The sequence below is a fragment of the Ruegeria sp. CDSA034 genome (assembly GCF_059612275.1).
The window spans coordinates 1-57,149 of sequence record NZ_JBXWQH010000008.1; the positions used below are offsets into that span (position 1 = coordinate 1).

The window sequence follows — 57,149 nt, forward strand, 5'->3', positions numbered from 1 at the left end:
GTCTTGCCGTGGTCAACGTGGCCAATCGTGCCGATGTTGACGTGCGGCTTATTACGCTCAAACTTTTCCTTTGCCATGATGGCCTCCTTTTTCGGTAATTAAGGGAGCCCCTGAACAGAGCTCCCTCAAATCTTCGCTTATGCGTATTTCGCCTGGATCTCGTCCGAGATGTTCTGCGGAACCGGATCGTAGTGATCGAACTGCATGGTGAACTGGGCACGGCCCGACGACATCGAACGCAGTGTGTTGATGTAGCCGAACATGTTGGCCAGCGGAACGAACGCGTCGATCGCGATGGCGTTGCCACGGTTTTCCTGACCGGAAACCTGTCCCCGACGTGATGTCAGGTCGCCGATGATGCCGCCGGTGTATTCTTCCGGGGTGATCACTTCGACCTTCATGATCGGCTCAAGCAGTTTTGCACCGGCTTTGCGCATGCCTTCACGCATACCCATACGAGCCGCGATTTCAAACGCCAGAACCGAGGAGTCCACGTCGTGGTATTTACCTTCGATCAGGGCAACTTTGAAGTCGATCACGGGGAAGCCAGCCAGCGGGCCGCTATCCATGACGGATCTGATGCCTTTTTCGACACCCGGGATATATTCCTTGGGTACCGAACCACCAACAACGCGGGATTCGAACGAATAGCCTTCACCCGGTTCTGTCGGAGAGATAATCATCTTCACCTCGGCGAACTGACCCGAACCACCCGACTGTTTCTTGTGGGTGTAAACGATCTCGGCTTCGTGACCGATGGTTTCGCGATAGGCCACCTGCGGCGCACCAATGTTCGCTTCAACCTTGAATTCACGCTTGAGACGGTCAATCAGGATGTCCAGGTGAAGTTCGCCCATGCCCTTCATGATGGTCTGACCGCTTTCAATGTCAGTTTCCACACGGAAGGACGGGTCTTCTGCAGCCAAACGGCCCAGACCCTGGCTCATCTTTTCCTGGTCAGCCTTGGTTTTCGGCTCAACCGCAATCTCGATCACCGGATCGGGGAAGGTCATCGTTTCCAGAACCACCGGATCGCCGGTCGAACACAGAGTGTCGCCCGTGGTGGTGTCTTTCAGACCTGCCAGCGCGATAATGTCGCCTGCGAATGCTTCCGTGATTTCCTCACGATCATTCGAGTGCATCATCATCATCCGGCCGATACGCTCTTTCTTACCCTTGGTCGAGTTCAGAAGCGTGTCGCCCTTGGCCAGAGTACCCGAGTAGATGCGGGTAAAGGTCAGCGAGCCAACAAAGGGGTCGTTCATGATTTTGAATGCCAGGCCCGAGAACGCCATGTCATCATCCGCGCGGCGGGCAATGTTACGGGTTTCTTCTTCGTCACCGGGTTTGAAGCCCATGTAATCGACAACGTCCAGCGGGCTGGGCAGATAGTCGATCACAGCATTCAACAGCGGCTGAACGCCTTTGTTCTTGAACGCCGAACCACCCAGAACCGGAACAAACGCGATTTCCAGAGTACCTTTGCGCAGCAGGGCGCGCAGGGTCGGAACGTCGGGCTCATTGCCTTCCAGGTATTCCATCATCGCGTCGTCGTCCATTTCGACGGCCGCTTCGACCATTTTACCGCGCCATTCGTCAGCCATGTCTTTCAGGCTGTCACGGATCGGTGCTTTGACCCAGCTTGCGCCCAGGTCTTCGCCCTGCCAAAGCCATTCTTCCATGGTGACCAGGTCGATCAGGCCTTCCAGCTCGGTTTCTGCGCCGATCGGAATACCAACCGGAACAGCACGTGCGCCGGTACGGTCTTCGATCATTGCAACGCAGTTGAAGAAGTCTGCGCCGATCTTGTCCATCTTGTTGACGAACACCATACGCGGAACCTTGTAGCGGTCAGCCTGACGCCACACGGTTTCGGTCTGGGGCTCAACACCAGCGTTTGCGTCCAGAACGCAAACGGCACCGTCGAGAACCGCCAGCGAACGCTCAACTTCAATGGTGAAGTCAACGTGGCCGGGGGTGTCGATGATGTTCAGGCGGTGCTTGGGCGAGTCAGCAGTTTCACCGTCTTCGGTGCGTTCCCAAAACGTGGTGGTCGCAGCCGAAGTGATGGTGATGCCGCGTTCCTGCTCCTGCTCCATCCAGTCCATGGTGGCTGCACCATCGTGCACCTCACCGATGTTGTGGGATTTGCCGGTGTAATACAGGATGCGTTCCGAACAGGTCGTTTTACCTGCATCGATATGCGCCATAATACCGAAGTTACGGTAATGGTTGAGTGTATATTCGCGTGCCATTTTGATAAGCCTCTGGAATTACCAACGGTAGTGGCTGAAGGCTTTGTTCGCCTCGGCCATCTTGTGGGTGTCTTCGCGCTTTTTCACGGCAGTACCGCGGGACTGTACGGCGTCCAGCAGTTCGCCCGCAAGGCGCTCTTCCATGGTGTTTTCGTTACGGCCACGCGCAGCAGTGATCAGCCAGCGGATGGCCAGTGCTTCGCGGCGCTCGGGGCGCACTTCGACCGGAACCTGATAGGTTGCACCACCAACCCGGCGCGAACGAACCTCGACCGACGGTTTGATGTTGTCGAGCGCTTCGTGGAACACTTCGACAGGAGCGCGCTTGATCTTGCCTTCAACGCGGTCAAAAGCGTTGTAAACGATGCGCTCTGCGACCGACTTTTTGCCGTCGATCATCAGGTTGTTCATGAATTTGGTCAGTACCTTGTCGCCAAATTTGGCGTCAGGCAGGACTTCGCGTTTTTCGGCGGCGTGACGACGTGACATATCAGCCTCTCCTTCTTACTTGGGACGCTTCGCGCCGTATTTCGAACGACGTTGCTTACGGTCTTTGACGCCCTGGGTATCCAGAACACCACGCAGGATGTGGTAACGGACACCGGGAAGGTCTTTTACACGGCCGCCACGGATCAGAACAACCGAGTGTTCCTGCAGGTTGTGGCTTTCACCGGGGATGTACGAGATGACCTCGAACCCGTTGGTCAGGCGCACTTTGGCAACCTTACGCATAGCCGAGTTCGGCTTTTTCGGTGTGGTCGTATACACACGAGTACAGACGCCGCGTTTCTGCGGGCACTGCTCCAGGTGCATGGACTTCGAGCGTTTTACTTTGGGCTGACGCGGCTTGCGGATCAGCTGTTGAATAGTTGGCATTCCGGTTTCTTCCCCGTTTTGCAACACACATGACATGCACGCGCATTGCGTGCGGCTAAACTTGCTGCGTTCGTGCGTCCACAAGCGCAAAACCCGCGAGCGTTCCCATTCCGAGGTGAACGTCGCGGTTTGTTATCAGAGGGCGCGAACGATAAAAGTGTCCGGGCCTTGACCAGTTCATTACTGGAATCGGTTGTGGGGCGGCCCCCGGCACCGAGATGACGCGCGTATATGGGGAGTCGGCCCGAGTGTCAACAGCACATACCCGACAAGCCGATTGACGGCGTTTTACCAAGACTTAGCTGCAGCTTCCAGTGCTACTCGCCCGTTGCCGGCAATTGCGGATTTCTGCATAGTGGCCGCGAAACTTTTCGATGGACGAAACATGCAAGTCATTGGCCTGTGCCGCTTTTCCTACCCCGCGATCGGCGGTTATCAGGTAGAACACGAAACTGTCGAAAAGCGTCGTCAATACCTGTATAACCCAGAGCGGCTGGAAGAACGGTTTCGACTGTTCGAAACCACCACCCTGCCCGGTTTTCGGGAACAGACAGACGAGGACTTTGAGCTGGCGGTGCTAGTCGGTGAATGCCTTCCCAAAAAGTCCATGGACCGGCTGTATGATCTCACCTCGGGCATCAGGCAGATCCGCATCGTCAAGCGCACACCAGCTCGGCATCGCCCTGTCGTCAAAGAGGTTCTGCACAGCGCCCGCACCGCCCCGGATCAGCCATGTCTCCAGTTCCGGCATGATGACGATGATGCCGTCTCGGTCGACTTTGTCGAACGCCTGCGCCTTGCGGCGATTGACGCCAAAGGACTGACCCGGAAAAGCCGGACGGTCGGGCTGGATTTCAACAGCGGGTTTCTGGCGCGGTTTGGACCGGATGGCACGCAAGCCCTCCCAGTGTTCCGATCCCTTTTGGGCGTTGGGTTGGGGATGTATATTGCCGGCGGCTGCAAACACACGATCATGAGTTTCACGCACCATAAGATCGGTCGTTTCATGCCCGTGATCAGCTATCCCGACGCGCCCATGTGGGTGCGTACGCTGAACAACTTCAACGACTCCCCCCATGCCCGCGCCAGCAAGACCGAGCTGTCCCCACTGACACCGGAACAAGAAGGCGAGTTCATTGCGCGATTTGCCATTGAACAGGACAGGGTGCGGCGGGCTCACTCGGCAGGTTGAGACTGACGTTCCCGGAACAGCGTGAAAAGCCCCGCACCCACGACCAGAACAGCGCCCAACATCGTGATCGTATCAGGCCAATCGCCAAAAATGATCCAACCCAGCCCCAAAGCCCAGATCAGGCTGGAATAACGGAACGGCGCGATAAAACCGACGTCGCCTTCGCGCATGACCATGACGCTGCAAAGATATCCGGTCAGAACAAAGACTGCAGCTGAGGCCACCATTATCCCTGCACCCAGTGTAACCGGCTCCCACCCTGTGACTGCAGTTGCGATCCCTGCGGCCACTGTAATGGAAACCGACGTCGCCAATGTGACCGTCAAGGACGGAACATGGGTGGACATACGCCTTGTAATCAGGTCGCGCGCGGTGACGGATGCCACGGCAATCAGAGCGTAGGTCGCGTAAATACTGAACCCATCAGGCCCCGGCCGTACGATCAGCAACATTCCAGCAAATCCCATCCCGATCGCTAGAATGCGGCGCCAGCCGATATGTTCACCAAAGAACAAAACAGCCCCCAATGTCACCGTAAGTGGCAACGCCTGAAGAACGGCCGTTACATTTGCAAGCGGCATATGCAAAAGCGCTGTCAGAAAGAAGAATGTGGCCGACAACTCGGCCAGGCAGCGTGCAGCAACAAGCCATTTGTCGTGGCGCGGAAAGTTCAGGTGCAGTGCCCCAAGGTGACGCGCCATCAGAAACACCAATAACGTCGCCAAGAGTCCACGCATCGCAACCATCTGAAACAGCGGCAAGTCTGCCCCCGCAACTTTGATCAAAGCATCATTCACGGTAAAGGCGGCCATGCTGCCCATCATCAGCACCGCGCCCTTCACATTCGGGGTCATAGTGGCGGATTCCAATACTTTAAAGAAACTTGGCCCATTGGCCGTAAGCCCGTGAACGATGTCAATATGCAACGTCAGGCCTGCTGATCAGCCAGGCAATATCACCAACGTGTGGTCCATACCCGCAAGAGCTACGTCAATGAGCGGCGCGATCTCTGCCCAATTGCCACCGGCCAGACCTGCACCTATCATCGGATAGCCGATCCGCGATGCGGGGAATGCGCGTGCAATCTTCGAAAAACAACCCGAGATCGCCTCATATTCCACAAGCGGCCCCGGCCCCTCCCAATGAAACTGGGTATAGGCATTAACCACTACAAATTCGGTCGTGCCCCGCGTGATCTGGACCGAAGAAATCGTTCCGAGTTTTGATCGGGACCCAAGGTCCGTCTGCTTGTCGGCCTCAAGCGCATCAGGGAATTCCGCCACAATCGCCCGTGCTATCCCGGCCCCCATCGCATGGAAGCAATTGCAACCGTGAACGATGACATCAAACTCACCGTTCAGTGCAAGCTGTATCAAATCACCCTTGATTGTAGGCATCATGCATCCCTTGGTCAGTGGGTCGCTGTCTTCGAGACTATTCAGTTGTATCACGATTGGGCGAAAGCGCACCAAGGGCAAAGGAAAAGGCCCCGCGAAATCGCAGGGCCTTTCCTTATTTCTATGATGAGAAAGTTACTCGCGGCTTTCCGGTGTTTCCACCAGAACGTCCAGCTCGTCACCGACCATGTCGTCATCCATGACCGGCGCAGCCAAGGCAGCGGCCGCTTCGGCCTCTTCCCGGCGGGCTTCGATCACGACGTTGTCGCGGCCTTGCGCAACCTGGCGCACGGCCTGAGTGGCCCCACCGGTACCGGCTGGGATCAGACGGCCGACGATGACGTTCTCTTTCAGGCCAACCAGTTTGTCCTTCTTGCCCTGAACCGAAGCTTCGGTCAGCACGCGGGTGGTTTCCTGGAACGACGCCGCCGAGATGAACGAACGTGTCTGCAGCGAGGCTTTGGTGATCCCCAGAAGGATCGGTTCGCCCTGAGCTGGACGCCCGCCGCGGGCCAACGTCTTCTCGTTGGCTGCGTCGAACTCCTGCTTGTCGACATGTTCGCCTTTCAGCAGAGTGGTGTCGCCTGAGTCCAGGATCTCCCACTTCTGCAGCATCTGACGCACGATGACTTCGATGTGCTTGTCGTTGATTTTCACACCTTGCAGGCGATAGACGTCTTGCACCTCGTCGATCATGTAATCCGCCAGCGCTTCGACACCCATGATGGACAGGATGTCATGCGGAGCCGGGTTACCGTCCATCAGGTATTCACCCTTCTGGATGAAGTCCCCTTCGGCGACCGGGATGTGCTTGCCCTTGGGTACCATGTACTCGATGGTCTCCATGGACTCGTCAGCCGGTTCGATGCTGATACGGCGCTTGTTCTTGTAGTCGCGGCCAAAGCGCACGTAACCATCGGCTTCTGCGATGATCGCGTGATCTTTCGGACGACGGGCTTCGAACAGTTCGGCCACACGTGGCAGACCACCGGTGATGTCCTTGGTCTTGGCGCCTTCACGCGGGATACGCGCAACGACTTCACCAGCCTCGATTTTATCACCGTCTTCGATCGACAGGATCGCATCCACCGACATCGGATAGTGAACCGGGTTGCCCGCATCATTGCGGACCGGCTCGCCATCGTCACCAACCAGAATGATCTCGGGCTTCAGGTCGCTACCTTTGGGGGCGGCGCGCCAGTCGATCACGATCTTCTGGGTCATGCCGGTTGCATCGTCGGTCTCATCGCGGACAGCAATGCCCGAAACAAGGTCGACATACTTCGCGGTACCGGCTTTCTCGGCGATGATCGGCAGGGTGTAGGGATCCCACTCGTACAGCTTGTCGCCACGAGCCACCTTGGCGCCATCCTTGACGAACAGCTTAGAGCCATAGCCCAGCTTGTGGCTGGCACGTTCTTCACCGTGTTCGTCCTTGATCACCAGCTTCATGTTCCGGCCCATGACCAGGATTTCGCCTGCGGAATTGGCCAGAACCTGCGGGTTCTCGAACGAAACCACACCGTCTTGGCTGGCTTCTTGGAATGACTGCTGACCACCTTGGGCAACACCGCCGATGTGGAAGGTCCGCATCGTCAGCTGTGTGCCAGGTTCACCGATGGACTGGGCGGCGATGATGCCGACAGCCTCACCCGTGTTGACCCGCGTACCACGTGCAAGGTCACGACCATAGCAGGTGGCACATACACCTTCCTCGGACTCACAAGTCAGAGGCGAGCGGATGCGCATCGAAGCAACACCGGCCTCGTCAATGGTGTCGGCCATGCGTTCGTCAATCAGCTGACCCGCAGCGACCAGAACCTCTTCCGTACCCGGACGCAGAACGTCATCGGCAGAAACACGACCCAGCACACGTTCGGCCAGCGATGCAACAACCTCACCATCGTTGACCGCAGCTTCGGCGGTGATCGCACGTTCAGTACCACAGTCGATCTCACGAACGATGCAGTCCTGCGCCACGTCCACCAGACGACGGGTCAGGTAACCCGAGTTCGCCGTCTTCAGAGCGGTATCCGACAGACCCTTACGGGCACCGTGGGTCGAGTTGAAGTACTCGAGAACGGTCAGACCTTCTTTAAAGTTCGAGATAATCGGCGTCTCGATGATGTCACCGTTCGGCTTGGCCATCAGACCACGCATACCGCCCAGCTGTTTCATCTGAGTAACCGAGCCACGCGCACCCGAGTGGGCCATCATGTAGACCGAGTTTGGTTCTTGTTCGGAACCATCCTCTGCCCGATCCGAAGACGAGATCGTGCCCATCATCGCATCGGTGACGCGGTCGTTACACTTCGACCAGGCATCGACAACTTTGTTGTACTTTTCGCCCTGCGTGATCAGACCGTCCATGTACTGTTGTTCAAAGTCTTTTACCTGACTGCGGGTCTCATCAACGATGCCCCATTTGTCATCAGGGATGACCATGTCGTCCTTACCGAACGAGATGCCCGCCTTGAACGCTTCTTTGAAGCCCATCGACATGATCTGGTCACAGAAGATAACCGACTCTTTCTGACCGCAGTAGCGGTAGACGGTGTCGATTACCTGCTGCACTTCTTTCTTCCGCAGCAGACGGTTAACCAGCTCGAACGGGGCCTTGTTGTTCATCGGCAGCAAGGCACCCAGACGCAGACGGCCCGGAGTAGTCTCGAAACGCTTCTGAACTTCGTTGCCTTCGTCGTCGATCTGCGTGATCCGCGCGGTGATCTTGGTGTGCAGGTGCACTTCGCCGGAATCCAGCGCGTGCTGAACTTCGTCGATCGAACCAAACACCTTACCTTCGCCCGGCATGCCTTCGCGTTCCAGGGTCACATAGTACAGACCCAGGATCATATCCTGCGACGGAACGATGATCGGCGCACCGTTTGCAGGCGACAGAACGTTGTTCGTCGACATCATCAGAACACGGGCTTCCAGCTGGGCCTCAAGGCTCAGCGGGACGTGCACAGCCATCTGGTCACCGTCGAAGTCGGCGTTAAACGCCGAACAGACCAGCGGGTGCAGCTGGATGGCTTTACCTTCGATCAGAACCGGCTCAAACGCCTGAATGCCCAAACGGTGCAGCGTCGGCGCACGGTTCAGCATGACAGGGTGTTCGCGGATCACCTCGTCTAGGATATCCCACACTTCGGGACGCTCTTTCTCGACCAGTTTCTTCGCCTGCTTCACGGTCGAAGACAGACCCTTGGCTTCAAGGCGCGAGTAGATGAACGGCTTGAACAGCTCCAGCGCCATCTTCTTGGGCAGACCACACTGGTGCAGCTTGAGTTCCGGACCGGTCACGATGACCGAACGGCCCGAGAAGTCGACGCGCTTACCCAAAAGGTTCTGACGGAAGCGACCCTGCTTACCTTTCAGCATGTCCGACAGCGATTTCAGCGGACGCTTGTTGGCACCGGTAATCACGCGCCCACGACGGCCATTGTCGAACAGAGCGTCCACGGATTCCTGCAACATCCGCTTTTCGTTGCGGACGATGATGTCAGGTGCGCGCAGTTCGATCAGACGCTTCAGACGGTTGTTCCGGTTGATGACGCGGCGATACAGATCGTTCAGATCCGAAGTCGCGAAACGGCCACCATCCAGCGGAACCAGCGGACGCAGTTCCGGCGGAATGACCGGGATCACGGTCATCACCATCCACTCAGGCCGGTTGCCCGACTCGAGGAAAGATTCAACAACCTTCAGACGTTTGATGATCTTCTTGGGCTTCAGTTCACCAGTTGCTTCGGCCAGATCAGCGCGCAGCTGCTCGGCTTCGGCTTCCAGATCGATCTGAGCCAGCATTTCACGGATAGCTTCCGCACCGATGTTCGCCGTGAACGCGTCCATGCCATAGGCATCCTGCGCGTCCATGTACTCTTCTTCGGTCAGCATCTGGCCATAAGACAGGTCGGTCAGACCGGGCTCGATGACGACATAGTTTTCAAAGTACAGAACACGTTCCAGATCGCGCAGCGTCATGTCCAACATCAGACCGATGCGGGACGGCAGCGATTTCAGGAACCAGATGTGCGCAACGGGTGCTGCCAGTTCGATGTGGCCCATACGCTCGCGGCGGACTTTCTGCAGGGTGACTTCCACACCGCATTTCTCGCAGACAACGCCGCGATACTTCATCCGCTTATATTTGCCGCACAGACATTCGTAATCTTTGATCGGGCCAAAGATACGCGCGCAGAACAGACCGTCACGCTCGGGCTTGAACGTCCGGTAGTTGATGGTTTCGGGTTTCTTGATCTCGCCATAGGACCAAGACAGAATCCGCTCGGGCGACGCCAGGGAGACTTTGATCTCGTCAAAGACTTTCGGCGGCGTCAGCGGGTTGAACGGGTTATTGGTGATTTCCTGGTTCATTTTGCGTCCTTACAAATTGGGATGGGATGAGTGTGGGGCGTTGCCGCCCCTACTCTTCCTCCGCATCCAGGAGTTCCATATTCAGGCCGAGGCCACGGACTTCTTTAACCAGAACGTTGAACGATTCCGGTACGCCCGCTTCAAAGTTATCCTCGCCCTTGACGATCGACTCATAGACCTTGGTCCGACCGGCGACGTCATCCGATTTCACGGTGAGCATCTCCTGCAGGGTGTAGGCGGCGCCGTAAGCTTCCAGAGCCCAGACTTCCATCTCACCAAAGCGCTGACCACCGAACTGCGCCTTACCACCCAGCGGCTGCTGGGTTACCAGGCTGTACGGCCCGGTCGAACGCGCGTGGATTTTGTCATCCACAAGGTGGTGCAGTTTCAGCAGGTACTTGATGCCAACGGTGACCGGACGCGCGAATTGCTCACCGGTACGACCGTCGAACAGAACCGACTGACCGCTTTCCGAGAAGCCCGCACGCACCAGCGCGTCGTTGACGTCAGCCTCTTTGGCACCGTCAAAGACCGGGGTCGCGATCGGAACACCACGGGTCACGTTGCCCGCCGCCTCGATCAGGTGACCTTCGTCCATGCCGGCAATGCCTTCTTCATAGACATTCTCGCCATAGGCCAGCTTCATCGCTTCGCGAACCGGGGTCAGGTCGCCGGAACGGCGGTATTCACCCAGTGCCTCGTCGATGTTCAAACCCAAACCGCGTGCGGCCCAACCCATGTGGGTTTCAAGGATCTGACCAACGTTCATACGCGAAGGCACACCCAGTGGGTTCAGACAGAAATCAACCGGCGTACCATCGGCCAAGAACGGCATGTCTTCCATCGGAACAACTTTGGAGATCACACCTTTGTTCCCGTGACGGCCGGCCATCTTGTCGCCCGGCTGCAGCTTACGCTTCACGGCGATGAAGACTTTGACCATCTTCATCACACCCGGCGGCAGATCGTCACCACGACGGACTTTTTCGACCTTGTCTTCGAAACGGGCATCCAGAGCGCGCTTGAGCACTTCGTACTGCTCGTTCAGAGCCTCTACGATCTGCGCGTCCTTCTCGTCTTCCAACGCCAGCTGCCACCACTGACCACGGGTCAGCATGTCCAGCAGTTCCTCGGTGATCACCGATCCTGCCTTGACGCCTTTCGGGCCTTTGACAGCGGTTTTACCCAGGATCAGACCCTGCAGACGCGCATAGATGTTGCGGTCAAGGATCGCCAGCTCGTCATCCCGGTCACGGGCCAGACGTTCGACTTCCTCACGCTCGATCTGCAGCGCACGCTCGTCTTTTTCCACACCGTGACGGTTGAAGACGCGGACTTCCACGACCGTACCGTAATCACCCGGCTTCACGCGCAACGAGGTATCGCGCACGTCAGATGCTTTTTCACCAAAGATGGCGCGCAGCAGCTTTTCTTCCGGGGTCATCGGGCTTTCGCCCTTCGGAGTGATCTTGCCAACCAGAATATCGCCCGGCTCAACATCCGCACCGATGTAAACGATGCCAGCCTCGTCGAGGTTACGCAGCGCTTCTTCACCGACGTTCGGGATGTCGCGGGTGATCTCTTCCGGGCCCAGCTTCGTGTCACGGGCAGCGACTTCGAATTCCTCGATATGGACCGAGGTAAAGACGTCATCACGCGCAATACGTTCGCTGATCAGGATCGAGTCTTCGTAGTTGTAGCCATTCCACGGCATGAACGCGACGACCACGTTCTTACCCAGTGCCAGTTCACCGATATCGGTGGACGGACCATCGGCGACAACCTCGCCTTTCGTGACAGTGTCACCCACTTTCACCAGCGGACGCTGGTTGATGCAGGTGTTCTGGTTCGAACGCTGGAATTTGCGCAGACGGTAGATGTCCACACCCGCGTCGCCCAGTTCCAGATCTTCGGTAGCACGAATAACGATACGCTGGGCATCGACCTGGTCGATGATACCGGCACGTTTCGCCTGAATCGCAGCGCCCGAGTCGATGGCAACCTTTTCCTCGATACCGGTGCCGACCAGCGGCGCCTCGGCCCGCAGCAGCGGAACCGCCTGACGTTGCATGTTCGAGCCCATCAGAGCGCGGTTGGCGTCGTCATTTTCAAGGAACGGGATCAGCGATGCAGCAACCGATACCAACTGTTTCGGGCTGACGTCGATCAGGTCCACATTCTCGCGCGGGGCAAGGGTGTAGTCGCCGGACTGACGGGTCGAAACCAGATCGTTGATGAACTTGCCATCTGCATCCAGTGTCGCGTTCGCCTGCGCCACAGTGTGACGCATTTCTTCGGTCGCGGACATGTAGTGAACCTCATCGGTCACCTCGGCGTCTTTGACGACGCGGTACGGTGTTTCGATGAAGCCATACTTGTTAACGCGGGCAAAGGTGGCCAGCGAGTTGATCAGACCAATGTTCGGACCTTCAGGCGTTTCAATCGGGCACATCCGACCATAGTGGGTCGGGTGCACGTCACGCACCTCAAAGCCCGCACGCTCGCGCGTCAGACCACCGGGGCCAAGCGCCGAAAGGCGGCGTTTGTGGGTCACTTCCGACAGCGGGTTGGTCTGGTCCATGAACTGCGACAGCTGCGACGAGCCGAAGAATTCGCGAACAGCAGCAGCAGCCGGTTTCGCGTTGATCAGGTCCTGCGGCATGACAGTGTCGATCTCGACCGACGACATACGCTCTTTGATCGCGCGCTCCATGCGCAACAGGCCGACGCGGTACTGGTTTTCCATCAGTTCGCCGACCGAACGGACACGACGGTTACCAAGGTGGTCGATATCGTCGATGTCACCTTTGCCGTCGCGCAGTTCGACCAGCGCCTTGATGCAGGCCACGATGTCTTCGCGGCGCAGGGTGCGCAGGGTATCCGGCGCATCTAGAGCTAGACGCATGTTCATCTTCACGCGGCCAACGGCGGACAGGTCATAGCGCTCGCTGTCGAAGAACAACGTGTCGAACAGGGCCGAGGCCGCTTCGACGGTGGGCGGTTCACCCGGACGCATAACACGGTAGATATCCATCAGCGCGGTGTCCCGGCCCATGTTCTTATCTGCCGCCATGGTGTTGCGCATGTACGGACCGACGTTGATGTTGTCGATGTCCAGAACCGGAATCTCGGTGACGCCGGCATCGACCAGCTCTTTGACTGTGCCGCCGATCAGTTCGCCGTCCTTGTCATATTCCAGCGTCAGCTCATCACCGGCTTCGACATAGATCGCACCGGTTTCTTCGTTGATGACGTCTTTGGCGACGAATTTTCCAACGATGTGGTCGAATGGAACCAGCAGGTTGGTGACAGTGCCTTCGTCGATCAGTTTCTTGACAGCGCGCGGTGTGACCTTCTTGCCTGCTTCAGCAATCACTTCACCCGATTTCGCATCAATCAAATCATAAGTCGGACGGGTACCGCGCACACGTTCCGGGAAGAACGGAGCGATCCAACCCTTCTTCTTGTCCAGCTTATAGGACACGGTGTCGTAGTACGCATCCATGATCGCTTCCTGATCCAGACCCAACGCATACAGCAGGGTGGTCACAGGCAATTTGCGGCGACGGTCGATACGGGCGAACACGATGTCCTTGGCGTCGAACTCAAAGTCCAGCCAGCTGCCGCGATACGGGATGATGCGGCAAGCAAAGAGCAGTTTACCCGAAGAGTGGGTCTTGCCCTTGTCGTGGTCAAAGAACACGCCGGGCGAACGGTGCATCTGGGACACGATCACACGCTCGGTGCCGTTCACGATGAACGTACCGTTGGGCGTCATCAGGGGCATGTCGCCCATGAATACGTCCTGTTCTTTGATGTCTTTGACGGATTTGGCGCCGGTGTCCTCGTCGACATCGAACACGATCAGACGCAAAGTGACCTTCAGCGGAGCGCTGTAGGTCATGTCGCGCTGCATGCACTCTTCGACGTCATATTTGGGTTTTTCCAGATCGTATTTCACGAACTCCAGAACGGAGGTTTCGTTGAAATCCTTGATCGGGAAGACCGATTGGAACACGCCTTTGATGCCTTCGCCGTCTGTGGGCACATCTGCATCGCCGGAGCGCAGAAATAGATCATAAGAGGATTTCTGGACCTCAATGAGGTTCGGCATCTCCAGCACTTCGCGGATTTTGCCGTAATATTTACGAAGACGTTTCTGGCCAAGGAACGTTTGAGCCATGTCAGATGTCACCTTTCGATGTTCTCAGCGGACAAAGACACCGTCGGGCCCCGGTGCCTTGCACATTAGAGACGACACGCCCGGATCAATTCGTGGCCACCGTCCCGAATGGCAGCCTCCCGATCCGCGAACCGCGTCTTAGAAAACACCCCAATATTCAGAGGCCCTTTCTAAGACAGGTTCGGCTGGACCCGGATTTCTCCGGATCCAGCCAAATTCTGCGGCACATCAGCGATGCACCTGTCGAATGGCTTAGGCCAGCTCGACTTCGGCGCCAGCTGCTTCCAGCTTGCCTTTGACTTCTTCGGCTTCGTCTTTCGACACGCCTTCTTTGATCTTGCCGCCAGCTTCGACCAGTTCTTTGGCTTCTTTCAGGCCCAGACCGGTGATGCCGCGAACTTCTTTGATCACGTTGATTTTCGAAGCGCCGGCGTTCTTCAGAACGACGTCGAATTCGGTTTTTTCTTCCTCAGCTGCGCCACCGGCGTCGCCACCGGCTGCCATGACAACTGCGCCGCCTGCTGCGGGCTCGATGCCATATTCGTCTTTGAGGATGGTTTTCAGTTCTTGTGCTTCCAGCAGGGTCAGACCCACGATGCTTTCTGCGAGTGCTTTCAGATCAGCCATTTTATCAGCTCTTTCCGTTTACAGTGTGTGTTCCAACGTCAGGGTGGTTACCCTACGCAGATCATTCAGTGCCAACCGCTTACGCAGCTTCCGCCTTCTCTTCGATGGTGGAAAGGATGCTTGCGATGTTGCTTGCAGGTGCGCCAATTGCGCCAGCGATGTTCGAAGCAGGTGCGCCAAGCATGCCCGCGATAGTAGCAATAAGCTCCTCGCGCGAAGGCATTTTCGACACGGCTTCGACGCCGGCACGATCCAGAGCGTTCTCACCCATTGCACCGCCAAGAATTTCGAACTTTTGGTTCTCTTTGGCGTAGTCCTGGGCCACTTTGGCTGCTGCCACAGGGTCCTCGGAATAGGTCAGAACGGTCATACCCGTCAGCAGGTCGGCAATGCTTTCACATGGCTTTCCGTCGAGGGCGATTTTGGCGAGCCTGTTCTTGGCAACACGCACGGAGCCACCCGCGTCACGAGCACGTGCGCGAAGGTCCTGCATCTCGGCAACTGTCAGACCGGCGTAGTGCGAAACCACTACGACGCCAGAGCTTTCGAAGATTTGGCCGAGTTCCTCGACCACTTTCTCTTTCTGGGCTCTATCCACAGTTCTCTCCAAGTTTGGGGCGATATCTCACCCCGGCTCATATTAGCCGCAGCTTTCGCTCCGGCGTTCAGGTCCGTTGTTACGGGATTGGCCAAAATGCGCCCGAGGGTTGGACCCCCCAGAATTCTTTGGTCTTACCCGTCTCAGGCAGGGAATTAAGGGGCCGTATGGCACCACCCACCGTCTTGGACGAAACAAAATAAAGCGCACGACGAATCGCACGCTTTACTTCGTAGCCCTACTTAGGGCAGATGGGGCCGGTTTCCAAGGGGTAAATTGCGGTTTGCGCAGGTTCGCAACAGCATCTGTCGAAAACGATTTCCACCCCGTTTGGAGCTTAGCATGTATATAGGCGCGGATTTACGCAGCACAACGCGCAAACGCCAATTCAAGCAGCTCAAAGCATCGACTTTCCGTTGACACGGACATCGCACTGTTATCCTGTCCGGAGACTGGACAATAGCACTCAGGACTTGGCCCGTTGGCTGGAACGCTGCCCCTTTCAGACGAAGAAAATGCCCGCGTCGCCTTGTATATCGACGAGTTTTCAAACCAGTTCCTGAAAGTGCCCATCCGCCGCTATGAATGCATCTACCGATCGCATGCGTTCGACGACACGCGATCCGTCGTGATCCTGCATACCGCAGCGCAGGCCTTCGCCCTTAAGATCGACACGCAATCGCCAGACACCGGGCGATTGCGGAACGAATATGACCTGCTCGTCGAACTGTACCGATTTTTTGAGGGCAATGAGACTTCGCGCGTTGTCCGACCCGTTTACCTCTCGCCAGGTGGCGCTTTTCTGGTGACCGAATACATCAATCGGCCAACCGCCGTTGATCTGATCTACAACAGCAAAGACGATGATCAGGTCGCCCAGGTGTACCGTCGCGCGGGGTCGTGGCTGAACGATCTTCACAGTCGCAATCCGCCTGTTCGCTACGCCTTTCGCCCCAGGTGGATGACAGACAGCTTGAAAGAGCTGATGACGGCCGTTCCCAACAAAATCGCGAACCAAAGCCGGACGATGGTGAACCTGATGCTGTCCGAAGGGACCCGCCTGAAGGGCACCGAGGACCTGCGCGTGTTTTCACATGGCGATTATCACGGGCAGAACCTGATTGTGGGACAGGGGAAAACGATTGGTCTGGATTTCACCGAAGCTCGAGACAAGCTAGCGGTCTACGATATCGTCGATTTTCTAAAAGCGGATATCTTTCGAAATGGCGGCGCATCGGGTGTCGACCGAAGCGGTATCCTTAAAAGAAACAAAGACATGTTCTTTCGCCTTTACCGACATCCTGTCAATGTTGAAATCCTGGATTATTGTCTCCGCGGACGGCTATTGAAAGACTGGTTGGCCTTGTGGCGAAACGACCACGAATGCAGCGAATTCGAAAGAGACAAGCGGCAAAGACTGGGCGATCGCCTGCAGGTCGCGTTCCAACTCCGTTAAGCTGGATGAATGGTCAGCGTAAATGACGAGATTGTGAGCGACATCGCGCAAATCTTAGTTGACCGAACCATCCCAAGAAACGTTATCCCAAACCATAACCCACGCGGCGTTTGTCAGTTTAGGCCGACAATAACCGCCACACAGAAGGTAAGTCGCTTACATGGTTCTCCGCAGTTTTTTTGCTCAGGACAGCTCCAGCCTGGTCGCTACTTTTGTCCCGGATACAGCTGACTCGAACGATATCGTGGTCGGAGGCTCGATCATCAACAATTCGGACACACCGGATGGCACCATCTTTACCTACTCGGGCGGCACCGGCACCACCATCACACTGGATGACACTGCTGGCAGCCCTGACGTTTTCGACGATGACCTGCCAGCTGGCCACGTCATTACGGATGGTGGCGGTATAGTGACAAACGGCATGCAGGTAGAATCTGAGTCAATTATCACGGTGCGAGCCCTGGATGACGATCTCAACCCGACCGGGCCAGAAATCACCATCTATGTGTTTTCCCAAGGCGGCGTGACGCAGGACGTTTGGGGCTATGCGACATCTGCCCCGCTAGATACCGGAACGTCGTATGTCAAAACCGGTGGTTCAAATGCCGGGTCGTCGGCTTATGCTGACTATGTTACCTGCTTTGGGCCGGGAACCCTTATCGAAACTGCCGACGGTATCGTTGAGGTTCAAGACCTCACAAAAGGTCAACGCGTCTGGACACGGGACAGCGGATTTCAACCGATCCTCTGGATCGGAACGACCGAGGCTCATGGTCATGGGTCATTTGCTCCGGTGGTAATCGAGGCCGGCGCTATCGGGAACACGAAAGAGCTGGTGGTTTCGCAACAGCATCGAATTCTGATCGGCTCACCTGCCACTGACATGCTTTTTGGATCATCCGAAGTGTTCGTGGCCGCCAAGCACCTGTGTGGCCTGCCGGGGGTTTCGATCCGCCCGGCGGATCGCATTACCTACACCCACTTCATGTTCGACCGACACCACATTGTCCGATCCAACGGCGCGCTGACAGAAAGCTACTATTTCGGCGAAAATGCAAAATACGCGCTGTCGTCCCCGCAACGGTCGGAAATCCTGGCGCTATTCCCGTCGATCGAAGATGTCAGCGAAGCGTTTCGACGCACCGCGGCCCCAACAATCAGCGCGCGTGAGGCCGGTGTATTGCGCGCATATATCTAAGCCATAGAGGTCAGACGCGCGCAGTCTTAAACCGCAGCTTCCGCCTGGCGCAGGCCACTTGAATGCGGCCTTCACGCGGACAGCCTGATCATCTTTAAGTAAAAGATCCCGGGCGGTTCGCACCACCCGGGATTTCATCTTCGCAGTATTGCTATTGGGCTTATTCGCCCGATGCGGCGGCAACATCCAGAGTCACGCCAGGGCCCATGGTCGAGCTCAGCGCGATTTTCTTCATGTAGGTGCCTTTGGCGCCTGTCGGCTTGGCCTTGGCCACGGCCGAGATAAAGGCGCGGACGTTTTCGACCAGCTTGGCTTCGTCGAAGGACGCTTTGCCAACACCGGCGTGCACAACGCCGCCTTTTTCCGCCTTGAACTGAACTTCACCACCCTTGGCTGCTTCCACGGCCGCTTTCACGTCCATGGTCACGGTGCCAACTTTGGGGTTCGGCATCAGGTTGCGGGGGCCCAGAACTTTACCCAGACGACCGACGATCGGCATCATGTCAGGGGTGGCAATGCAGCGATCAAATTCGATGGTGCCGCCCTGAATGGTTTCCATCAGGTCCTCTGCGCCAATGATGTCCGCGCCTGCTTCTTTCGCTTCGTCAGCCTTGGGGCCACGAGCGAACACAGCAACGCGCATGGTTTTGCCGGTGCCATTTGGCAGGCCGACAACACCACGAACCATCTGGTCCGCGTGACGGGTGTCAACACCCAGATTCAGCGCGATCTCGATGGTTTCGTCGAATTTCGAGGTTGCATTGGCTTTGACCAGGGCAACTGCCTCGTCCACCGACAGGTTTTCCTTGCCAGCGACAGCTTCGCGCGCGGCGCGCGTACGTTTACCGAGTTTTGCCATCTTACTTCACCTCGATGCCCATAGAGCGGGCCGAGCCCAGGATGATCTGCATTGCGCCTTCGACGTCGTTGGCGTTCAGATCTTTCATTTTGGCTTCGGCGATTTCGCGAACCTGCTTCGAGGTCACGGTTGCCACGGTCTCACGACCTGGGTTTTCCGCGCCACGGGGACGGTTACGCTTGCCAACCGGCTTCAGACCAGCCGCTTTTTTCAGGTAGTAAGACGCGGGCGGCGTCTTGATGTCCATGGTGAAGGACTTGTCCTGATAATAGGTAATCACGGTCGGGCAAGGTGCGCCTTGCTCCATGTCTGCGGTCTTGGCGTTGAACGCCTTGCAGAATTCCATGATGTTGATGCCGCGCTGACCCAGCGCCGGACCAACTGGCGGCGACGGGTTCGCCTGACCTGCAGGAACCTGCAGTTTCATTGTACCAGCAAGCTTCTTGGCCATTTGGTTTTCCTTTCAACGTAGGCAGGACGCGTCCCACCCGGTTTATGTTGCGTGGTCCGATCCGGGATCGCGATCCCAGCAACCTCCCACGAGAGAATCTCGCCCGAAGACGATAGAGGCGGCATGTATAGGGGAATGGTGGGGTTGGCAAGTAGCTCGCACCTTATTTCCAAAAGGCGCGTTTGTGTCCTGGACGAGCCCCTGTGACAGTTGAAAACAGCAAAACAAAATAAATAAATTGAATACATAAGTTGCTTAAGAAACGCAGGCGGGTATCTTGGTACGGCTTGGACACAGAAGAGGTGGTCAGGGATGGCATCATCTCGACTGAACAAGGGGCTATTGGTCTGCATTCTTTCTGCTATGCTGCCGGGCTGCGGTAGCAAAGCGCAGGATCAGGGTACAGAGCCGAAGGCGGTCACCCAAACCGGCGGGTCCAACAGTTCTTCTTCATACTCTTCGACGGGAATTGATCCTGCCACCTATGCCGGTCAGTTTCAGATCAAATTGACTAAAGAAGTCCCGCTGCGCGATATTCCCGTTCCCTTCACGGTTTATGGTGGCCTCGAAGAAGCCAGCCCAACCCGATTGCAATTGCGGGCCTTTATGGATTTGCGCGGATTGCAGGAAAAAGCGCCTCAAATACTGACCGGTCCCCTGGAAGAAAGCTGTAAACGCCAGATCTATCTTGAGGTTCGCGAAGTCACCGCCATAGACGACACCATAAAGATCGAGGGTTCAGCCCGAGCGCAGTTTACGAGATGTAACCGCCATGAAGAGCCGGGCTTTCGGTATTTTGGGGCCACAGTGGACGCGGTGGCCGTCGCCAAGGCCGAGGTGAAGGGCCAATGCCTGACATTCAGCATCGAAGGCGTTGATCTAGATCCGCGCGGTTTTATTGGCGCTGTCTCCAATCTTTTCGGCCTGACCAACCGCATCAACGAAGCCGTCCTCGAAAAAGGCGGGGAATTTTTGACTGCGCACCCGGTCTGCCCGCCATTGCCCGCGGAGTTCACTGTACTCGACCCGATTTACGAGTCCGGGGGCACTCGGGAAATTGCGCCTGGCGGGATGGGTGCTGCCATTGTCGGGTCTGCCGATGTCAGCGCTGAGACAATTGTCGAAGTCCTTGGAGGATTGAAGGAGCTTGGCGTATTGGAGTTTGCTGAATGAGACTTTGGTTGATTTTTCCAGTCTTAATGGCAGTAGTTCTGGGAGCCCGAGCACCCGACGCGCAACAGGTAGATTTTGTCATCGACGCGACACTGCCAGTTCGTGATACGGAATTGCCTTATACGCTTGATCTGAACCTCTCCGCTGTTGCCCCTACCCGGATCGGTGTGGGTGCCCTTCTTGATCTGCGCGAAGTACAGAAAACTGTACCTGAGCGACTGGCGGAAAACGCAATAGTCGACAATTGCGGCCTGCAAGTCCGACTGGATGAATTCGGCTTTAAGGCTCAAGACGACGCGATCGATCTGGATGGGCAAGTGACCATCACAATCTTTGAATGCAGCCGAACCAGTGAGCGCGACTTTCAGCGGGGTGAACAAAAAAACTCTATCCAGGCAAACATGTCCACCGAAGCGACTGTAGAGTTGCGGGACAACTGTGCCTATTTCGAACTTATCGACCTCGTACTCACGGCTCCCGAAGCGCAGCGCGAAAAACTCCTTGAGGACGATACGCTCGAGTCCGTCAAGAAGCTGATGTTGGCTGCCGTAGACCTTGTTTTGAACGAAACCCCTTTGTGTCCGGTACTGCCGGCAGAGCTCGCGTCTCTTGATCCGGTTTATGACTCTGGTGGCCCACGAGAGATCGGAGAAGGTGGACTTGGTGTATTTTTGGACGGTTCGGTGGATGTCAGCCCGTCGACAATTCTGGACATCCTAACAGTTCTTCAACAACAAGAACTAATTCCCGGTCCGCCCTAGCTGCAAAGCTCTTACTTTCCGGTCGATTTCTTCTGCCTTTTGCCTGCGAACTTGAAAAGCTGATGCCATAAAAGCAAAAGCGCCGCGTTGCTCCTAGCATCGCGGCGCTCCAAAATTCGCTGAAGTGGGTTTTAGCCCTGCTTCGTAACCTGCGTAAAGTCCAGCTCGACCGGGGTTTCGCGACCAAAGATCGAAACCGAGACTTTCAGCTTCTGGGCTTCGTCGTCCACACCTTCGACCATACCGTCGAAATCCTCGAACGGGCCGTCGTTGACCTTGACCTTCTCGCCCACTTCGAACGAGATCATCAGTTTCGGCGCGTCTTCACCTTCCTGAACACGGTTGAGGATCTGGTTCACCTCGGCGTCGCGCATCGGCATCGGGCGGCCCTGCGGGCCCAAGAAGCCGGTAACCCGGTTGATCGAGTTGACCAAGTGATAGCCCTGATCCGACATTTCCATATGCACCAGCACGTAGCCGGGCATAAAGCGGCGTTCGGTCGTGACCTTCTTGCCCCGGCGCACTTCGATCACCTCTTCGGTGGGCACCAGTACTTCGTCGATATCGTCCTCAAGGCCTTGCTCAGCCACGGACGTGCGGATCTGCTCTGCGATCTTCTTTTCGAAGTTCGAAAGAACGCTGACCGAGTACCACCGTTTCGCCATGAACCTGTCGTCCTTGTTTGCCTTCGGTGCGTTCGGAATGCCGCAAGCACCGTCATTGAAATTCTGCCACGTCACCCGGAATAAAAAGCGGCGCACAGCCCGAATCGCCGCACGCCCATTCCGAATAGTACTGTGTCAACTACTCTGACATCCCGCGCTGTGCAAGGGGGCTGTGGCGTTTCCGCCCGGCCCAATCCGGTTTAACCGAATGCGCCCAGGATCAGTTGCAGACCGCCGCGAATACCCAGATCGACCAGCGCAAAGAACACAGCGGTCAGTGCCGCCATGATGAACACCATGACCGTGGTCAGCAGAACCTCGCGCCGGGTCGGCCAGACGACCTTCGAGACTTCGGCACGGACTTGCTGAATGAACTGGATCGGATTCATAGTTGCCATTTGGCTTGGTTCTCTCTGCTAGCGGATGGGCCGGACATAACCGGGCATTGCGGCAATTTCAAGAGTGGTCAGGACTTGGGCTTGTCATCCCATTCATCGCTGAGGATACGCCGCGCGTCACCCTCGGGATCATCATACTGGTTCGACCGCACCGTGTAGATAAACGCCACAAGGCCAACCCCGCCCAAAAACAGGGAAATCGGTATGAGATAGGCCAGAACTTCCATATCAACTACCTCAGGCGCAGGGCATTCAGGGACACGGTAATCGACGACGTCGACATCGCCAATGCCGCGATCAGTGGCGTGGCGAACCCGGCCACGGCCAAGGGTACCGCGATGATATTGTAAACCGTGGCGATGCGAAAGTTCTCGCGAATCCTTTTGGTCGCCTTCACTGCTGTGTCACAGGCATCTGCAATCGGGGACAAATCGTTGCCCAGTAATACGATATCCGACGCCACCCGCGCTGCGTCCAGCGCCGAGGCAGGTGAAATTGACACATGCGCCGCGGCAAGCGCGGCTGTATCGTTTAGCCCGTCACCAACCATCAGGACGTGGCGGCCCTGGTCGCTGAGCTCCTGTACATGGGTGGCTTTATCCTGAGGCAGCGCCTCGGCAATCCATGTTTCAATCCCAAGCTTGTCTGCCAGCGTTTGAACCGCGCCTCGTGTATCACCCGAGATGAGAACGACACTCTTTTCGCCGTCACGGAACGCCTGCACAGCCTCGGCCGCGCCCGGACGCAGAGAATCCGAGAACAGAAACGCAACCGGTGACTGCCCCGTGACCGCCAACCAAGCTGCCGTCTGATCACCTTCGGTCGCGCCGGTCCAACCGGCGCGCCCAAGGCGCACACGCTGATCACGGTAGGTTCCTTCGGTGCCATAACCCGGAACCTCGACCACATCCTCAAGTCTGGCAGGCTTGATCCCGGCATCTCTGGCGAACTTGGCAAGCGACACCGACAACGGATGCGAAGACGCCTCGGCCAGTGCCAGTGCAATCTCAAGATCCGCGCGGGAATGATCCTCAAGATTGGTCAATTCCGGAGTGCCGGATGTAAGTGTGCCGGTTTTATCAAAAACGACCGTATCAACCTCGGCCAGACGTTCCAGCGCAGTAGAATGTTTGATTAGCATCCCCTTGTGAAACAATCGCCCCGAGGCCGCCGTCGTCACAGCGGGCACAGCAAGCCCCAGCGCACAGGGGCAGGTGATGATCAGAACCGCCGCAGCGATGTTCAGCGCGGTTCGGATATCGCCGGAATAGATGTACCACCCAAGGAAACTGAGCGCGGACAGAATATGCACCCCCGGCGCGTATAGCTTGGCCGCCTTGTCAGCCAGCGACGTATAGCGCGATCGACCGGATTCTGCGATGGCCACCAGATCCGCCATACGGTGCAGTGACGTATCCTCACCGACCGCTGTGGTCCGGATCGTCAGCGGGCCCGTCAGGTTAACCTCACCCGCGCTGACGGCGAGACCGGCTTCGGCAAAGACCGGGAGGGTCTCGCCCGTCAACAATGACCGGTCGAGCTCCGACTTGCCCGATACAATCTCACCATCCACAGGCATACGCCCGCCGGGCCGAACTAGAATCAGATCACCAACCGCGAGGCTTGCGACGGACACCTCTTCTTCGGCCCCATAAACTAAGCGAATGGCACGCGGCACTTCCAGGGCCGTCAGTTCTTCGGCTGCTGATCGCGCTGCGGCGCGGGTGCGGTAGTCCAGATATCGGCCCGCGAGCAGGAAGAAAGTCAGCGTCAGTGCGGCGTCGAAATACGCATGCTCTCCGCTGAGCGCGGTTTCCCACAGCGACGTCATGAGCGCCAACAGAATGGCCAGCACAATCGGCACATCCATGTTCAATCGTTTGACGCGCAGCGCACTCCAGGCGTTGGCAAAGAAGGGCTGCGCGGAAAAGGCAATCGCTGGCAGAGCAATGGCCGCTGAAATCCAGTGAAACAGGTCCCGCGTCGCATCCGTAGCCCCTGACCAGACCGACACAGACAACAGCATCACGTTCATCGACGCGAAACCAGCCACCGCCAATCGCATCAGCAGATCACGCCCGGCCTTGTCGGATTGGGTTGCCGACAAAGCGCCCGGGTCCAGCTCATGCGCCTCGTACCCGGCGCGCTCCAAAACGGGGATCAGGTCAGCAGCGTGTGTCTCAGCGGCTGCTTTGACCATTGCACGCTTGAGCGTCAGATTGACCCGCGCGTCCTCGACACCCGGATGGGCGTTCAGCGCGCGTTCAACGTTCGCAATACAGGCCGAGCAGTGAATGCCGGGCAGGGATAGGGCAATCTGCACATCTTCAGGAACGGGGCGCGCTGGTTCCGCCGGTGCTGCGATGCAACCGGGGCATGCCGCCGTACCTGAGCTGAGCTGAGCGGTCATCCCCTACCCTTTCACATACAACGGAACCCGCTGCGCAAATTCGGCACCGCTGTTGTCTTTGGCCACCAGACGGATGTTCCAGTTTCCCTTGCCCAGCGCTGCGGGCGTGGAATAGGCGGTCCCGTCAAAAGTGAAATCCGGGGTGAAATCCTCTTTCACATGTGTCGCCCGGCCAACAACTGCCTGCAACTCGGCCACCTGGACCGGCGCGCCGGTTTGGTCGGTGATGTGCAGGATCAAAAGACCGCCATTGGTCTCAGCCCGGATTTCCCAACCCAAGGCCTGTTGCACCTTCAGGCGCTCGTTGAACTCCTGACTGGCGACGTAAGAGTTTTTGACCTCGAGCCCGGGAAAGGTTTTGACAGCTTTGTAGGCCAGCACGAGATTCACGGAAATGATCACCCCGAAAGCAGCGACAAAGATCGCTAGAAAGTGCTTTCCGGTAAATTGACGCTCGGCCATCTCAATTTCCTCGTCCATTGAACGTCGTGTCCTTGTAGGCGCGCTCACCGCTTTCAATATCCTCGATCCAGATCCGAACCGGTGTCGCGTCCGCCGCTGCCGGATCCGTGTCTTTGGAGGCGATAATATAGACCCGCTGCAATTGCGCAGTATCCGCCGTGACATTCACTGTATCAAGTGGCGTGCCTTCAATCACGATCCGCATCGCCGGATCACCGGACAGAGACAGCTTGAACAGCCGTTCTTCGCCATGTTTGTTCCGCACGCGCACGTCATAGGTATTGCGGATCGTGCCGTCCGACAGGGTGACAAAGGTCGGGTTGCGAACCGGGGCCACGGTAACTTCGATGTCGGACCGGATGAACAGGGCAAACAGCAGACCCAAGCCGACAAGTGACCAAAGGGCCGTGTACAGGATGGTCCGGGGCCGCAGGATATGTTTCCAGACATTCTTTGGCGGCTTACCTGCCCGCTCGTTGGCTTCGTCGCTCAGAGCCATATAGTCGATCAGACCACGCGGTTTGCCGATCTTGGCCATCATGTCGTCACAGGCGTCGATACACAGCGCACAGGTGATGCACTCCAATTGCTGTCCGTCGCGAATGTCGATCCCAACCGGGCAGACATTGACGCAGGCCATACAGTCGATGCAGTCCCCCAGTTCGGAATCCGCAGTTCGTTTGCCCTTGCCGCGCGGCTCACCACGCCATTCGCGGTACCCGACGACGAGCGTATCCTCGTCCATCATCGCCGCCTGGATCCGCGGCCATGGGCAGGCATAGATGCAAATCTGTTCGCGCGCGAAGCCACCGAACAGGAATGTCGTGCCCGTCAAAATCAGTATTGTCGTATAGGCAACCGGATGGGCGTTCCCGGTCACAAGGTCCCGCAGAAGTGTCGGCGCATCGGCGAAATAGAACACCCAGGCACCACCGGTCGCCAGACCGATCAAAAGCCAGGCACCCCATTTCGTCAGCCGCAACCGCGCTTTGCGAAAGTCTAGCTTTTCCTGCCGATGCAGACGCAACCGCGCGTTCCGATCCCCTTCAATCCAGCGTTCGACAAGGATGAACAAGTCAGTCCAAACCGTCTGCGGGCAGGCATATCCGCACCACACGCGCCCCAGCGCCGAGGTGAAAAGGAACAACCCCAACCCGGCCATGATCAACAGACCGGCAACAAAGTAGAATTCATGCGGCCAGATCTCGATCCAGAAGAAATAGAACCTGCGGTTGGCCAAATCCAGCAACACCGCCTGATCCGGTAGGCTGGGCCCCCGGTCCCATCTGATCCACGGGGTGATGTAATAGATCCCCAATGTGACCGCGAGAATGATCCACTTCAGATTGCGAAACGGCCCGGACACGCGACGCGGAAATATGGGTTCTCGTGCGGCGTATAGGCTGGGTGCGGGGTCGGAATCGCTCACGGGCTGGCTCCAGATGTGGCTATATCACGGTGTCTTGTTCCAGAACACAAAGGTAGCCACTTTGACATGGGTCAAAAGCGCATCGTGCAGACACCTTTTGTCACATCTTACCAGCTTGCCGCCTGAGCCATGCAATAAAAGTTTTTGCAGCCGGACGCAGAGGGAAATCGCCAGTAACAAGGTGATATCCGCTGTTTTCGGGCTCGCGAAACAGTTCGATGATTTGGCCCGACGTGATTTCTGCTTCGACAAAATGCCGCGCCGAAACGGTTACGCCCTGCCCCGCGCGCAACCCTTCCAAAAGCAGATTTCCGGGCAATGAGATTCGCCCTGCATTTGGCCCGTGCCCGACACCACGTCGGGCCAGCCAGTTGGTTGCCTCGGTGGTGCCAAACTCTTCAAGCCAGGGCAGTTCGCTGAGCTCGTCTGGCGTCCACGACGTTTTTTCCCCCACCAGATTGCGGGCCGCGACGATCACCATAGGGCTTTGCAGCAACATTTCCGTACGGACACCAGGCCATGTGCCCGCACCATAGCGGATGGCCACATCGACACCGCCGGGATCCAGGCTGACCAGTACAGGCGACGGATCAAGCGCCAATTGGATATCCGGGTGTTCGGCCTGAAATGCAGGCAGGCGGGGCATCAGCCATGACGCCGCAAAGGACGATGTCAATGATACGTGAACCGGACGATCCTGTTTGGATTGGGTCAGTTCGACCAAGGCATCGCCAATCGCACCGAACCCAAGATGCAGTGCGCGCGCCAACCTTTCACCTTCTGGCGTCAAGGTCATGGATTTGCCGATGCGGTCCAACAGCGCAATTTCGAGGTGCTTCTCAAGCGCGCGCAATTGCTGGCTGATGGCAGCGTGGCTGACATTCAGTGAGTTGCCCGCTTCCACCACATTCCGTGTCGCCGCAAAAGCGGAAAAAGCTCTGAGCGATGCGAGCGGCGGCATTTCCATCCAGTTCATATGTAAGCCCTGATTACATATAGAAATGCTAATTGAGTCGCATTTGCCGGCCTGGAAATCAATCCTGATGACAGAAGAAACAAAACTCAGGAGATGTCAGATGCTCTCAATTCTTGCAAAGTCATTCATGATCGCCACCCAGACACATGAGTTGGATGAACCAAAATCATCGGATCGATCTGACAGACAAAAGCAACGCTGGTTGCCGGAAAGTCATTGGTGGAGGCAGCACAAACGCGCCAGTTTTTCGCAATGCGACTAGCAAACCGAAGCCCGCGTCTGGACCGCCTCGCTGGTGATTTGTAAGGTAGAGAGGCAGCACCGGCTGTTCAGGAAACGCGCGAACAGATGGAACAGCCGGTGCCTAAACCTTCGGACGGCGAACCGTCCGAAGGTATTCTTTTGCGGTTACTGACCGCCACCCAACTGGTGAACATAGGCGGTGACAGCGCGGATTTGCGCTTCGGTCAGGCGGTTTTCCCACGGGGGCATCACACCAAAGCGGCTATACTGTACCGTTTCGGTCAAAGCCTCTTCGCTGCCACCATAAAGCCAGATCGCATCCGTAAGGTTCGGTGCACCTTGAGTGACGTCACCCTTGCCGTCTTCGCCATGGCAAACCGAGCAGTTGTCCTCAAAAACAACTTTGCCCGCCTGCGCGGCCGCATCATCGCTTTGCGCATTGGTCAGAGACATGACGTATTGCACGACTTGAGTGACTTCTTCTTTTTCGAGGATTTCACCAAAGGCTGGCATCTCGGAATAGCGCGCGTCGTCGCTTTCTTCATTCCGAATACCATAGGCAATGGTGGTCTCGATATCTTCCAGCGAACCACCCCAGAGCCATGCGTCATCCAGCAGGTTTGGGAAACCCGGAGCACCCTGCGCGCCCGAACCGTGGCACTGTGCGCACCATGTCCGGAATACCGCGCCGCCCGCGTTGACCGCATATTGCTGCAGCTCGGGATCTTTCGAGACATCCTCAAGCGAGGTTTCAACCAGTTTGGCGTTCCACGGCGCGTTGGCTTCTTCGAAAGAAACGATCTCTTCCTGCACCAATTCTCGCGATGACCAGCCAAGAACACCGGCGGTTGCGGACTGAACCAGCGGCCAGGCAGGATACATGATCGTATAGATCACGCCCCAGATAATGGTGACGTAAAAGGTCCACAGCCACCAGCGCGGCATCGGGTTGTCGAACTCTTCGATGCCATCCCAGGAGTGTCCGGTTGTGTTTGGATCGCCCGGCTGTTTTTCAGGTGTCTTGCTCATTGCCGCGCCTCCTTGGATGTGGCGGGTTTGTCGCCCCCATGGGGCGCAGCTGTTTCGTCACCCTTGAGGGGCGCAGGGGCATCTTCGTGCCGGAACGGGATGTTGGCGGTGTCCTTGTATTCTTTGCTGGCTCCGGGACGGAAAACCCAGATCACGATGCCAACAAAGAAGACAAACAGTACCAGCAGCATCCAGCTATCCGCGAATTGCCTCAGGATTGTGTATTCTTCCATCACACCCTCCTTCAGCGGCTCGGGTCTGGGGTGAAGGTCGAGAAATCGACCAGTGTTCCCAGCATCTGCAGATAAGCAACCAACGCATCGGCTTCGGTCAGTTCCGGCTGACCGTCGAAGTTTCGAATGCTGACCTTGTCGCCGTACCGTTCCAGAAGACCATCATAGTCGCTGTCCGGGTCGGCCTGCGCACGGAAGTCCGCCTGCGCGTTTGCCAGCATCTCTTCGGTATAGGGCGTGCCCACAACAGCATTCGCCGCCATGACGTCACCGATATACTTGCCGTCGATCTTGCGATGCTCGAGGAAGCCATATTTTGGCATCACCGATTCCGGCACCACAGACTGCGGATCACGCAAGTGATCCACGTGCCACTGGTCAGAATAGCGGCCACCAACGCGGGCCAGATCAGGTCCAGTACGCTTGGACCCCCATTGGAACGGGTGGTCGTACATCGACTCGGCCGCCAGCGAGTAGTGGCCATAGCGTTCGACCTCGTCCCGCATCGGGCGGATCATCTGGCTGTGGCAGGTATAGCAGCCTTCGCGGATGTAGATGTCACGCCCCGCCATTTCGAGAGGGGTGTAAGGGCGCATGCCCTCCACCTTCTCGATGGTGTTCTCAAGATAGAACAGCGGGGTGATCTGCACGATGCCACCGATGGTCACGACCAAAAAGCTGAAGATCAGCAGGAGGGTCGCGTTGGTCTCGAGGATCTTATGTTTGTCGAGAATTGCCATTGCTCCGGCCCTCCTATTCAGCCGGGACCGCGACGGTCAGGCTGGCCTCTTTGGCCGGCGCTTTCCGCACAGTCATCCACAGGTTGTAGCACATGATCACTGCACCGGCGACGAACATCACGCCACCCAGAGCACGCACCACATACATCGGGAACTTGGCAGCCACGGTGTCGGCAAACGAATTCACCAGGAACCCATTGGCATCCACTTCACGCCACATCAGGCCTTCCATGATACCGGTCACCCACATCGACGCGGCGTAAAGCACGATGCCGATAGTGGCGAGCCAGAAGTGCCAACTGACCATCTGCAGCGAATACAGACGCTCGCGCTTCCACAGGACCGGCACCAGGAAGTACAGCGCACCAAAGGTGATCATGCCGTTCCACCCCAGCGCGCCCGAGTGCACGTGACCAATGGTCCAGTCGGTATAGTGCGACAGCGAGTTCACGGCACGGATCGACATCATCGGCCCTTCGAACGTGGACATGCCGTAGAAGCCGACCGAGATCACCATCATGCGGATCACCGGGTCGGTACGCAGCTTGTCCCATGCGCCCGACAGGGTCATCAGGCCGTTGATCATGCCACCCCAGGACGGCATCCACAGGATGATCGAGAACACCATGCCCAGCGTCGACGCCCAATCCGGCAGCGCGGTATAATGCAGGTGGTGCGGACCGGCCCAAATATACAGGAAGATCAGAGCCCAGAAGTGGATGATCGACAGCTTGTATGAGAATACCGGACGCTCGGCCTGTTTTGGGATGAAGTAATACATCATGCCCAGGAAACCAGCGGTCAGGAAGAAGCCCACTGCGTTGTGGCCATACCACCACTGGATCATGGCGTCCTGTACGCCCGACCAGACGATGACCGATTTAGAACCCCAGATACTGACGGGGACGGTCATGTTATTTACCAGGTGCAGCATGGCGACTGTGACGATGAAAGCCAGATAGAACCAGTTTGCCACGTAGATGTGAGGTTCTTTCCGTTTGACGATCGTCCCCAGATAGACGGCCAGATAGGCCACCCAGACGATAGTCAGCCACAGGTCGACGTACCATTCGGGTTCAGCGTATTCCTTAGATTGGGTCCCACCCAGCACATAGCCGGTGGCGGCGAGCACGATGAACAGCTGATAGCCCCAAAATACAAACCATGCCAGATTTCCGCCCCATAGGCGCGCGGCGCTTGTGCGCTGTACGACATAAAACGATGTCGCGATTAGCGCGTTGCCGCCAAAGGCAAAAATCACCGCCGAGGTGTGCAGCGGGCGCAAACGGCCAAAGTTCAAATAACCTTGCGCCCACTCGAAGTTCAGCACCGGAAAGGCGAGCTGAAAGGCGATAAAGGTCCCCGCAAGGAACCCGACCACCCCCCAGAAGGCAGTTGCGATCACGCCATAGCGGATCACGTCATCCATGTACTCGGCCGAACGGTCGACGAGGATATCTGGCTCATCCGTATTTCTCAGCGTCCAGATGAACAAACCACCGGCGATCAGCATCACCAGAATTGCATGCACCTGATACGCCAAATCGCGTGCGTAATTGGTTCCGATCGCCGCGAATATCGCGATCAGACCAAGCACGATCAGCTTGATGTAATTTGACATATTGCGTCCCTTTGCCATGCTCCGCGCGATTCTTATTTGTCGCGGAACCCTTTTGACTGGCCGTTGTTTTGTCGGACAGCGGCCAATCTCGCTTTGATCTGTATCAAGACAATAGCCCGAAATCTGTGACAATCCTAAGCCTTAGACTGAGTTGCATGGCCGCATGCCACTTAGCCCTGAAGACAAGAGGTCAAAATGGCGTACAAATCTCTTCTCACAGTCGTAACGGACTCGGGACAATCACAATCAGCCTTGGCGCAAATGGTTGCACTGGCAAATGCACAGGATGCGCATGCTGAAGCGCTATGCCTTGGCGTCGATCGCAGCCAAGCGGGCTATTATTACGCAGGTGCAAATGCTCTGGTCCTGCAAGAAACGCTGAGCCGGGCCAACGCAGACGCCGACGAACTGCTGACGCAAACTCAGGATTACATGGGTAAATCCGGTATTCGCTGGTCTGCTGAAAGCGGGGTCGCTCAGATCGCTGATATTGGTCGCCACGTGGCGCATCGTGCCCGGTTCTCGGATCTGGTTGTCCTGTCTAAACCTTATGGCAAAGACCGCAGCGCCGAAGCCGAACCAATTGTCGAAGCCGCCATGTTCGAGGGTCACGCGCCAATTCTGGTCACACCCGACAATGCAGCGCCCTTTGAGCGCCCCGGTACTGTGCTGATCGGGTGGAATGAAAGTGTCGAAGCCATGCGCGCCATCCGATGCGCCCTGCCTTTCCTGACGCAAGCCGATCTGGTTCGGATTGTCGTCATCGACCCGCCGCGCCACGGCCCCGACCGTTCTGACCCCGGTGGACTGCTGTCTCAGATGCTGGCCCGTCACGGGGTCAAATGTGAGATTGATGTACTCAGCAAAACCATGACCCGTGTGTCAGACATCCTGAACAGGCACGCCGAAGATAGTGAGGCGGACATGATCGTTATGGGTGCATATGGCCATTCAAGGTTCCGCGAAGCCATTCTGGGTGGTGCAACCCGCAACATGCTGGAACAAGCCTCGGTCCCAGTGTTTCTGGCACACTGATCGGGCGTTTTTCCTATTCAAGGCCTTCCGTTCGAACGGATGGCCTAAACGCGTTTTATGAGACCAATCACAAACAACAGTATGACCGCGCCGATGGTTGCGAAGAGTATTGACGAAAACACGCCGCCGCCAACCGAAAAGCCCAGCGCCGGGAAAATCAGACCTGCAAGAAAGGCGCCCACGATCCCTACTATTATGTTTCCGATCAGGCCGAACCCGCGGCCTTCCATAATTTTTCCCGAAAGCCAACCGGCGATCGCACCGATGACCAGCATTGCCAAAATGCTACTGAATTCCATGCCTTACTCCTGCGCGGTTCATTCACGTATTCAGTAAATCACGGCTGCAGGCAGCAGGATAGGCTTAAACCAGAAAACCGCCATCGGAGTCGTCGCCGGCCTCATCCATCAGGCGCCGCATGTCGGGGATTGTCACGTGGCGTTTGCCTTCCAACTCGATAACCCCTTCTTTCTTCAGGGCCGAAATCTGGCGACTTACGGTTTCAAGGGTTAATCCCAGATAATCTGCCATAGCCTCACGCGTCAGCGGCAGGTCAAAGACAATCGGGCCAGGTTTTTGCTTGGGCGCAATTGAAGCATCCCGCCGGGCAATGATTGACAGCAGGCTTGCAATCTTCTCGCGCGCGGTTTTGCGCCCGAGAACCAACATCCATTCACGCGCCGCGTCCAGCTCATCCAGCGTCATCTGCAGCAGTCGATGGGCGATGTGCGGCGTGCTGCCCATCAGGGTTTCGAACGGTTTCTTGCGAAAACAGCACATGACCAAATCGGTTGTGGCCAACACGTCGTAGGGCGCTGTTTCCCGACCGGGTCGTCCAACAAAATCGCTGGGCAATAGCAGGCCGACCATTTGCGTCCGACCATCTTCCATCGTCTGGGTCAACGAGGCGATGCCCGACACGACAGAGCCCACAAAATTCATCTGATCTCCCGACCAGATAACCGTTTGGCCCGCCTCAAAGGTCCGGTAATATTTGATGCCTTCAAGCTCTTCCAATTCATCGACATCACAATGTGCACAGACGGCTCGGTGCCGAATGGGGCAGTCGGAACAGTTGGTATGGTCAAATTGCGCTTTTAACATCGTTCGCGGTTCCACTTGATCTCAGTCAAGGTTTCATAGACGGCCGTGGCTTAACGGTATCGGTATGATAGTGAAACCGCAATTGGCACAGCTTGGACTATTTGACGCGAAAGTCCCGCGTTACACAAGCTATCCCACCGCCCCACATTTCAGCAACGATGTCGGGCCAAGTCTTTTTGGCGACTGGATTTCCGGGATTAAGCCCGGCAGTTCCGTGTCACTGTACGTCCACGTCCCGTTCTGCCGCAGGCTGTGTTGGTTCTGCGCTTGCCGGACGCAAGGCACCCAGACCGACAACCCGGTGATCGCCTATGTGGATGTCCTCAAGGCCGAGCTGGACCTACTGGCCGCCCACCTTCCTGCGGGGGTAACCCTTTCGCGCCTGCATTGGGGCGGTGGTACACCCACCCTGCTGAACCCCGATCTGATGCGCGATCTGGCCGCCCGGATTCTTGAGATTGTTCCGTTGGGGCCGGATGCAGAGTTCTCGGTCGAAATCGACCCGAACGAGATTGACGAGGGTCGGCTCGATGCATTGGCCGAGGCTGGCATGAACCGTGCGTCTATCGGCGTGCAGGATTTCGACGACGAAATCCAGAAAACCATCGGACGCATCCAAAGTTACGACACCACCCGCAAGGCCATAGAAATGATCCGCGCGCGCGGCATCGCCAGCCTGAATGCCGATATTCTGTATGGTCTGCCGCACCAGACCAAGGCGCGGATGACTGAAAGCGTGCAGAAATTGCTGTCGCTCAGCCCGGACCGGGTGGCGTTGTACGGGTATGCGCATGTGCCGTGGATGGCCAAGCGGCAACAGCTGATCCCAACGGATGCCCTGCCAACGCCCGAAGACCGCCTGGATCTGTTCGATACGGCCCGGCGCCTGTTCCTGTGGGACAAGTATGCCGAAATCGGCATCGACCACTTTGCCACGCAGGATGACGGGCTGACGCACGCACTGAACACGGGAAGGCTAAAGCGCAACTTTCAGGGCTACACCGACGATCAGTCCGACGTTTTGATCGGGATTGGTGCGAGCTCGATCTCACGATTCCCGCAAGGATACGCCCAGAACGCACCCGCGACGTCGGCGCATACCAAAGCGATCCGCGAGGGCGGGTTCTCAATATCCCGTGGGCACTTGTTCAAAGGCCAAGACATCTTGCGCGCCCGATTGATTGAAGCGTTGATGTGCGATTTCCGGATAGATACCGCCGAGATTCTGCGCGACCACAACATCACCGCCGCGGAATTGCAGGAGATGTATCAGACTGCAAACGCAACCTTCGACGGGTTGCTAAGCGTTTCAGAAGACGGCCTGTTCATCCCGCCCGAGGCGCGCGCGCTGACCCGAATGGTCGCCCGCACCTTTGATGCCTATGATCTGAGCAAGGCGGGACACAGCTCGGCGATCTGATACCAACGCAGGACAGGACTTGACGCGGAGGGTGGGTTTTCCCCACACTTGTAGGGCGGGTGGAAATCCGCCCCGTGCCTGAGGCAGGCAGAGTACCAGACAGTATGTGCCGACGCGTTCGCGCTCGACCGCCTTTTTCGTGCAGCCGTTCTGCAACTTGAAAGAGGGACTGCATTCATGCGCGTTTTTTCTGTCCTCGGCCCCAGCCACTCGGGCAAAACAACACTGGTCGAGGCCATCAGCCGCCTTGATGGCCGGCCAACCACATTCGACGTTTCCGGAACCGTGCATTTGCACGGTTTTTCTTACTTGGACGAACCCTGGTGTGCCATCGACGTGAATGGTGGCAGCGACACCATGGCTTATGTAGGCCCTGCCATGGCGATCTCGGATGCTGCTGTCGTTGTCGTACCGCCCGACCCGGACGCCGCCGTGCTTTGCGCCCCTTATCTGCGGCTGGTCGAAGAGGCGGGTATTCCCTGCTTTCTGTTCATCAATCGCATGGACACCCCAAACGGACGTATCCGCGATATCATCGCCGCTCTGCAAACCTATTGCACACACCACATCGCATTGCGGCAGGTTCCAATCCGCGATGGCGAGGCGATCATCGGCGCGGTCGACCTGATCTCGGAACGGGCATGGAAGTATCAGGAAGGGCAACCCTCGGCCCTGATCGAACTTCCGCAGTCCGTTGAAGACCGGGAACAGGAAGCCCGAACCGAATTGTTGGAGACGCTTTCAGATTTCGATGATCATCTGCTGGAACAACTGATCGAGGACAAACAGCCGCCCAGCGCAGAAATCTATGATCTGGCCGCGCAGGTTCTGCAAAGCCATCAGTTGATCCCGGCCTGCCTGGGGTCTGCCAGCCACGGCAACGGGCTGACCCGTTTGATGAAAGCGCTGCGTCACGAAGCTCCAGAATTCAATATCGCCGCCGGGCGGGACGAAGCTGCCGAGGACGCGCGCGCAATTGCCGGGTTCGCGGATGTCAAAAAGCACATCGGAAAAATCATCGTGCTGCGCGGTCTGGGCAAGGGCGTCAAAGCGCATGAAGCCCTAGGCGGGGAAACGGTTGGCAACCTGACGACACTGGATGCCAAAACCCAAATTTCGGAATTGGAAGCTGGTCAGATCGGGCTGGCCGTGAAATCCGACCACCTCAACCCCGGCAACCTGTACGACAACACCGGAACTACACCGTTACCGGAATGGGCCGAGGCCCATCCGGCCGCCCACCGGCAAATTGTGTCGCCTGCACATGAGCGCGACGATGTACGCCTGTCAAACGCGTTATCCCGACTGGTCGAGATCGACCCCGGACTGCACCTGCAACACGATGAACTGAGCGGTCATGCGGTTCTGGGATCGCAGGGGCCTCAGCATATGCGCCGGGTCAGCGCCAAACTGGCCGAAGACTTCGGTATCGAGATTGAGACCCAGACGGTTGAGACGGCCTATCGCGAGACCATCCGCGCACCGATCGAACATCGTCATCGCCACCGCAAACAATCCGGCGGCGCAGGGCAATTTGCCGATGTGGTGATCTCGATCGCACCGACCCCACGTGGGGCCGGGTTCGAATTCGAAGAGATCGTCAAAGGGGGCGCTGTGCCCAGAAACTATATCCCATCGGTCGAACACGGGGCCAAGGATGCGCTGGTTCAAGGGCCTGAAGGGTTCCCGGTTGTGGATGTCAAAGTCACGCTCAGCGACGGCAAGCATCACAACGTCGACAGTTCTGACTATGCGTTCCGCACTGCGGGCAAGAACGCGGTGCGAGAGGCTTTGCCGCAGGCGAAACCGGTGGTCCTGCAACCCATCCTGAACGCCGAAATCCACTTGCCCTCGAATTTCGTGGGCGACCTGGTGCCTACGATCAGTTCGCTGCAGGGTCAGGTTCTGGGCTTTGAAGGCAATCCCAACGCGTCTGGATGGGAGATTTTCAATGCCCAACTGCCTGCTGTGGCCGAGGACGAGCTGCATCGAACCCTCGCCAGCGCGACACGCGGCACCGGGTGGGTAAAACTGCAATTCGATCATTACGAAGAGCTTCGCGGCCCGGTTCCAAAATCCGCGGCGCGCGAAACAGCGAATGCCTGAAAGCCCCGGGCGGGCTGGTTTCAGCCCGCCGCCGCTATCAGTTCGCGGGTATAGTCTGTCTGGGCGTTTTCAAAAAGGTCTTCGGCCGCGCCCATTTCGATGACGTCACCGTTTCGCATGACAATCACATTGTGGGACATCGCACGCACGACTTTTAGATCGTGGCTGATAAACAGGTAGGCCAGTCCGTATTTGCGCTGCAAATCGCGCAACAGGTCGACGATCTGAACCTGCACAGTCATATCCAAGGCGCTGGTCGGTTCATCCAGAACCAGCAACTTTGGCCTGAGGACCATGGCTCGTGCAATGGCAATACGCTGACGCTGCCCGCCCGAGAATTCGTGCGGATAGCGGTCCATCGCAGCCGGGTCCAAGCCCACTTCGGTCATCACTTCGGTCACCAGCTCCCGTGGCGAGCGGTGCGGGTCGACCTTGTGGATCGCCAGCCCCTCGGCAATGATCTGCTGGCAAGTCATCCGGGGACTGAGGCTTCCGAATGGGTCCTGAAACACAATCTGCATATCCTTGCGCAAGCGCCGCAACTCTCGCGTCGACCAGCGGCGTACATCCTGATCGCGGAAGGTTATCGCCCCTTCGGACGCAATCAACCGCATGATCGCTAGCGCCAGCGTTGTCTTACCCGAGCCGCTTTCGCCCACAATCCCTAAGGTTTCACCGGCGCGTACGCTGAGCGTTGCATCGTTCACCGCCTTCACATGGCCAACTGTGCGTTTCAGGAACCCGCGCTGGATCGGGAACCAGACCTTAAGGTGATCGGTGCGCGCTACTTCTTCGGCGTCGGGTGCCACAGGATCGGGGTGACCAGATGGTTCGGCCGCCAGCAGCTTGCGGGTGTAGGGGTGTTGGGGGTTGTCAAAGATCTCCTGGGTCGCGCCAGTTTCGACAACCTCGCCATCCTTCATCACACAGACCCGGTCGGCGATACGGCGCACGATCCCAAGGTCGTGGGTGATGAAAAGCATCCCCATATTCTCAGATTTCTGAAGCTCGGCCAGCAATTCGAGGATCTGCGCCTGAATGGTCACATCCAGGGCCGTTGTCGGCTCATCCGCGATCAGGATATCAGGCTTGTTGGCAAGTGCCAGGGCGATCATGACGCGCTGGCGTTGGCCACCTGACAATTGATGCGGATAGCTGTCCAGGCGCTCCTCGGGATCGCGGATGCCAACCTTGGTCAGCAGTTCGACGATCCGGGCCCGTGCAGCATCACCTGTCAGACCCTGGTGCAGGGCCAGTGACTCGGCCATTTGTTTCTGGATCGTGTGCAGCGGGTTGAGCGAGGTCATCGGCTCCTGAAAAATGAAGCTGATATCGTTACCGCGCACATCCATCAGGTGCTGGTCAGACGCGCCGATCATCTCCTGCCCTTCATAGGTGACCGAACCTTCGACAATCGCACTGTCACCCAGCAAAGACACTGTCGACAGCGCAGTGACTGATTTGCCGGATCCGGATTCACCCACCAGCGCAACCGTTTCACCCCGATCAACAGTAAAGGACACGCCCTTGACTGCTGCGCTCACCTGCCCGTCCTGACGGAACGAGACCTTGAGGTTGTTCACATCCAGCAGGCTCATGAAAAGGTCTTTCTGGGATCAAATGCATCGCGCACGCCTTCGAAGATGAAGACCAGTAGCGACAGCATGATGGCAAAGGTGAAAAAGGCGGTGAAGGCCAACCAGGGTGCCTGGAGGTTCTGCTTGGCCTGTAGGGTCAACTCACCCAAAGATGGGGCCGAAGATGGCAGGCCGAAGCCCAGAAAATCCAGCGAGGCCAGGCCGCCGATGGTACCCGTAACGATGAAGGGCATGAAGGTCAGCGTAGCGACCATCGCGTTGGGCAGCATGTGGCGGAACATGATTGTCATATTGCCCACACCCAGTGCCCGCGCAGCGCGCACATATTCCAGATTTCTCGCCCGCAGGAACTCGGCGCGCACAACGCCCACAAGCCCGGTCCAGCTGAACAAGATCATCAGCGCCACAAGCAGCCAGAAGCTTCGACCCAGAATGGCAAACATGATGATGATGACGTAAAGCGAAGGCGTCGCTGACCAGATCTCGATGATCCGTTGGAAGATCAGGTCCAGCCAGCCGCCAAAAAAGCCCTGAATGGCCCCGGCGAATATCCCAACCAGACTGGCCACACCCGTGACCATAAGCGTGAACAAAATCGACAGTCGGAAGCCATAAATTACACGGGCCAACACGTCGCGCTTGGTGTCATCCGTGCCCAGCAGGTTTTGCCCGTTGGGTGGCAGCGGCGCTGCACCGGGGCGATCAACGCTGGTGTTGAAGGAATACGGGATCAACGGCCAGACGGCCCAGCCACGCTCGTACCCTTCTGCCTGGAATGTACCGGCCTTGATTTCGTCGATAATCCCCTCGGGATCGTCAAAACAGTCTTCGATGCCACCGCTGTCGATCAAACACTGAACCTCGGGGTCGCGATAGATCGCCTCGGTCTGGAAATCACCGCCGAATTCGGTTTCCGCGTAGAAATTGAAGATCGGTGTGTAAAATTCACCCCGGTATTTTACGAGGATTGGTTTGTCATTGGCGATGAACTCGGCGAATAGCGATAGGCCGAAAAGGACGGAAAAGACCATCAGCGACCAGAATGCACGCCCATTACGGCGAAAATTGCGCCAGCGACGCTGGTTGAGAGGGGAAAGTGCCATTTACCCCTCCCGCTTTTCAAAATCGATGCGCGGGTCGACCAGCACATACATCAGGTCACTGATGATGCCGACAACCAACCCCATCAAGCCAAAGATGAACAAGGTTCCAAAGATCACCGGATAGTCGCGCGCCACTGCGGCCTCGAAACCCAGACGGCCCAGACCGTCGAGCGAGAAGATCGTCTCGATGATGATCGACCCCCCGAAGAACACACCGATGAAAACCGCAGGGAATCCGGCGATTACGATCAGCATCGCGTTGCGGAAAACATGGCCGTATAGAACCTGGCTTTCGCTCAGACCCTTGGCGCGGGCGGTCATGACATATTGTTTTTTGATCTCGTCCAGGAACGAGTTCTTGGTCAGCAGAGTCAGCGTCGCAAAGGCAGAAATCGTCAGCGCGATAATCGGCAGGGCAATGTGCCAGAAGTAGTCGACGATCTTGCCAAACAGGCTGAGGCTGTCCCAGTTATCCGAGGTCAGCCCCCGAAGCGGGAATATCTGCCAATAAGATCCCCCGGCAAACAGAACCAACAGCAGGATCGCAAACAGGAACCCAGGAATGGCATAGGCTACGATGATCGCGCCGCTGGTCCAGGTGTCGAATTGTGACCCGTCCTTAATCGCCTTGCGAATGCCCAGCGGGATCGACACCAGATACGCGATCAGCGTGGACCACAGACCCAGCGAGATTGACACCGGCATCTTCTCTAACACCAGATCGGTTACGCTGATCGACCGAAAATAGCTCTCACCAAAGTCCAGCGTCAGGTAATTGCCCATCATGTTGAGGAACCGCTCAACCGGAGGTTTGTCGAACCCGAATTCCTTTTCCAGCTCTTCGATAAACTCGGGCGGAAGGCCACGCGCACCAATGTAGCGGTCATTCGTGCCGCCGGTCTGTTGCTCGATGTCACTGCCGCCGCCGGCGATCCCTTCGAACACATCACCGCCACCTTCCAACTGGGCGATGATCTGTTCAATCGGACCGCCAGGAACGAACTGAACCAGCGTGAAGTTGACGATCATGATCCCAAGCAGGGTTGGGATGACCAGCAACAGTCGTCTAAGAATATATGCTCCCATGGGGGCGGATTACCTCAAGGCGCCGGAGGATTTCAACTCGGCTTCTTTCTCTTCGTTGATCCACCAGAGGTCTTCAACACCCAATGCGTAAGGCGGCAGATTTTCCGGGTATTCGTACATGTCCCAGTAGGCAACCCAGTGCTTGCCCAGATACCACGTGGGAACCATGATCCGCTTGGCGCGCAGGACGCGGTCCAATGCGCGGACATTTGCAAACAGCTCTTCGCTGTCTTCGGCAGAGGCAATGTTATCGATCAGCGGTTCGATATCCGGGCCATGCACACCCGACGGGTTGAAGACCGAGTAAGAGGCCGCTTCGGTTCCGAACTGCTGATACAACCCTGTCGACGGCTGCAACGACCTCGGGTACCCGCCAACAATCATGTCGAAATCACGGTCCCGGCGGCGCAAGGTGAACTGGGCGTTGTCCACGCGGTTGTAGCTCGCATCAATCCCCATTGCCCGCAAATTGGCGACGAAGGGTTGAATAAGCCTGTCCAGCGTTGGCTGGTCGGACAGAAATGCAACAGACAGCACTTCGCCCTTGTCGTTGCGACGAATGCCGTCATCCCCAACAAGCCAGCCAGCTTCGTCCAGCAGTTTCATCGCCTTGCGCAAGTTGCCACGGTCATTTTGACGGGCGGCCCGGGATTCATGCGCCGAGACCGGTTCCTCGGTCAGGATGGCAGGGTCCAGCGCGTCGCCCAATTCTTGCAACACCTCAAGCTCGCGCCCTTCGGGCAGACCGGTCGCCTCAAGATGCGTTCCTTCCCAGAACGAACTACGCTGCTGGAATAATCCATATTGCAGGCTCTCATTCGTCCATTCGAAATTATACGCCAGCTGGATAGCTTCGCGAACGCGGGGGTCCTGAAACTTTGGCCGGTCAAGGTTCATGATGAAGCCCGACGCTGACGGCACATTTCCGTCTGCCAGTTCAGCCCGCACGACAGAACCATTCGCAATTGCCGGGAAATCATAGGCCGTTGCCCAGCTTTTCGAGTTGTTTTCCTGCCGAAGGGTAAATGTGCCCGCCTTGAACCCCTCCATCGCAGCAATGGAATCGGCGAAATACTCAACGCGGATGGTGTCAAAGTTGTTGCGGCCCACATTGACGTTAACGTCGTTGCCCCAATAATCGGGGTTGCGCTTGTAGACGATGCGCCGGTTGATGTCATAATCATCCAGAACATATGGCCCCGAACCGATACCCGGATCCAGCCGCGACTTGTCCAATCGGCGGTTTTCAGGGTCTTCCTCGAACCATTTCTTAGAGAAAATCGACGTGGCCCCAACTTGAGAAATCCGGCCCCGGCGGGGGAAATCTGGCGAAAAGTAGAACTTTACACGATGGGTATCCAGCGCCTCGGCCTTGGGGATCCGTTGGCGAATTGCGTCGGCATAAGATTTCAGCCCTTGGTCCAGCAGCAGATTATGGGAAAACACCACATCCTCAGCTGTCACCGGTGTGCCATCGGAAAACCGCGCCTCGGGGCGAATGTTGAAGATCACCCAATCATAGCTTTCGGGATACTCCAGGCTTTCGGCTAGCAGGCCGTAATAGGCCGCAGGTTCATCATAGGACGGAACCAGCAGACTTTCGTAGTGATCTGCCGACCTCGCACCAGCCCGGCCCTGCCTGGTATAGGGATTAAAGCTGTCGAACGTGCCTTGCGCCGCATAGGAGAGTTCTCCACCACGTGGCGCATCCGGGTTCACATAGTCGAAATGCGCAAAACCGTCCGGATACTTCAAATCACCGAATTCCGAGAACCCGTGTGATTTGATGATCTTTTCCTCAGCAAAAAGCTGAGTTGCAGCGGCTGCACAGAGCAATGCCCCCAAAGCTAGAATGTGAACTAAGCGTCCGAAATCCCTTGTTCGCGCTAAAGCGGTAACTCGATTGGATTTCATGTGGTTCATCCCCTGCTCGTTGACGTCTTTAATATTGTTTGCGCCAGCTAAAAGACCAGCACTGCCAGTTTCAAGTTTAGAGTGCGTGAACACTTTGTGAAGATTTACTTAGACAAAAAATAAAGCCGCTGCACGGGGCAGCGGCTTTTGAATGCGTCAAAACTGAGCGAAAGATCAGTTGATGGTCTGCAGATAGGCAATCAGGTCGGCCCGTTCCTGCGGTTTTTTCAGACCCGCAAAGCTCATGGATGTACCTGAGATATAGGCACTGGGGCGGGTCAGGAACGCATCCAGCGCTTCGGGTGTCCAATTGCCGCCATGGGCTTGCATCGAAGCTGAGTAGCCAGTGAAACCTTTGGCTGAAGCAACCGGGCGATCCACGATTGCAAACAGGTAGGGGCCAGTGCCGTTGGCGCCGTCTTCCAGCTTGTGGCAGGCAGTACACTTGCGGAAAACCCGCGCGCCCTTGTCGGGGTCTGCGGCGGCCAGCATGTCTTCGAACACCACTTCTTCGCCGTCAGCGCTTTCACCGGAGCTTTCGGTTTCGATAATATACGAGGCCGTCTCACCATGCCCATCCGCATGGTAAAGCACTTCGGCACCCCATTTGGCCAAAAGCAGCACCAGGAAGGTGCCAAACAGGCCTGCTGCGGCCTTGGTAACTGTCATCGTGTCGAACATTGATCGCGAGTCCATTTCAGCTGTCTGCGGGGTGTCTAAGGCTTCCCCTTACAAGAGGCAAGGTATAGACACCGCGACTAAACGCCCAATTATCGAACTTGTTGCACGGAATCGACCAAATGACCAAACGTATTGCATTTCAGGGAGAACCCGGCGCCTACAGCCACGAGGCCTGCCGTAATGCCCGCCCCGATATGGAGGCCCTGCCCTGCCGGACTTTCGAAGATGTGATCGAATCGGTGCGCGCAGGTGAGGCTGAATTGGCAATGCTGCCGGTCGAAAACACCACGTATGGCCGGGTCGCCGATATCCACCGTTTGCTTCCCCACAGCGGGTTGCACATCATCGAAGAAGCGTTCGTGCGCGTTCACATCAACCTTCTTGCCGTTCCCGGGGCCAAAATCGAGGATGTCACCGAGGCACACTCGCACCTGGTTCTGCTACCGCAATGCGCCGGGTTTTTGAAAGAACACAACATCAAGGGACGTGTCAGCCCCGACAACGCGCGTGCGGCCCGCGAGGTCTCGGAACAAGGCGAGGTGCATTCAGCAGCATTGGCCAGCGAGTTGGCCGGCGAAATCTACGGCTTGAACGTTCTTGCCCGGCACATTGAAGACCGCGACAACAACACCACGCGCTTTCTGGTGATGTCACAGCAGGCCGACATGTCACGCCGCGGAGAACATGGCATGATCACCAGTTTTGTTTTTCAGGTGCGCAACATTCCGGCTGCGCTTTACAAGGCGATGGGTGGGTTTGCGACCAACGGCATCAACATGACCAAGTTGGAAAGCTACATGGTCGATGGGTCGTTCACTGCGACCCAGTTTTATGCCGATATCGTGGGCCACCCGGACGACCGGAACGTACAGCTGGCAATGGAAGAACTGGAACACTTCACCACGAATGTCGAGATTTTGGGCGTCTACCCAGCGGCTCAACCGCGCGGTTGAAGCGACCTCGGCTCAAATCACGGAAAAGCTTTTGCACTGGGCACCCTCGTGCTCCCGATAATCCACAAAGCCCATCGCCGAATAATAGGCCAATCCTTCGGCGTTTGTGGCCGAAATGGTCGCATCAATGGCCGGTAGGCCACTTTCCCGTGCCGCCAAGAGTGTTGCATGAAACAGGGCGCGACCGACACCGCGCCGGGCGGCCGACGGGCGAATATGCGTTCCAATGACGCCCCACCCGACCGGAGCACCATATGGGTTGTTTTCAACCGCCCATTTCAGTGATTGAAACCCCAGGACCTCTTCTCCCTGAACAGCGACGGAACATCTGATCCGGTCGGGGTCGGCCACGTAATGCTCGCGGGCAAAATCAACGTCGCAGCGCTTGTTACGCTTTCCGGCCGCTGCGATGTCCCGCAGCACCTCTGAGATACCTTGGGCATCCGTCAAAACCGCCTCACGAACAATAAAACTATCCATCTCGTTCTCACCAAAGCTTTGGATAATCAGCCGCCATGAATGTGACGTTGTTCCATTTCCCGAGCGAACTCGGTCAGGCGCAACTGAAACTGTCGGCGAAACCGGGATTGCCCAAGCCGGAGCGATTGTAACAGCAGCCGCGCAGGCAGGGATTTGGCCGACAGGGACATATCAACGCTTAGACGCGTGCGGCGCTGCGACAGGGCCAAAAGCTCCACCGTCGTGACCCCGTTCATCCCCTTGCTTGCCGCTTCGAACCGCATCAGCAAAGGCGGGTCGCATTCGGCCATCTGCACGGAAATCTGACGTGGCTTTCCGCGTAACCTGAATTCTGTCTCCCAACTGGTGCCCGGAACAACGCCCAATTCGCCCGAAATCCGCCGGACGTCGATCCCGCGCCGCATCGCGATCCGTTCGAATCGGTCAAAGTCGGCCACCATTTCGAACACCGAGTTGATGGGAGCTTCGATATCTTCGCGCACTGTAAACTGCATTGTGGTTCGGGGTTCTCTCGCTTTTCAGAACAGTATTTTGTCAGTCCAATGTATCCGCAAGCCAGTTTTGCAAAAGAAAATGCGCAATCGCTCCCTTGCGGGCTGGCAGCAAAACGGGGTGTTCGCCGGCAAAGGCCTGCATCATCTCGGATTTGGTAACCCACATCGCATCTTCGATTTCGACCGGGTCGATGGTGATGCCGCGCGACAACGCCTCACCCGCGCAGCCGAACATCAACGAGGCCGGAAACGGCCAGGGTTGGCTGGACAGGTAACGGACCTCACCTACGGGCACCCCGGCCTCTTCCATCACTTCCCGCCGGACCGCTGCCTCAAGCGTTTCACCCGGTTCAACAAACCCTGCCAACAGCGAATACATCCCTTCTGGCCAGCCGGGTGAACGTCCCATCAACACTGAATCACCTTGCGTAATCAACATGATGACGACCGGATCAGTACGCGGAAAGTGCTGCCCACCGCAGGACGGGCAACTGCGCTGCCACCCCGCCTGCGCAAGTTCGCTGGCTGCGCCACACCGGGCGCAAAATCGATGCGTTTCGTGCCATGCGGTCACCGCCTTGGCCGAAGCCGCCAGTTCGGCGTCACGCGTCGACAAACGGGTCATGATCCGGCGCAGTTCGGCAAAGACATGGCCGTGGGGCAAGTCCGGGTGCTGTTGCTCTGACTTGTCGATAAAGCCTCCGACACCGGACACGTCCAACCCATCAGCCGTCCAGTCCGAAATATCAAAGGCAAACACCGGCGCATCGTCCGACAGCCCCAAGAACACAGGCTGCTCGACAGAACCTCCCGGCCCGGTTTCGACCAGCTTATGTGACATGGCGATCAGTCCCAACTGATCCAGCGCCTCGCCCTGAACCAAAACCTTACCGCGCCACAAGAGCAGGCATTTTGCATTGGGATGCCCCCGCGCCCCCGCGACCGCATCAGCATCCCCGCGAATATGCGCCGCACGATCCAGCCCCGAGCTACCAAACGTCACATATTCCGCATTTTTCATAAGTTATCCTTAGACTTGTCCGCACAGGGCTGCCATGTCGGCCAATCAGTTGCAACGGTATTTCACCCCCAAAACCACAGGTCGCCATCGAATGAACACAGCTAAGCCTTGCAATTCACTGTGATTAATCTTTTTGTTGAAAATGACTAAGACAAAACTGCCAAAAGTAGAAATTTGAAACCTTCCCCTTCTCTGCATCCGCAGACCGTGCGGGTCCGAATACTGGCCACCACGGATCTTCATATGAACTTGAGGAGTTTTGATTACTATTCTGACACCCCTGAACCCACAATCGGCCTGACCCGAACCGCCAGCCTGATCCGTGAAGCCCGAACTGAGGCGCAGGCGGATGGCTCAACCGTGCTGCTTTTTGACAACGGCGATTCGCTGCAGGGAACTCCGGTTGGGGAGCTGGCCGCCGAGCAGGCCGATAAGCCTCATACGCTGATGCAGGCGTTTGGCGCGTTAGAGTATGATGCGATCGGGTTGGGAAATCATGATTTCGGGTTCGGTCAAGATATACTGGACAGCATCCTTTCGCAGGCCCCCTGTCCAGTGGTTTGCAGCAATGTTCATCGCCCGGGTGCCAACGAGGTCTGGCAGGATCAGGCAGTTCTAACCCGCCGGGTTGAGGTCGCGGGGCACCAAGCCTCGCTAACCGTCGGCGTCTTCTCGGTCGTTCCGCCGCAGACCCGGAATTGGGAATCTCATCGGCTGGGTAATGACGTCCGGATAGACGACATTCTGACCTGCGCGCGCACTAAAGTGTCAGAGCTTCGATCCCACGGCTGCGACGTGATCATCGCGCTTGCCCATACGGGGCTGGGGTCCGTCGACCCCGCGCCCGATCTTGAAAACGCGATAATCCCCCTTGCCGCGATTGAGGGCATTGACGCCATCATCGCCGGGCACACGCATCTGACCCTGCCGGGGAAGTCACACGCTGGGCTGGAACACGTCGATGCCACTGGCGGTATGGTGCATGGCACACCTGTTGTCATGCCGGGATCTGCCGGATCTCATCTTGGCGTGATTGATCTGACGCTGGTTGCCTCGGCAGAAAAGGGCTGGTCGGTCGCGGCTCATCGCACTGAACTGCGCCCAGTCTCAGGTGCTGACCCGGCGGCCGAAGACCCGCTGTTGGTGGCGCTGTTTTCAGATGTGCATTCCGCAACACGAAAACGGGCCGCGGAACCGATTGGGCATACGGATCAGAGCCTGCACAGCTATTTCAGCTTTTGCGCCAAGGATCGCGGGCTTGCGATGGTGGCCGCAGCACAGGCTTCGGCCGTGCGCCAGATCCTGAAGGGCACACCCCATAAAGCGACACCATTGCTGTCTGCCGTGGCACCTTCGAAGTTCGGTGGTCGCGCCGGGCCTCGCTTTTACTCGGACATTCCTGCGGGCGTCATGCGTATGCGGCACGTGGCTGATCTGAACATCTTTCCAAACGAACTTCGTTCGGTCGCGGTGACAGGAGAGCAAATCAGAGATTGGCTTGAAATGTCTGCGGGCGTATTCAATCAGGTGAAACCCGGCGTGCAAACTGAATTGGTCAATCCTGATCGAGCCGGACACAATTTCGATGTTCTGTTCGGGCTAAGCTACGTGATCGACCTGAGCGTTCCGCCTCGGTTCGATGCGGAAGGGCGACTGGTAAATCCGGCATACCAGCGCATCTCAGATCTTCGTTTCCAAGGCCACGCGGTGACGGCCGAACAACGCTTTGTCGTTGCACTGAACAATTATCGGGCCAGCGGCGGCGGGCATTTTCCGATCATACGGGACGCCGAAATCATCAACGTTCCGGCTTTGCCGATCCAACACGCGCTAAAGGATTACCTGACCGGTGCAATGCCCGCTGAATCGCTGGAACAGGGCCCCTGCCCATTCCGTTTTGCGCCCATGCCGGGATCCTCTGTCCTGTTGAAGACCGGCCAACAGGCACAACGTCACCTCGCAGACATCGCAGAGTTCAGCCCAACGCTGGCTGGAACGGATGCCGAAGGGTTTTTGCGCATTCAACTCTCACTGTGACGGGTTGTCATTTCTGCGTGTCTTCCCTATATCGATTTTCGAGAGGTTGGCGCGGGCGAGCGCCTCGCCAACCTGGTCAGGTCCGGAAGGAAGCAGCCACAACGAGCCCCGCTTGGGTCGATGTCCAACCTCTCACTTACTTGAATCGTTAGCCGCAGGAGGGCTTTTATGATTGTAGCAAAAACCCTTTGGGCAGAGCGTTTCTGAGGCCGACCCTCACACCTGCCTGAACACATTACCGCTGGATGCGCGACCGCCATCCAGACGGATAGCTGTACCTGAACACAGGCAGAACAATGTCTTTTACACTTTCGGACCTGGGATGGTCCTCACACTTTGCCGCCCAACATGCGGCCAATCCTACATGCGCTCCCTTTCGCATCACAGCCGTTCACCGTGATCGTCTGATCGGTGCAAACATCAACGGTGAAGCACCGCTGCTCACCCTAAACCAGCCGACGGGCGACTTTGCCGTCGGCGACTGGGTATTGGCGGATGATCAAAACCGGGTTCAACACCTGCTGGAGCGCCGCAGCCTTTTGAAACGCCGCGCCGCCGGAACTGGGGCCGAGGCCCAGTTGATCGCCGCCAATGTGGATGTGCTGTTCATCGTCAGTTCCTGCAATGCCGACTTCAATCTGGCCCGGCTGGAACGGTATTTGGCTTTGGCACATCAGGCCGGGTGCTATCCGGTCGTCATACTAACCAAGGCCGATACCTGTACCGATCCTAGTAATTTCTCCAAAGCAGCCGAGTCGCTGGCTCCGTTTTTGACCGTACTGGCAATCAATGCTTTGGATACCCTGGACGTGCAGCAAGTACTGTCCTGGTGCCCTCCTGGACAGACCGCTGCATTGGTTGGCTCATCCGGTGTCGGCAAGACAACATTGGTCAACGCCATGACTGGTCTGGATGAGGCAACGTCCGGTATTCGCGAGAACGACGCGCGCGGGCGGCACACGACAACTGCCCGCGCGTTGCATCCGATGCGGAACGGAGGCTGGTTGGTCGATACACCCGGCATGCGGGCTTTGCGGTTGCTGGATGCACAAGATGGCGTCGATGAGGTCTTTTCCGACATTCTGGAATTGGCCCAAACCTGCCGCTTTTCCGATTGTCAGCATCAGGCCGAGCCGGGATGCGCTGTGCAGGATGCGATTTCCATCGGATCCCTTGACACAGAGCGGCTAGAGCGTTGGCGAAAACTGCGGCGCGAAGATGAAAGGAACTCGGAAACCGTGGCGCAGTCTCGCGCGCGCGACAAGGCCTTTGGTAAAATGGTACGATCGGTGAAGCAGGACAAGAAATCCCGCAAAAAGCTGTAAGTACCGGCTCAGGCGATCAACCGGGGCCATATGGCCGCATTTCGGCGCGCAAATGCGCCGATGTGGCCAACCTCGGCCAATCCAAAGTCCTTCGGCGACAACTGATGCCGGCGGGCTTTGGGACCGTAAAGATCGGCCAAGCGCCAAACCGCGTTCGGCGGCACCACCTGATCATCGTCCATTGTGAACAGATCAACGGGTGTTTCCGACGCAGCCCAACGGGCGTCTGGAAGGCTTTTGCCGATATCCGGCACGTAGCTCAGCGCAGCGGTGCACCATTTGCGCCACTGCCAGTAGACACGTGCCGGAAGGTCCGAGCCGAACCCAAGTGCCTTGCCCGGCAGGTATCCCAATGCCTTAACCAGCAATGGCGGGTGGGCATACCAGAACATTGTCGCCAGTGCGCGATACGGCCAGGGGTGGTCGGATAACGTCACCAAACCTGAACAGACACAGATCATCCGGTCGATCTGCTCAATATCGGGCTGAATTGGCCCCAGCATTCCACCCACCGAATGGCCAATGCTCCACTGCTGGGCGGCGGGAAATCTGCGTCGCATTTCAGCGCGAGCAGCGGGCATGTCGATCAACGCCCAGTCAGCCATCGTGGCCTGCGAATCGCGCAGGCGCCCGTGTAGAGAGTGGCCAAAATCGCGATAGTCATAGGTCAGACAGGCCATACCCTGTTCTTCCACCAACCACCGCGCAAAATGCTGGTAATAGTCGCGCGGTACGCCTGTGGCTGCATGGACTACAACCGCCACATCAGGTGCCGAGGCAGGCATATACAGCCGTGCCGACAGTTCGGCCTCTCCGGCAGAAAACGTGAAGTCTTCGGTCAAAACGACCGGAGTGTTGTCCAACATGGTGCCCTCGCAAGCATCTGAACTATTCGGTTCACATATGGCATATCGGCGCTTTTGCGCGACTAGAGTCAACAGATTTTCAAAGTGACCAAGCGTCCACTTGAACGATGGAAAACAGCCCGCTTGACTCAAGCCACCTACAACCGCTAGCGATGAGGTGATGGTTCTCGTCCTTATATTGGGGCGGGATGAAAAGGGAACTCGGTGCGGTCCAGCCCGGCAAAGCCGGAACGGACCAAGGCCGCGACTGCCCCCGCAACTGTAAGCGGTAAGCAATGCCGAAATACCACTGGCCGAAAGGCTGGGAAGGTCGGCAAAGCAATGACCCGCAAGTCAGGAGACCTGCCATCAAAGTAAAAACCGAAACTCGGGCGGGGTGTCCGGGCAGGCCTTCAGTACGCTGAGTTCCCTGTTCCACGTCCCCCGCTCACCGCGCGGAGGGCGCATTATGATCTGGAAGACAACGACCCACGAATTCAACGCCACCCTGTGCCAGAAAACGGGGAAAACCTGCCCCGCATTGGCCCAAATGGCTCGGTCATTGGCCGAGGCGATGGCAACAGCACAACCAATGACGACCAGCGAATTTGAGGTGGACGGCTCCAGCGAACTGACCCATTGCGATGAGGGTTGCACCGCACGGTTTCGCGCCAGCCCGGCCCGGATCAGGGTCTATTGCGGGGCAAACACGGGCGACTCGGCCGACACGTTGGACGAATACGCCGATATGATGTTCAACCCTGACTTTTCCACTCTGCCTGCTGGTGTTTTGGCGGCCTTGCCTTGCGCCATGCTTCAGGCATCGTCCCTTGCACCGCGTCCATCGCATCAGGTTGTTCAACAAGCCACGGCCTGATCCTAGTTCACCGATCGCTCTGGGCCGGTTTCATGGCCCAAGCCATCTGCTCATCCGTTTCCACCGCACATGGTCGGGCCAAGCGCAGCCGGTTTAGCGCGTGGTTTGGATCTTCACCGCTTTCCACCATGAGCCTCAGCGCGACCATCCCCGACCGCCCACAACCGCCCCGGCAATGCACCAGCACGCGTCCACCGTCGGACAGAACCTGCCGGGCGGCTGCGCTGGCTTGGGGCCAAAGAGTTTCGATTGGCAGGGGCGGCGTGCCAAAATCCTCGACCGGAAGATGCACCCAGGTAGCGGACCTGCTTTGAACGTCTCGACCAAAACCGCCTGCGCCGATCTGCTGCATCTCGGCCTCGGTGGTCATTGAAATCACCAGATCGGGGTTCCAGTCCTGTATCACCCTCAAATCGTCCACATACCCACCGCCGCCGCCAGGCAAAGGGGACAGCGCCATGGTGCCTGAGCCAACAGGCAGCGCGTAGATTGCAAATTTTGCCAAAGCTTATACTCCTACTGCCACCGGCCCACCAAATTTTGACAGCCGGTTTATCCCGCTTACAGACGCGGTCCAAACCGAAATTCCACAAAGCCTGCTGTGGACGCGGGCGGCCCGGGTCTCTACGCTGCATTTCTGACACGAATCTGACAGAGCAGACATGACCGAAACGCCCAGCCCCGCCTATCAGGTTCTTGCCCGCAAGTACCGCCCTGAAACCTTTGCAGATCTGGTTGGACAGGACGCAATGGTGCGCACGCTGAAAAACGCGTTCGAAGCGGATCGGATCGCGCAGGCCTTTATCATGACCGGTATTCGCGGCACCGGCAAAACCACCACCGCCCGGATTATCGCCAAAGGTATGAACTGCATCGGTCCCGATGGTGAAGGCAAACCAACGACCGAACCTTGTGGTCAGTGCGAGCATTGCGTTGCCATCATGGAAGGACGCCATGTCGACGTGATGGAGATGGACGCCGCCAGCCGGACCGGTGTGAACGACATTCGCGAGATTATCGACAGTGTCCGATATCGTGCCGCCAGTGCGCGTTATAAGATTTACATCATCGACGAAGTTCACATGCTGTCGACCAGCGCCTTCAATGCGCTGCTCAAAACGCTCGAGGAACCGCCCGAGCATGTGAAGTTCATCTTTGCGACGACCGAAATTCGCAAGGTGCCGGTGACCGTACTGTCCCGCTGTCAGCGGTTCGACCTGCGCCGGATCGAACCTGAGGACATGATCGGTCTGCTCAACAAAATCGCCGCAGCGGAAAACGCACAGATCGCAGAAGACGCGCTGGCTTTGATCACACGCGCGGCCGAAGGATCTGCGCGCGATGCGACCTCGCTGTTGGATCAGGCGATCTCACATGGTGCAGGGGAAACAAGCGCCGATCAGGTTCGGGCAATGTTGGGCCTTGCAGATCGCGGGCGCGTTCTGGATCTGATGGACATGATTCTGCGTGGCGATGCGGCTGGGGCATTGACTGAGTTGAGCGGCCAGTATGCCGAAGGGGCCGATCCGCTGGCTGTTCTGCGCGATCTGGCCGAGATCACCCATTGGGTTTCCGTGGTCAAAATCACGCCCGATGCCGCCGATGACCCCACCGTTTCACCGGATGAACGCGCACGGGGTCAACAGATGGCCGAGGCGCTGCAGATGCGGGTGTTGACACGCATGTGGCAGATGTTGCTGAAAGCGCTGGAGGAGGTCTCTGCAGCACCCAACGCGATGATGGCCGCCGAAATGGCAATCATTCGTCTGACCCATGTGGCCGATTTGCCAAGCCCCGAAGAGCTTATCAAACGACTACAGGATGCGCCTCCACCCCCACCAAGCGGGGGACCTGGCGGTGGTGTGGCTGTGCCAACTCATGCACCTGCACAGGCGACGTCCTCTGCGCATCTCTCGGCGCAACGCGGGCCTGCAGGGGCGCCCACCGCAGCGCTTGCCCAGGACGTCCAGACCGCGCTGGCACACTATCCAACCTTCGAATACGTGGTCGAACTGATCCGCACGAACCGGGATGTAAAACTGTTGGTTGAGGTCGAAAACGGCGTGCGTCTCGTCTCGTATTCCCCGGGACGGATCGAGTTCACGCCGACGGACAAAGCGCCGACCGATCTGGCGCAAAGGCTTGGTTCGGCCTTGCAACGCTGGACCGGAAACCGATGGGCCGTCTCAATCGTGGCCGACGGGGACGCAGCAACAATCGCCGAGGTTCGCGACGCGGCTGATCTGGCGTTGAAAGCGCAGGCCGAACAACACCCGCTGGTTCAAGCCGTTCTGATGCAATTCCCCAAAGCGCGCATCAAGCGGATCGAAACCCCGGAGGAACGCGCCGCCAAGGTCGAAACCGAAGCCCTGCCTGAGGTCGAAGACGAATGGGATCCGTTCGAGGAGGATTGATCCGAACGACCAAAGCAGAAACACTCCCGCGCTGCCGGGCCCAACGGGAGGAAAGGTCTTGCCAAAGACCTTGACGACGGGCGGGAGAAGCTCTCCCCTTGTACCCCACCGGCAGCATCCGTATTTAGGCGGCAAACTGATTTGCAGGAGAAAAGCAATGCTCAAAGGACTCGGCGGTCTGGGCGATATGGCCAAGATGATGAAATCCGCACAGGATTTGCAGACCAAGATGACGGACATGCAGGAAGAGCTGAACAACCTGATGGTTGTAGGCGAATCCGGTGCAGGGCTGGTGAAGGCCACCGCCACAGCAAAAGGCGAGCTGAAGGGTCTGGACATCGATCCGTCGATTTTCAATGGCGACGATAAGGAAGTTGTCGAAGATCTGATTCTGGCCGCTATCAAGGACGCGCAAACCAAAGCGGCCGAGCGCTCTCAGGCAGAGATGGCAAGGCTGACCGAAAGCATGGGTCTGCCCGCAGACATCAAGCTGCCGTTCTGATAGACACTCCTGACGACCCAAAGGCCGGGCACAACTGCCCGGCCCTTTTGCAGGAGCGCACGCCGTGAGTTCGAACAGCGATATCGACAATCTGATCGACCTGATGGCCAAACTGCCGGGCCTCGGCCCCCGTTCGGCTCGCCGCGCGGTGCTGCACCTGATCCGAAAACGCACCCTGCTGCTGACGCCCCTGTCGGACGTAATGCAGCAGGTGGCCGCCACCGCCCGCGAATGCCTGAATTGCGGCAACGTGGGCACCACCGATATCTGCGACATCTGCGATAGCGAGGATCGCGCGATCGGAGAGTTGTGCGTGGTCGAAGACGTCGCCGACCTCTGGGCGATGGAACGCGCTGCAGTTTTCAAGGGTCGCTATCACGTTCTGGGCGGCACGCTGTCTGCCTTGGACGGCGTCGGACCGGACGAGCTTCGCATCCCCCGTCTAAAGGATCGGGTGATGGCCGAAGGGATCACCGAAGTCATTCTGGCGCTGAACGCGACCGTCGACGGCCAGACCACAGCCCATTACATTGCCGATCAGTTGGAGGGACAGGTCCGTCTGACTTCACTGGCGCAGGGTGTGCCGATTGGGGGCGAGTTGGACTATCTGGATGATGGGACGATTACCGCTGCGCTGCGGGCAAGGAAAGAACTGTAGGTAACCAAGCTACGGTCAGAGCGCACAGAGGTTTAACCTGAGCAAAGCTACTTTTAGTGCAATTCCACCCGAGACAGATAGAAGTCTGCCCATTTGCGGTCTCTTCCGGACAAGTAACTAATACACCTTGAGCTGCTAATGCGTCGCAGCCTTTTGTTGCGCGACCCAATAATATACACGTATTCAAAGCTGTTTAGGATGTTTCGAAAAGCCTGTTCGTCATGAGACGGCTTGTCTATCCTCCATCCTTCAAAACAAGCCAGATCAACGCGCTGCCAGAAGCTTTCGGGCAATTCACTCATCAATGCCTCGTCCAGCCCCTGTGTGTCGGATTTCCAAATCAGGCGTCGGTCACTGGCCTCGTCCCCCATGCATTTATCTAACAGCCCCTCAGTTATTCTTCTGATTTTGGCGACGATGACCTGATGCTCACGGCCGGCCACGGCGTCTCGATTGAAGGAAAAATTCCCACCATTTACGCTGTCTTTGTAAAATGCCAGTTCACCGTCTGATTGCCCTAAGCCAAAGTCGAAAACCGACACCATGGGCATCGCTTTGAGGTTGCGCTTCAGATGCTCCGTATTATCCGGGCTAGGTTCAAAACATGATGCTGATATTACCTGAGGGTAGTTGATCAAGACCTGCCGGGAAAAAAGACCGACATTCGCACCGATATCGATTAGGTGATAGGGTCCAGTTGGACAGGCTTGCCCGATAAACCTGGTTTCGTTGAAGCTCCATTCTTCATGCTGGGCGACATGTGGAAATATCGAGCCATCGGTAAGAAGGGAAATCTCATTGCCTCCTTCGAACTCACCGCGCAGGGGGCTGTTTTCTGACAATAAAAATTGAATTGAAGCGCATCTCTTGCGCAACAGTTTGGTCATTTCACGATTCATGAAATCGGTCTCCCGCCAGACACAACTACAGCTTAGGTCGCCAAATTAAACAAAAAACCTGCACCAACAAGTGCACACCGCTTGTCACACAAAACCTCTTGGTGTGATAAGATCTAGTAGGTATCTCAGACCTAATAACCTTCCTCACCGGGAATTGCCCTGTTTTGTCCGGAGCTTTCAATGACCCGTATTCTCGCCCTTGTCTTCGCCGCATTCACCGCATCATCCGCCCTGTCACAACAACTCATCGACAAAGGCTTTGTCGAAGGTTGGAACATCATGATGGACCCCGCGCTTGGCAACGGGTGCTTGATCCAGACGATCTATCAGGATCTCTCAGTCGTGCGGCTGGGCTATGACGCGCTGGACAATCGCGGGTATTTCGCCGTCTACAACAAGGCGTGGGGCGACATCAAACAGGGCGAGAGTTATCCGATCCGGTTCGATCTGGACGGCAAAAGCTATGACGCCACTGCCATCGGCTTCAATCAGCGCGATGTGCCAGGCGCAACCGTGTTTTTCACCGACCGCAGCTTCGTGAATGCGATTGCGCAGAACAAGACTATGACGGTTTACAACCCTGCGGGTGAGACGGTGATGGCGATTGATCTAAAAGGCACGGCCAAAGCGCTGGAATATGCCCGGGACTGCCAGAACAATAAGCTCTAACGAATCGGATCAAACAGGGCGTCTTTGGCGGTACAATCTCGGATCACGTCTCGCCCACAAGGCACGGGTTCAAGGTCGCGCGACAGGCACAGGCGGACCTCTTCTATATAGCCCTGCTTGCAGGTCACAGTGATCATGTCGCGCTCAAGGCCGGGGTTGGCTTTCAGAAAGGCTTCTTCCACGACCGATGCAGGTAATTTGACCGAGGCATCCAGCTTGCGGAATACCCGAGGACGCTCAACCGCCTCATACGCCTGCCGGGACAGCGCATAATAGTCGGACGCGCTGAGACCCGAGCAGGTGCCGTGCTTTTTCC

The 57,149-nt window shown here is 57.2% G+C and carries 52 protein-coding genes, 1 other RNA gene and 1 riboswitch (1 of these 54 running past the window's edge); of the genes, 17 read left to right on the top strand and 36 right to left on the bottom strand.

All coding sequences use genetic code 11. The features are described 5' to 3' along the window. Positions 1 to 137: 137 nt before the first annotated feature. From fusA to rpsL, 3 genes are read right to left on the bottom strand one after another with little or no spacing between them, the layout of a single operon-like run. Positions 138 to 2,255 (bottom strand): elongation factor G, encoded by a 2,118-nt coding sequence (gene fusA, locus AC2FLJ_RS13835; protein WP_496706325.1) that lies wholly within the window; start codon positions 2,253 to 2,255, stop codon positions 138 to 140. Positions 2,256 to 2,273: 18 nt separating this feature from the next. After that, positions 2,274 to 2,744 (bottom strand): 30S ribosomal protein S7, encoded by a 471-nt coding sequence (gene rpsG / locus AC2FLJ_RS13840; RefSeq protein WP_008756926.1) that lies wholly within the window; start codon positions 2,742 to 2,744, stop codon positions 2,274 to 2,276. 15 nt (positions 2,745 to 2,759) lie between these two features. Then, on the bottom strand, positions 2,760 to 3,131 hold the full coding sequence (gene rpsL, locus AC2FLJ_RS13845; protein WP_005621086.1) for a 30S ribosomal protein S12: 372 nt from the start codon (positions 3,129 to 3,131) through the stop codon (positions 2,760 to 2,762). Positions 3,132 to 3,516: 385 nt separating this feature from the next. On the opposite strand from rpsL, the gene AC2FLJ_RS13850 reads away from it, so the two are divergent. Continuing rightward, complete coding sequence (locus AC2FLJ_RS13850) at positions 3,517 to 4,323, top strand: putative rhamnosyl transferase (RefSeq protein WP_496706327.1); 807 nt, start codon at positions 3,517 to 3,519, stop codon at positions 4,321 to 4,323. On the opposite strand, the gene AC2FLJ_RS13855 is transcribed toward AC2FLJ_RS13850, so the two are convergent. From AC2FLJ_RS13855 to rplJ, 6 genes are all read right to left on the bottom strand, one after another. After that, positions 4,308 to 5,177, bottom strand: coding sequence for a DMT family transporter (locus tag AC2FLJ_RS13855; protein WP_496706329.1), 870 nt, complete (start codon positions 5,175 to 5,177; stop codon positions 4,308 to 4,310). The genes AC2FLJ_RS13850 and AC2FLJ_RS13855 overlap by 16 nt on opposite strands. Positions 5,178 to 5,264: 87 nt before the next feature. Then, complete coding sequence (locus tag AC2FLJ_RS13860; RefSeq protein ID WP_496706331.1) at positions 5,265 to 5,720, bottom strand: macro domain-containing protein; 456 nt, start codon at positions 5,718 to 5,720, stop codon at positions 5,265 to 5,267. Positions 5,721 to 5,855: 135 nt separating this feature from the next. After that, entirely contained in the window at positions 5,856 to 10,097 is a 4,242-nt protein-coding gene (rpoC, locus tag AC2FLJ_RS13865) for a DNA-directed RNA polymerase subunit beta' (RefSeq protein WP_496699287.1), read from the bottom strand. Between the two features lie 49 nt (positions 10,098 to 10,146). Next, positions 10,147 to 14,280: a DNA-directed RNA polymerase subunit beta gene (rpoB, locus tag AC2FLJ_RS13870; RefSeq protein WP_282120251.1), complete on the bottom strand. Its 4,134-nt coding sequence runs from the start codon at positions 14,278 to 14,280 to the stop codon at positions 10,147 to 10,149. A gap of 252 nt (positions 14,281 to 14,532) precedes the next feature. Next, positions 14,533 to 14,907, bottom strand: a complete 375-nt coding sequence (gene rplL / locus AC2FLJ_RS13875; protein WP_037314964.1) for a 50S ribosomal protein L7/L12 — start codon at positions 14,905 to 14,907, stop codon at positions 14,533 to 14,535. Positions 14,908 to 14,986: 79 nt separating this feature from the next. Beyond that, positions 14,987 to 15,505: a 50S ribosomal protein L10 gene (rplJ, locus tag AC2FLJ_RS13880; RefSeq protein WP_058272482.1), complete on the bottom strand. Its 519-nt coding sequence runs from the start codon at positions 15,503 to 15,505 to the stop codon at positions 14,987 to 14,989. Between the two features lie 481 nt (positions 15,506 to 15,986). Here rplJ and AC2FLJ_RS13885 point away from each other — a divergent pair, with 481 nt between their 5' ends. Both AC2FLJ_RS13885 and AC2FLJ_RS13890 read left to right on the top strand, forming a co-directional pair. Next, positions 15,987 to 16,961: a phosphotransferase gene (locus tag AC2FLJ_RS13885; protein ID WP_496706333.1), complete on the top strand. Its 975-nt coding sequence runs from the start codon at positions 15,987 to 15,989 to the stop codon at positions 16,959 to 16,961. A gap of 160 nt (positions 16,962 to 17,121) precedes the next feature. Further along, a complete protein-coding gene (locus AC2FLJ_RS13890; RefSeq protein WP_496706335.1) occupies positions 17,122 to 18,162 on the top strand; it encodes a Hint domain-containing protein in 1,041 nt (346 codons plus the stop codon). Positions 18,163 to 18,322: 160 nt separating this feature from the next. Here AC2FLJ_RS13890 and rplA read toward each other — a convergent pair whose 3' ends face one another. Together rplA and rplK are read right to left on the bottom strand one after the other, a co-directional pair. Then, a complete protein-coding gene (rplA, locus tag AC2FLJ_RS13895; protein WP_058272485.1) occupies positions 18,323 to 19,021 on the bottom strand; it encodes a 50S ribosomal protein L1 in 699 nt (232 codons plus the stop codon). A 1-nt stretch (position 19,022) separates the two neighbouring features. After that, positions 19,023 to 19,472 (bottom strand): 50S ribosomal protein L11, encoded by a 450-nt coding sequence (gene rplK, locus AC2FLJ_RS13900; protein ID WP_037314971.1) that lies wholly within the window; start codon positions 19,470 to 19,472, stop codon positions 19,023 to 19,025. Positions 19,473 to 19,784: 312 nt separating this feature from the next. On the opposite strand from rplK, the gene AC2FLJ_RS13905 reads away from it, so the two are divergent. Both AC2FLJ_RS13905 and AC2FLJ_RS13910 read left to right on the top strand, forming a co-directional pair. After that, complete coding sequence (locus AC2FLJ_RS13905) at positions 19,785 to 20,645, top strand: hypothetical protein (RefSeq protein ID WP_496706338.1); 861 nt, start codon at positions 19,785 to 19,787, stop codon at positions 20,643 to 20,645. Beyond that, positions 20,642 to 21,406 (top strand): hypothetical protein, encoded by a 765-nt coding sequence (locus tag AC2FLJ_RS13910; RefSeq protein ID WP_496706340.1) that lies wholly within the window; start codon positions 20,642 to 20,644, stop codon positions 21,404 to 21,406. The genes AC2FLJ_RS13905 and AC2FLJ_RS13910 overlap by 4 nt, the downstream gene beginning before the upstream one ends. Before the next feature lie 131 nt (positions 21,407 to 21,537). Here AC2FLJ_RS13910 and nusG read toward each other — a convergent pair whose 3' ends face one another. The 11 genes from nusG to ccoN form a co-directional block, all read right to left on the bottom strand. Continuing rightward, entirely contained in the window at positions 21,538 to 22,071 is a 534-nt protein-coding gene (gene nusG / locus AC2FLJ_RS13915) for a transcription termination/antitermination protein NusG (protein WP_058272488.1), read from the bottom strand. 200 nt (positions 22,072 to 22,271) lie between these two features. Further along, positions 22,272 to 22,469: a preprotein translocase subunit SecE gene (secE, locus tag AC2FLJ_RS13920; RefSeq protein ID WP_058279820.1), complete on the bottom strand. Its 198-nt coding sequence runs from the start codon at positions 22,467 to 22,469 to the stop codon at positions 22,272 to 22,274. A 68-nt stretch (positions 22,470 to 22,537) separates the two neighbouring features. Beyond that, positions 22,538 to 22,696 carry a cbb3-type cytochrome oxidase assembly protein CcoS gene (gene ccoS, locus AC2FLJ_RS13925; RefSeq protein ID WP_058272490.1) on the bottom strand — a complete coding sequence of 53 codons (159 nt, stop codon included), beginning with the start codon at positions 22,694 to 22,696 and terminating at the stop codon, positions 22,538 to 22,540. Positions 22,697 to 22,701: 5 nt separating this feature from the next. Continuing rightward, positions 22,702 to 24,879, bottom strand: a complete 2,178-nt coding sequence (locus AC2FLJ_RS13930) for a heavy metal translocating P-type ATPase (protein WP_496706343.1) — start codon at positions 24,877 to 24,879, stop codon at positions 22,702 to 22,704. 3 nt (positions 24,880 to 24,882) lie between these two features. Next, positions 24,883 to 25,341 (bottom strand): FixH family protein, encoded by a 459-nt coding sequence (locus AC2FLJ_RS13935; protein WP_109310753.1) that lies wholly within the window; start codon positions 25,339 to 25,341, stop codon positions 24,883 to 24,885. A gap of 1 nt (position 25,342) precedes the next feature. Beyond that, positions 25,343 to 26,770 (bottom strand): cytochrome c oxidase accessory protein CcoG, encoded by a 1,428-nt coding sequence (ccoG, locus tag AC2FLJ_RS13940; RefSeq protein ID WP_282120257.1) that lies wholly within the window; start codon positions 26,768 to 26,770, stop codon positions 25,343 to 25,345. Positions 26,771 to 26,870: 100 nt separating this feature from the next. Next, on the bottom strand, positions 26,871 to 27,746 hold the full coding sequence (locus tag AC2FLJ_RS13945) for a LysR family transcriptional regulator (RefSeq protein ID WP_496706345.1): 876 nt from the start codon (positions 27,744 to 27,746) through the stop codon (positions 26,871 to 26,873). A gap of 408 nt (positions 27,747 to 28,154) precedes the next feature. Then, entirely contained in the window at positions 28,155 to 29,018 is an 864-nt protein-coding gene (gene ccoP, locus AC2FLJ_RS13950) for a cytochrome-c oxidase, cbb3-type subunit III (RefSeq protein ID WP_282120259.1), read from the bottom strand. Continuing rightward, complete coding sequence (locus tag AC2FLJ_RS13955) at positions 29,015 to 29,251, bottom strand: cbb3-type cytochrome oxidase subunit 3 (protein WP_282120260.1); 237 nt, start codon at positions 29,249 to 29,251, stop codon at positions 29,015 to 29,017. The genes ccoP and AC2FLJ_RS13955 overlap by 4 nt, the downstream gene beginning before the upstream one ends. 11 nt (positions 29,252 to 29,262) lie before the next feature. Next, positions 29,263 to 29,991, bottom strand: a complete 729-nt coding sequence (ccoO, locus tag AC2FLJ_RS13960; protein WP_058272496.1) for a cytochrome-c oxidase, cbb3-type subunit II — start codon at positions 29,989 to 29,991, stop codon at positions 29,263 to 29,265. 13 nt (positions 29,992 to 30,004) lie between these two features. After that, positions 30,005 to 31,612: a cytochrome-c oxidase, cbb3-type subunit I gene (ccoN, locus tag AC2FLJ_RS13965; protein ID WP_113791859.1), complete on the bottom strand. Its 1,608-nt coding sequence runs from the start codon at positions 31,610 to 31,612 to the stop codon at positions 30,005 to 30,007. A gap of 195 nt (positions 31,613 to 31,807) precedes the next feature. On the opposite strand from ccoN, the gene AC2FLJ_RS13970 reads away from it, so the two are divergent. Beyond that, positions 31,808 to 32,647 (top strand): universal stress protein, encoded by an 840-nt coding sequence (locus tag AC2FLJ_RS13970; protein WP_496706348.1) that lies wholly within the window; start codon positions 31,808 to 31,810, stop codon positions 32,645 to 32,647. Positions 32,648 to 32,691: 44 nt separating this feature from the next. Here the strand turns inward: AC2FLJ_RS13970 and AC2FLJ_RS13975 are convergent, their stop codons facing one another. Further along, positions 32,692 to 32,946 carry a GlsB/YeaQ/YmgE family stress response membrane protein gene (locus AC2FLJ_RS13975; RefSeq protein WP_170417060.1) on the bottom strand — a complete coding sequence of 85 codons (255 nt, stop codon included), beginning with the start codon at positions 32,944 to 32,946 and terminating at the stop codon, positions 32,692 to 32,694. Between the two features lie 64 nt (positions 32,947 to 33,010). Continuing rightward, positions 33,011 to 33,751 (bottom strand): transcriptional regulator FnrL, encoded by a 741-nt coding sequence (gene fnrL / locus AC2FLJ_RS13980; RefSeq protein WP_282120264.1) that lies wholly within the window; start codon positions 33,749 to 33,751, stop codon positions 33,011 to 33,013. 64 nt (positions 33,752 to 33,815) lie between these two features. Here fnrL and hemN point away from each other — a divergent pair, with 64 nt between their 5' ends. Together hemN and AC2FLJ_RS13990 are read left to right on the top strand one after the other, a co-directional pair. Next, the gene (gene hemN, locus AC2FLJ_RS13985) at positions 33,816 to 35,171 is read left to right on the top strand and encodes an oxygen-independent coproporphyrinogen III oxidase (protein ID WP_282170447.1); all 1,356 of its coding nucleotides are present in this window, start codon (positions 33,816 to 33,818) and stop codon (positions 35,169 to 35,171) included. 177 nt (positions 35,172 to 35,348) lie between these two features. Further along, positions 35,349 to 37,277 (top strand): elongation factor G, encoded by a 1,929-nt coding sequence (locus tag AC2FLJ_RS13990; RefSeq protein WP_496699308.1) that lies wholly within the window; start codon positions 35,349 to 35,351, stop codon positions 37,275 to 37,277. Between the two features lie 20 nt (positions 37,278 to 37,297). Here the strand turns inward: AC2FLJ_RS13990 and AC2FLJ_RS13995 are convergent, their stop codons facing one another. The 5 genes from AC2FLJ_RS13995 to AC2FLJ_RS14015 form a co-directional block, all read right to left on the bottom strand. Then, entirely contained in the window at positions 37,298 to 38,875 is a 1,578-nt protein-coding gene (locus AC2FLJ_RS13995; protein WP_496706351.1) for an ABC transporter ATP-binding protein, read from the bottom strand. Continuing rightward, positions 38,872 to 39,978: an ABC transporter permease gene (locus AC2FLJ_RS14000; protein WP_108861177.1), complete on the bottom strand. Its 1,107-nt coding sequence runs from the start codon at positions 39,976 to 39,978 to the stop codon at positions 38,872 to 38,874. The genes AC2FLJ_RS13995 and AC2FLJ_RS14000 overlap by 4 nt, the downstream gene beginning before the upstream one ends. After that, the gene (locus AC2FLJ_RS14005; protein WP_058279808.1) at positions 39,979 to 41,064 is read right to left on the bottom strand and encodes a microcin C ABC transporter permease YejB; all 1,086 of its coding nucleotides are present in this window, start codon (positions 41,062 to 41,064) and stop codon (positions 39,979 to 39,981) included. A gap of 9 nt (positions 41,065 to 41,073) precedes the next feature. Then, on the bottom strand, positions 41,074 to 42,978 hold the full coding sequence (locus AC2FLJ_RS14010; protein ID WP_282153025.1) for an extracellular solute-binding protein: 1,905 nt from the start codon (positions 42,976 to 42,978) through the stop codon (positions 41,074 to 41,076). Positions 42,979 to 43,152: 174 nt separating this feature from the next. Next, positions 43,153 to 43,659 carry a c-type cytochrome gene (locus AC2FLJ_RS14015; RefSeq protein WP_058272647.1) on the bottom strand — a complete coding sequence of 169 codons (507 nt, stop codon included), beginning with the start codon at positions 43,657 to 43,659 and terminating at the stop codon, positions 43,153 to 43,155. Positions 43,660 to 43,778: 119 nt separating this feature from the next. Between AC2FLJ_RS14015 and AC2FLJ_RS14020 the strand changes: the two genes are divergently transcribed. Continuing rightward, positions 43,779 to 44,612, top strand: coding sequence for a prephenate dehydratase (locus tag AC2FLJ_RS14020; protein ID WP_058279807.1), 834 nt, complete (start codon positions 43,779 to 43,781; stop codon positions 44,610 to 44,612). Between the two features lie 12 nt (positions 44,613 to 44,624). Here the strand turns inward: AC2FLJ_RS14020 and AC2FLJ_RS14025 are convergent, their stop codons facing one another. The 3 genes from AC2FLJ_RS14025 to nudC are packed head-to-tail and all read right to left on the bottom strand — an operon-like array spanning position 44,625 to position 46,607. Then, the gene (locus tag AC2FLJ_RS14025) at positions 44,625 to 45,092 is read right to left on the bottom strand and encodes a GNAT family N-acetyltransferase (RefSeq protein WP_496699312.1); all 468 of its coding nucleotides are present in this window, start codon (positions 45,090 to 45,092) and stop codon (positions 44,625 to 44,627) included. A 26-nt stretch (positions 45,093 to 45,118) separates the two neighbouring features. After that, positions 45,119 to 45,586, bottom strand: coding sequence for an SRPBCC family protein (locus AC2FLJ_RS14030; protein ID WP_058272507.1), 468 nt, complete (start codon positions 45,584 to 45,586; stop codon positions 45,119 to 45,121). Between the two features lie 40 nt (positions 45,587 to 45,626). Beyond that, on the bottom strand, positions 45,627 to 46,607 hold the full coding sequence (gene nudC / locus AC2FLJ_RS14035) for an NAD(+) diphosphatase (protein WP_496706354.1): 981 nt from the start codon (positions 46,605 to 46,607) through the stop codon (positions 45,627 to 45,629). 207 nt (positions 46,608 to 46,814) lie between these two features. Here nudC and AC2FLJ_RS14040 point away from each other — a divergent pair, with 207 nt between their 5' ends. The 3 genes from AC2FLJ_RS14040 (at position 46,815) to rsgA (ending at position 49,969) form a co-directional block, all read left to right on the top strand. Continuing rightward, positions 46,815 to 48,644, top strand: coding sequence for a bifunctional 2',3'-cyclic-nucleotide 2'-phosphodiesterase/3'-nucleotidase (locus AC2FLJ_RS14040; protein WP_496706489.1), 1,830 nt, complete (start codon positions 46,815 to 46,817; stop codon positions 48,642 to 48,644). Positions 48,645 to 48,683: 39 nt separating this feature from the next. Beyond that, positions 48,684 to 48,782: signal recognition particle sRNA small type (gene ffs, locus AC2FLJ_RS14045), an RNA gene on the top strand. Positions 48,783 to 48,940: 158 nt separating this feature from the next. After that, the gene (gene rsgA / locus AC2FLJ_RS14050) at positions 48,941 to 49,969 is read left to right on the top strand and encodes a ribosome small subunit-dependent GTPase A (RefSeq protein ID WP_496706356.1); all 1,029 of its coding nucleotides are present in this window, start codon (positions 48,941 to 48,943) and stop codon (positions 49,967 to 49,969) included. Between the two features lie 8 nt (positions 49,970 to 49,977). On the opposite strand, the gene AC2FLJ_RS14055 is transcribed toward rsgA, so the two are convergent. Beyond that, the gene (locus AC2FLJ_RS14055) at positions 49,978 to 50,835 is read right to left on the bottom strand and encodes an alpha/beta hydrolase family protein (RefSeq protein WP_496699321.1); all 858 of its coding nucleotides are present in this window, start codon (positions 50,833 to 50,835) and stop codon (positions 49,978 to 49,980) included. Positions 50,836 to 50,979: 144 nt separating this feature from the next. Further along, positions 50,980 to 51,199: riboswitch (cobalamin riboswitch) on the top strand. An 84-nt stretch (positions 51,200 to 51,283) separates the two neighbouring features. Between AC2FLJ_RS14055 and AC2FLJ_RS14060 the strand changes: the two genes are divergently transcribed. Further along, positions 51,284 to 51,691 carry a hypothetical protein gene (locus AC2FLJ_RS14060; protein WP_496706358.1) on the top strand — a complete coding sequence of 136 codons (408 nt, stop codon included), beginning with the start codon at positions 51,284 to 51,286 and terminating at the stop codon, positions 51,689 to 51,691. Positions 51,692 to 51,698: 7 nt separating this feature from the next. Here the strand turns inward: AC2FLJ_RS14060 and AC2FLJ_RS14065 are convergent, their stop codons facing one another. Then, a complete protein-coding gene (locus tag AC2FLJ_RS14065; protein ID WP_496699325.1) occupies positions 51,699 to 52,196 on the bottom strand; it encodes a protein-tyrosine phosphatase family protein in 498 nt (165 codons plus the stop codon). 157 nt (positions 52,197 to 52,353) lie between these two features. Between AC2FLJ_RS14065 and AC2FLJ_RS14070 the strand changes: the two genes are divergently transcribed. From AC2FLJ_RS14070 to recR, 3 genes are all read left to right on the top strand, one after another. Then, on the top strand, positions 52,354 to 54,105 hold the full coding sequence (locus AC2FLJ_RS14070; protein WP_282120276.1) for a DNA polymerase III subunit gamma/tau: 1,752 nt from the start codon (positions 52,354 to 52,356) through the stop codon (positions 54,103 to 54,105). A 157-nt stretch (positions 54,106 to 54,262) separates the two neighbouring features. Then, complete coding sequence (locus AC2FLJ_RS14075) at positions 54,263 to 54,607, top strand: YbaB/EbfC family nucleoid-associated protein (RefSeq protein ID WP_108861168.1); 345 nt, start codon at positions 54,263 to 54,265, stop codon at positions 54,605 to 54,607. Positions 54,608 to 54,671: 64 nt separating this feature from the next. Further along, the gene (gene recR, locus AC2FLJ_RS14080; RefSeq protein WP_496706360.1) at positions 54,672 to 55,265 is read left to right on the top strand and encodes a recombination mediator RecR; all 594 of its coding nucleotides are present in this window, start codon (positions 54,672 to 54,674) and stop codon (positions 55,263 to 55,265) included. Between the two features lie 53 nt (positions 55,266 to 55,318). Here recR and AC2FLJ_RS14085 read toward each other — a convergent pair whose 3' ends face one another. Next, positions 55,319 to 56,164: an FkbM family methyltransferase gene (locus AC2FLJ_RS14085; RefSeq protein ID WP_496706362.1), complete on the bottom strand. Its 846-nt coding sequence runs from the start codon at positions 56,162 to 56,164 to the stop codon at positions 55,319 to 55,321. A gap of 180 nt (positions 56,165 to 56,344) precedes the next feature. Here AC2FLJ_RS14085 and AC2FLJ_RS14090 point away from each other — a divergent pair, with 180 nt between their 5' ends. Then, complete coding sequence (locus tag AC2FLJ_RS14090) at positions 56,345 to 56,833, top strand: hypothetical protein (protein WP_496699331.1); 489 nt, start codon at positions 56,345 to 56,347, stop codon at positions 56,831 to 56,833. Here AC2FLJ_RS14090 and AC2FLJ_RS14095 read toward each other — a convergent pair. Next, positions 56,830 to 57,149, bottom strand: the end of a protein-coding gene (locus tag AC2FLJ_RS14095) for a ribonuclease T2 family protein (RefSeq protein ID WP_496699333.1). The gene runs 322 nt beyond the window's last position; only the last 320 of its 642 coding nucleotides appear in the window; the start codon falls outside the window, past its right edge — the gene reads right to left on this strand; it ends in the stop codon at positions 56,830 to 56,832. The genes AC2FLJ_RS14090 and AC2FLJ_RS14095 overlap by 4 nt on opposite strands.

What these genes read in the sequence shown, in the direction of transcription:
- rsgA (WP_496706356.1), top strand. Translation starts at nt 48,941, where the DNA reads ATGTCTTTTACACTTTCGGACCTGGGATGGTCCTCACACTTTGCCGCC.
- AC2FLJ_RS13955 (WP_282120260.1), bottom strand. Translation starts at nt 29,251, where the DNA reads ATGGAAGAATACACAATCCTGAGGCAATTCGCGGATAGCTGGATGCTG.
- rplK (WP_037314971.1), bottom strand. Translation starts at nt 19,472, where the DNA reads ATGGCCAAGAAGCTTGCTGGTACAATGAAACTGCAGGTTCCTGCAGGT.
- AC2FLJ_RS14010 (WP_282153025.1), bottom strand. Translation starts at nt 42,978, where the DNA reads ATGAAATCCAATCGAGTTACCGCTTTAGCGCGAACAAGGGATTTCGGA.
- fnrL (WP_282120264.1), bottom strand. Translation starts at nt 33,751, where the DNA reads ATGTTAAAAGCGCAATTTGACCATACCAACTGTTCCGACTGCCCCATT.
- AC2FLJ_RS13990 (WP_496699308.1), top strand. Translation starts at nt 35,349, where the DNA reads ATGCGCGTTTTTTCTGTCCTCGGCCCCAGCCACTCGGGCAAAACAACA.
- AC2FLJ_RS13930 (WP_496706343.1), bottom strand. Translation starts at nt 24,879, where the DNA reads ATGACCGCTCAGCTCAGCTCAGGTACGGCGGCATGCCCCGGTTGCATC.
- AC2FLJ_RS14070 (WP_282120276.1), top strand. Translation starts at nt 52,354, where the DNA reads ATGACCGAAACGCCCAGCCCCGCCTATCAGGTTCTTGCCCGCAAGTAC.
- AC2FLJ_RS13860 (WP_496706331.1), bottom strand. Translation starts at nt 5,720, where the DNA reads ATGCCTACAATCAAGGGTGATTTGATACAGCTTGCACTGAACGGTGAG.
- AC2FLJ_RS14055 (WP_496699321.1), bottom strand. Translation starts at nt 50,835, where the DNA reads ATGTTGGACAACACTCCGGTCGTTTTGACCGAAGACTTCACGTTTTCT.
- nudC (WP_496706354.1), bottom strand. Translation starts at nt 46,607, where the DNA reads ATGAAAAATGCGGAATATGTGACGTTTGGTAGCTCGGGGCTGGATCGT.
- AC2FLJ_RS14005 (WP_058279808.1), bottom strand. Translation starts at nt 41,064, where the DNA reads ATGGGAGCATATATTCTTAGACGACTGTTGCTGGTCATCCCAACCCTG.
- AC2FLJ_RS14060 (WP_496706358.1), top strand. Translation starts at nt 51,284, where the DNA reads ATGATCTGGAAGACAACGACCCACGAATTCAACGCCACCCTGTGCCAG.
- AC2FLJ_RS13945 (WP_496706345.1), bottom strand. Translation starts at nt 27,746, where the DNA reads ATGAACTGGATGGAAATGCCGCCGCTCGCATCGCTCAGAGCTTTTTCC.
- AC2FLJ_RS14015 (WP_058272647.1), bottom strand. Translation starts at nt 43,659, where the DNA reads ATGTTCGACACGATGACAGTTACCAAGGCCGCAGCAGGCCTGTTTGGC.
- AC2FLJ_RS14030 (WP_058272507.1), bottom strand. Translation starts at nt 45,586, where the DNA reads ATGCAGTTTACAGTGCGCGAAGATATCGAAGCTCCCATCAACTCGGTG.
- rpsL (WP_005621086.1), bottom strand. Translation starts at nt 3,131, where the DNA reads ATGCCAACTATTCAACAGCTGATCCGCAAGCCGCGTCAGCCCAAAGTA.
- ccoN (WP_113791859.1), bottom strand. Translation starts at nt 31,612, where the DNA reads ATGTCAAATTACATCAAGCTGATCGTGCTTGGTCTGATCGCGATATTC.
- AC2FLJ_RS14090 (WP_496699331.1), top strand. Translation starts at nt 56,345, where the DNA reads ATGACCCGTATTCTCGCCCTTGTCTTCGCCGCATTCACCGCATCATCC.
- rplL (WP_037314964.1), bottom strand. Translation starts at nt 14,907, where the DNA reads ATGGCTGATCTGAAAGCACTCGCAGAAAGCATCGTGGGTCTGACCCTG.
- fusA (WP_496706325.1), bottom strand. Translation starts at nt 2,255, where the DNA reads ATGGCACGCGAATATACACTCAACCATTACCGTAACTTCGGTATTATG.
- rpoC (WP_496699287.1), bottom strand. Translation starts at nt 10,097, where the DNA reads ATGAACCAGGAAATCACCAATAACCCGTTCAACCCGCTGACGCCGCCG.
- ccoO (WP_058272496.1), bottom strand. Translation starts at nt 29,991, where the DNA reads ATGGCAATTCTCGACAAACATAAGATCCTCGAGACCAACGCGACCCTC.
- AC2FLJ_RS13935 (WP_109310753.1), bottom strand. Translation starts at nt 25,341, where the DNA reads ATGGCCGAGCGTCAATTTACCGGAAAGCACTTTCTAGCGATCTTTGTC.
- hemN (WP_282170447.1), top strand. Translation starts at nt 33,816, where the DNA reads ATGATAGTGAAACCGCAATTGGCACAGCTTGGACTATTTGACGCGAAA.
- AC2FLJ_RS14075 (WP_108861168.1), top strand. Translation starts at nt 54,263, where the DNA reads ATGCTCAAAGGACTCGGCGGTCTGGGCGATATGGCCAAGATGATGAAA.
- AC2FLJ_RS13910 (WP_496706340.1), top strand. Translation starts at nt 20,642, where the DNA reads ATGAGACTTTGGTTGATTTTTCCAGTCTTAATGGCAGTAGTTCTGGGA.
- AC2FLJ_RS13905 (WP_496706338.1), top strand. Translation starts at nt 19,785, where the DNA reads ATGGCATCATCTCGACTGAACAAGGGGCTATTGGTCTGCATTCTTTCT.
- AC2FLJ_RS14000 (WP_108861177.1), bottom strand. Translation starts at nt 39,978, where the DNA reads ATGGCACTTTCCCCTCTCAACCAGCGTCGCTGGCGCAATTTTCGCCGT.
- ccoP (WP_282120259.1), bottom strand. Translation starts at nt 29,018, where the DNA reads ATGAGCAAGACACCTGAAAAACAGCCGGGCGATCCAAACACAACCGGA.
- AC2FLJ_RS13995 (WP_496706351.1), bottom strand. Translation starts at nt 38,875, where the DNA reads ATGAGCCTGCTGGATGTGAACAACCTCAAGGTCTCGTTCCGTCAGGAC.
- secE (WP_058279820.1), bottom strand. Translation starts at nt 22,469, where the DNA reads ATGGCAACTATGAATCCGATCCAGTTCATTCAGCAAGTCCGTGCCGAA.
- nusG (WP_058272488.1), bottom strand. Translation starts at nt 22,071, where the DNA reads ATGGCGAAACGGTGGTACTCGGTCAGCGTTCTTTCGAACTTCGAAAAG.
- AC2FLJ_RS14020 (WP_058279807.1), top strand. Translation starts at nt 43,779, where the DNA reads ATGACCAAACGTATTGCATTTCAGGGAGAACCCGGCGCCTACAGCCAC.
- AC2FLJ_RS13850 (WP_496706327.1), top strand. Translation starts at nt 3,517, where the DNA reads ATGCAAGTCATTGGCCTGTGCCGCTTTTCCTACCCCGCGATCGGCGGT.
- AC2FLJ_RS13855 (WP_496706329.1), bottom strand. Translation starts at nt 5,177, where the DNA reads ATGACCCCGAATGTGAAGGGCGCGGTGCTGATGATGGGCAGCATGGCC.
- AC2FLJ_RS13975 (WP_170417060.1), bottom strand. Translation starts at nt 32,946, where the DNA reads ATGGAATTCAGTAGCATTTTGGCAATGCTGGTCATCGGTGCGATCGCC.
- ccoS (WP_058272490.1), bottom strand. Translation starts at nt 22,696, where the DNA reads ATGGAAGTTCTGGCCTATCTCATACCGATTTCCCTGTTTTTGGGCGGG.
- AC2FLJ_RS13970 (WP_496706348.1), top strand. Translation starts at nt 31,808, where the DNA reads ATGGCGTACAAATCTCTTCTCACAGTCGTAACGGACTCGGGACAATCA.
- AC2FLJ_RS14085 (WP_496706362.1), bottom strand. Translation starts at nt 56,164, where the DNA reads ATGAATCGTGAAATGACCAAACTGTTGCGCAAGAGATGCGCTTCAATT.
- rpsG (WP_008756926.1), bottom strand. Translation starts at nt 2,744, where the DNA reads ATGTCACGTCGTCACGCCGCCGAAAAACGCGAAGTCCTGCCTGACGCC.
- rpoB (WP_282120251.1), bottom strand. Translation starts at nt 14,280, where the DNA reads ATGGCTCAAACGTTCCTTGGCCAGAAACGTCTTCGTAAATATTACGGC.
- AC2FLJ_RS14025 (WP_496699312.1), bottom strand. Translation starts at nt 45,092, where the DNA reads ATGGATAGTTTTATTGTTCGTGAGGCGGTTTTGACGGATGCCCAAGGT.
- AC2FLJ_RS13890 (WP_496706335.1), top strand. Translation starts at nt 17,122, where the DNA reads ATGGTTCTCCGCAGTTTTTTTGCTCAGGACAGCTCCAGCCTGGTCGCT.
- rplA (WP_058272485.1), bottom strand. Translation starts at nt 19,021, where the DNA reads ATGGCAAAACTCGGTAAACGTACGCGCGCCGCGCGCGAAGCTGTCGCT.